Origin of the sequence: Streptomyces sp. MUM 203J (genome assembly GCF_022414595.1) — a bacterium.
Taxonomy (GTDB): Bacteria; Actinomycetota; Actinomycetes; order Streptomycetales; family Streptomycetaceae; genus Streptomyces.
This window is the reverse complement of record NZ_JADWYO010000011.1, coordinates 56491-112399: the sequence shown is the minus strand read 5'-3', so window position 1 is coordinate 112399 and position 55909 is coordinate 56491. Positions and strand designations below refer to the sequence as shown.

Here is a 55909-nt window from a genome sequence, read left to right as displayed (position 1 = left end):
TAGTAGTCGCGCTCGCCCTCGGGGATCTCGTGCGGCGGGCGGGTGTCGCCCTGCGCCTTCGGCACCCAGATGCGGCCGTCGTTGCGCAGCGACTCGCTCATCAGCGTCAGCTTCGACTGATGGTCGCCGGTGCGCGGGATACAGGTGGGATGGATCTGGGTGAAGCACGGGTTGGCGAAGTAGGCGCCGCGCCGGTGCGCCCGCCACACCGCGGTGGCGTTGGAGTTCATGGCGTTGGTCGACAGGTAGAAGACATTGCCGTAGCCACCGGTGGCGAGGACCACGGCGTCCGCCGTGTAGGTGTCGATCCGGCCGGTCACCAGGTCGCGGGCGACGATGCCCCGGGCCCGTCCGTCGACGACGATCAGGTCGAGCATCTCGGTGCGGGGGTGGAGTTCCACGTTCCCGGCGGCGATCTGCCGCGACAGGGCCTGGTAGGCGCCGAGCAGCAGCTGCTGGCCCGTCTGCCCCCTCGCGTAGAAGGTGCGGGACACCTGGACCCCGCCGAAGGACCGGGTGTCGAGCAGGCCGCCGTACTCCCGGGCGAAGGGGACGCCCTGGGCGACGCACTGGTCGATGATCTCGACGGAGATCTGGGCGAGCCGGTGCACGTTGGACTCGCGGGCGCGGAAGTCCCCGCCCTTGACGGTGTCGTAGAAGAGCCGGTGGATCGAGTCGCCGTCGTTGCGGTAGTTCTTGGCGGCGTTGATGCCGCCCTGCGCGGCGATGGAGTGGGCGCGGCGCGGGGAGTCCTGGTAGCAGAACTGGACGACGTGGTAGCCCTGCTCCGCGAGGGTCGCGCCGGCGGAGCCGCCCGCGAGACCGGTGCCCACGACGATGACGGTGTGCTTGCGGCGGTTCGCCGGGTTGACGAGCTTCGCTTCGAAGCGGCGCCGGTCCCAGCGCTCCGCGATCGGCCCGGCTGGGGCCTTGGAGTCGGTGAGCGGCTCACCGGTCGTGTACGAGGCGTAGGCACTCATGTCAGCTCACCACTCCGGTCATGACGGCGACGGGCACGGCGACGAACCCCGCCGTGAGCAGCAGGGCCAGGGTGTTGGCGGCGGTCTTCAGGGCCCGGTCCCGGCGGGCACTGCCGGCGCCGAGGGTCTGGGCGGCGGCCCAGAAGCCGTGCCGGATGTGCAGGCCGACCGCGAGCATCGCGACGAGGTAGATCGCATTGCCGTACCAGGTGGAGAAGGTGGCGACGACGTTCTCGTACGGGTGTCCCGGCTGGGCGTTCGGGTTGACGGTCAGCGTCGTCAGGTCCAGCAGGTGCCAGACGACGAACAGGGCGATGATGACGCCGCCCCAGCGCATGGTGCGGGTCGCGTAGCTCGCGCGGCGCCGCTTGTGCACGTACGCGACGGGTCGGGCCCCGATGTCGCGGCGGCTGAGCTGGTACGCGCAGACACCGTGGGCGGTCACCGCGGCGAGCAGGACGAGGCGGACGAGCCACAGGCCCCACTCGTGGTGCAGGACGGGGTCGCCCATGGTGCGCAGCCAGCGGCCGTACGCGTTGAACTCGCCGGGGCCGAAGAACACCTTCAGGTTGCCCATGACGTGGGCGACGAGGTAGCCGAGCAGGATCAGGCCGCTGACGGCCATCACGGTCTTCTTGCCGAGGGTCGAGCCGAGGAACCTCGGGGGGACGGGTGGTGTCCGGTCGGTGCCGGGTGGTCGGGTCCGCGTTGCCAGAGCCATGGCACGGGACGCTAGGGCCGCAGGTCCCGAGAGGTCCAAGACATGGTCGGCCTGCTCTCCATAGCCCTTGCCTATCACTGCTGCTTATCGTGGCAGCATGCAGTTTCAGCAGCTCGTGTACTTCGTCGCCGTCGCCGAGACCCGGCACTTCACCCGGGCCGCCGAGCGGGTCCATGTGTCGCAGCCCTCGCTTTCGCAGCAGATCCGGGCACTGGAGAAGGAGCTGGGGGCGGAGCTCTTCAGCCGGGCGCGGGGCAACATCGCGCTGACGGACGCGGGTGAGGCCCTGCTGCCGCTGGCCCGCCGGATCCTGGCGGACGCGGACACGGCCCGGCACGAGGTGCAGGAGCTGGCGCAGCTGCGGCGGGGGCGGGTGCGGCTGGGGGCGACGCCCAGCCTGTGCACGGGGCTGCTGCCGGAGGTGCTGCGGGCGTTCCACGACCTGTACCCGGGGATCAGGCTGCTGGTCGAGGAGGGCGGGTCGCACGATCTCGTGAGGGAGCTGGCGCGCGGTGCGCTGGACCTGGCGCTGGTGGTGCTGCCGCTGCCGGCCCCGTCACCGGCACTGACGACGGTGGAGCTGCTCCAGGAGGACCTGGTGGTCGTGTCGTCCGCGGCGGACCCCGCACCCCGGCGTCCCCTGCGGATCGCGGATCTGGAGGGGCGGCCGATGGTGATGTTCCGGCACGGGTACGACCTGCGGGAGCTGACGGTCGCGGCGTGCCGGGCGGAGGGCTTCGAGCCGTCCTTCACGGTGGAGGGCGGCGAGATGGACGCGGTGCTGGGGTTCGTACGGGCGGGACTGGGGCTGGCCGTGGTGCCGCGCATGGTGGCGGCGCGGGCGGGCCGTGACGTGCGGGTCACGGCACTGGCACCACCGGGGCTGCGACGGACCGTGGCGCTGGCGCACCGCAGCGACGTGGCGCCGCCGCGCGCCGCGCGGGAGCTGCGACGGGTGCTGCTGCGGGTGGGGGTGGGGGGCGGCTGAGGCCACCGGGCGCCACCCGGACCCGCCGCGTCGGCCCCCGCCCGCCGGACCGTGCCGCACCGGGTACGCCGGGCCCTGCTACACCGCGTCCGCCAGAGCCAGCGTGTGGATGCTCTCCGGGGTCCCGGGGCGGGCGTAGTACCAGCCCTGGGCGGTGTCGCAGCCCAGCGCGCGGAGCTGTTCGGCCTGCGCGGCGGTCTCCACGCCCTCCACGGTGACCGCCAGGTCCAGGCTGTGGGCGAGGCTGACGATGCCCTCCACGATCTTCAGGTCGACGGGGTCGCACGGGTGCTGCTGCATGCCCCGGGTGAAGGACCGGTCCAGTTTGAGCACACTGACCGGGAGGCGCCGCAGGTTGGCGAGGTTGGAGTAGCCGGTGCCGAAGTCGTCCAGGGCGATGTCGACCCCCATCTCGGACAGTTGCCGCAGCGGTTTGAGCCGGTCCTCGTCGGCACCGATCAGCGCGGACTCGGTGACCTCCAGACACAGGGCGCCCGGAGCGAGGCCCGAGTGCTCCAGGACGTCGGAGATGTCCGCGACGAGGCCCGGGTGGTGCAGCTGCGTCGGCGACAGGTTGACGTTGATGCGCAGCGGCCCGCCGTCGGTGTGGCTGTGTTTCCAGAACCGGGCCTGCCGCACCGCCTCCTCCAGCACCCACCGGCCGAGCGGCACGATCAGCCCGGTGTGCTCCGCCAGCGGGATGAACCGGTCGGGACCGAGCACCCCGTGCTGGGGGTGGCACCAGCGGACCAGCGCCTCCGCACCGTGCACGCTGCCGTCACCGAGGTGGACGAGCGGCTGGTACTCGATGAAGAACTCGCCCCGCTCCAGGGCGGCGGGCAGGGCCGTGGTCAGCCCGTGCCGGGTGATGGCGCGGGCGTCGGCCTCCGGGTCGGCGCGCTCGAAGCGGTTGCCGCCCGCCGACTTGGCCCGGTACATGGTGATGTCCGCGCTGCGCAGCACCTCCGCCGCGCCGCGCTCGCCGGCGCTGCCCTCCACGATGCCGATGCTGCCCCGTACGGTGATGTCGCGGCCGTCCAGGCTGATCGGGGCGGCCAGGGCGGTGAGGATCCGCACGGCCAGCTCCTCCGCGTCCCGCGCGCTCACGGACGGTCCGGTGGTGAGCGCCACGAACTCGTCGCCGCCGAGCCGGGCGACCATCTCACCGGGCGCGGTGGCGCAGTGCTCCAGCCGGTCCGCGACCTCCACCAGCAGCCGGTCGCCGGCCGCGTGGCCGAGGCTGTCGTTGATGGCCTTGAAGCCGTCGAGGTCCAGGTAGCACAGCCCGAACCGGGAGCCGTCCCCGGCCGCCAGGGCCTTCTCCAGCCGCTCGGAGAACAGGCTCCGGTTGGGCAGTCCGGTCAGCGCGTCATGGGTGGCCTCGTACCGGAGACGGAGGTTCAGCAGCCGCCGCTCGGTGGTGTCCTCCATCAGCGCGAGCTGGTACTGCGGCCGGCCCTCGGTGTCCCGGAGGAGCGAGACCGTCAGATTCGTCCACAGGACGGTGCCGTCGGTCCGGTAGAACGGCTTCTCGACCTGGAAGTGCTCGCGTTCGCCGCGGACGAGTTCGCCGTACAGCTTCCACACGTGCGGGGCGTCCTCGGGGTGCACCCACTCGGTGACGTTGCGCGCGCGGACCATGGTCTCCAGGCCGCCGAACATCCGGGTGAGGGCGTCGTTGACGTCGAGGACGTTGCCTTCCAGGTCCGCGATGCCGATACCGATGGCCGCCTCCTCGAAGACGGCGCGGAACCGGGCCTGGCTGGCGTGCAGTGCCTGCTCCGCGAACGCTCGGGCCGTCAGCGCGGAGCGGGCGATGGCCTCCTGCTCGCTGAGGGTCCGTTCGCGCAGCGCGCGGGCGAACCCGGCGGCCAGTGCGTGCTGGAGGCGGGCGCAGCGGGCCCTCAGGTCCTCGGACCTGGTGCTGTCGTCTCCGCCGCAGTACAGCACCAGGTAGGAGTCGACCACGCCGAGGGTGCGGCTGAGCGCGTCCGGGTCGGTGCAGTGGGCGTCCACCAGCCCGGCCCCGACGCCCTGGGCGGGCACGGGGTCGAAGGGTGAGGCGTGCAGCGCGGCACTGAGCCGCCGGGCGAGCGGCAGCAGATGCTGTTCGAACTCGGTGCGCGTCATCGACGTGGCGGTCACCGGGAAGATGGCCCGGCTCCAGATGGTCGCGAACCGCCGGAGTCTGTCCTCCAGGGCGTCCGGACCCGCCGTGGGTCCGGACGCCCGCTCCCGTGCGTTCACTCCTTGCGCCCCACCCCGGCGAAGCCCGAGAAGGCGTACGGATCCTCCTGCTCGGGCGCGCTCTCCGGACGCCAGCGCGGCGGCGCCACCAGGCCCGGCTCGACCGTCTCGAAGCCGTCGAAGAACCGGGCGACCTCATCGCGGGAGCGCATCACCAGCGGATTGCGGATGTCCCGGTAGACGCCGACCGTGCCGCCCGCCTGCTCCTGCGGGACGGGCACGCCCTCGTACGAGGCGTGGGTGAGGAGCAGCAGGCTCCCGGGCGCCAGCGCGTCACGGAGTTCGGCCACGGCGCTGTACGGGTCGTCGGCGTCCTCCAGGAAGTGCAGGACGGCGACGAGGAGCAGGGCCACGGGCCGGTCCAGGTCGAGGAGTCCGGTCACCTCGCGGCTGCCGAGGATCTCCTGCGGCTTGCGCAGGTCCGCCGCGACGATCGCGGTGCGGTCGTTGCCCTCCAGGACGGCCCGGCTGTGGGCGACGGCGACCGGGTCGTGGTCGACGTACACGACGCGGGCCTCGGGGTCGGTCCGCTGGGCGACCTCGTGGACGTTGCCGAACGTCGGTATGCCGGAACCTATGTCGAGGAACTGGGTGACGCCCTCGTCGAGCGCGTACCGCACCGCGCGCCGCATGAAGGCCCGGTTCGCCTGCATGATCTTGGGGAGGCCCGGCATGAACTCCATTGCCTTGCGGGCGGCTTCCCGGTCGGACTCGAAGTTGTGGGAGCCGCCCAGGTAGTAGTCGTAGATACGGGACACGCTCGGCACCGAGATGTCGATGCCCGGCGGTGCCCAGGCGGGACGCTCCATCGTTGACTCCCACAGTCGCCACGGTTGTTCGGCCATGACCATGCACATGGCCGGTGTTCGAGCCGAGGCTACTGATCGCCCGGCAAGAGGGCGAGTGGAAACGGAAAAATGCGATCCGTTCTTGGTCACAGACCGCTGGCACGTGCGCGTTCCCGGACGGGCTCACGGTGCCGTGTACGGCGGGCGAACGGGCGTGCGCAGGCGGCCGGCCCGCCGCTCCCGCGAGGGATGGGGTGCGGCGGGCCGGCCAGGCCGGAGACGCGCGTGGGGGACTCTACTCGGGCGCTCCGACCAGCTTCCCGTCAGGGGCCACGGCGTACCAGCTGCCGCCGACGCCCTGCCCGTTGGTGTCGCCGGGCTTCTTGTCCCCGGCGAAGGTGTAGAGCGGCCAGCAGTCGATGGTCTGCTGCTGGATGCCGTCGGGGCGCTTGAAGGTCACGTAGCCGCGGTTGGCGCCGGAGCCCTCGAAGACGATGCCCTCGGTGTCGTTCTTGTCGACCGGTGCCACCGCCGGCCACTTCTCCAGGCAGTCCCCGGTACAGGCGGTCTTCATGGGCCAGGCGTTGTCCTTGGTGAACCGGTAGACCGTCATGCCCTTGCGGTCCACGACGATGTCGCCCAGTTTCGGATCCTTGCGGACGGACAGGCCCGCCCGGTCGGCAGGCTGCGCGTCGCCGCCTCCCTCGTCCTCTCCCTCGCCTCCCTTGTCGTATTCGCCCCCTCCGCTCTCCTTCTCCTTGCCCGCGTCCTTGTCGCCGCCCTTGTCCTCGTCCCACTCCTTGCCCGGCTCGGCCTTGCTGCCGTCCGGGGCCGCCGCGTACCAGGTGCCGCCCACCCCGTGGCCGTTCACATCGCCGGGCTCGGCGTCCTTCGCGTACCGGTACATCGGCCAGCCGTCGACGGTGAGCTGCTTGGTGCCGTCGGCCCGGGTCAGCACGCCCAGCGCCGCGGGATCGACCCCGGCGGGCGGCTTGGCGCCCTCGGCCGACACGACGGGCCAGGCCTTGGCGCACTCCCCCTCGCAGGCGGACTTGGGCGGATTGGCGGAATCCTTGTCGAAGCGGTACAGCGTGCGGCCCTCGCTGTCGGTGAGGACCGTACCCTTGGCCGAATCCTGGGTGCCGAGCTGCCCGGCTGCCGTGGTCTCCGCGGAGGCGGCGGCGTCCGTGCCCTTGCCGTATCCGGCGCCGTAGCCGTCTCCGTATCCCGACCCGCTCCCCGCCGGAGCGGCGGCACCCACCGACTGGCTGCCCAGCCCCTGCTCCTGCCCGCATGCCGTCAGAGACATCATCGCCGCAGCGGTCGCCACCGCCAGAGCGGCGTTACGCCAGGTCTTCATTCTCAACTCCCGTCGCCGTGAAGGTCGTCAGCGGCGTCCGCGGTGCGCCGTTTCATGGCCTTAGGTACGGGCCGGAGGGCGGCGGGCGTTCAAAGCCCCGGGAAGTTCCCGGGCGAATTTCTCCTCCGGGGGCTTCGGGGAGGTCTGCGGGGAGCTGTCCGACGGACCGTCAAGTCCGTTACGGCAGGGCCGATCACGGACAGGCCGGACACCGGTCAAGAGGGGTGTTCCCGCGACGGGCGTTCGAAGGGAACGCTCCATCAGGCGAATCGCGCCGCGAACCGGCCTGCGCGCTCGTTGGTCCGATCATGCTCTTGCGCGTGTACGGCCCCCCTGTCGCGCGGGTGCTGGCAGGAGCGGCACTGGCCTGGCCGCTCGTCCTCACCCCCTTCCTCGCGCCGTCCGCCGCGGCGGACGCCTGCGCCTACGCCTCGACCGGGCCCGGCGGGGTCACGGCCACCTCGGCTGCGGGCGGCGGTGCGACCTGCACGCCGCCGCCTTCGCCGCCGCCCACACCTCCGCCCTCCTCGCCGGCGCCCCCGCCGTCCCCGGCTCCCGCGCCTCCAGATCCCCCTCCGCCGCCGCCCTCGCCCCCGCCGTCTTCGACTGCGCCCCCGAGGCCCGCGTCCGCTCCCCCGCCGGTGCGGCGTGCCGCGCCGCCCCCGCCGGTTCCGGCCCCGCCCCCTCCCCCGCCGCCGGCACCGGCCCTGCCCCCCTCGCCCTCACCGTCCCCGGCTCCGGCGGCGTCACCCGCTCCGGCATTCGCGCCGCTGCCCTCGTACCGCCGGGTGCAGCGACCGAAGACGAAGAGCGGCCCCTCGCTGGTGACGGTGGTGCTGCTGATCACGGCGCCCGCGGTCTTCGCCGCCGCCGTCCTCCGCCCCCGTGGCCGCTGAGCGGCCCCGGAACCGCACTCGTGCCCGACCGACCGTCCGGAAGAGGAGACTCTCTTGTCGCAATGGCTTGCTCTCACCCTCGCGATGGGCGCCGCCTGTGCGGTCGTCCTCGCGATCGTCTTCATCAATCACCGCCGGGTCGGGGACGACGACGACCCCAGCGAGACTCCCGACGTCATCGAGTACATGACGATGATGATCGGCGTCGTGTACGCGATCGTGATCGGCCTGGCGATCGCCGGCGTCTGGGAGGGCCGGGGTGCCGCCCAGGAGAGTGTGCGCCAGGAGGCACAGGCGCTGCACGAGGTGCGGGTGCGCTCCGAGGCGTGGCCACAGGATGTGCACGAGCGGATCTCCGCCGACGTGGACGCGTACGTCCGGCAGATCACCGGGCCGGAGTGGCGGACGATGGCCGACACCGGAGAACTCACCGACAAGGGCGCGCAGTTGCTGCTGGAGCTGCGCCGCACGGTCACCGAGTACCGTCCGGCCGACGAGTACGAGGCGGAGGCGTACCAGCCGATGGTCGATCAGGTGGCGGCGGCGGACGACGCGCGCAGCGCCCGGGCGGACGCGGCGGGTGAGACCATGCCGGGCGTCGTCTGGTTCGGGCTGATCACAGGCGCGATCATCGCGGTGGGGCTGATCTTCACGCTGCAGATCCGGCGGACGTCGCGGGAGCTGCTCCTGGCCGGTCTGTACAGCGCGCTGATCGCGTTCCTCCTGTTCCTGATCTGGTCGATCGACGCACCGTTCGGGCGGGGGGTCGCCGCGACGACTGAGCCGTTCCAGGCCCTGTTCCCGGGCGTGGCCTCCTAGCGGGACCGGGCGGTGCCCGGCGGATCACTCCTGCTTCCGGACCGGGTGCGCCTCGCGCCGGTGAGCGAGCCGGTCCCCGCGGACCGGGTGTGGTCCGCCGGACGCCGCGTACCCGACGGTCCGGGGAGGCGCAAGCGGGGTGACCCGCCCGTGTGGCGGAATGCCCCGTTCGCCCTACCGGGCTCGCGGGGCGAAGGGGGCGCTCCTAGCGTTCCGGACCGAGAGGGTCATTCACATCGTGCCGCGGGAACCCGTTCCGCGGCCGCCCCTCGGGACCGGAGGCTCACGACCATGCGTGCGACAGGTGCCGCTTCCGCCGCCCTGCTCGGAGCGGCGGCTTTCGCCCTCACCACTCCGACCACGGCCGCCGCTCAGGAATCCTTCACCGTCTCCCCGTCGACGGTCAGCCCCGGCGGCCGGGTCACGCTCTCCGCGCCGGGCTGTCCAGGGACCGCGATGGCCTCGGCAGCGGTCTTCGACACGGTCACGATCCCGGCGGGTGGCTCGGCCACGGCCACCGTCGACTGGGACGCCCGCAGGGGCACCGTCTACACGGTGTCGTTCACCTGTGCCGGGGGCGCGCCCGGTACGGCCCGGCTGACCATAGCCCGGGCCCCGACGACCAGCTCCACCGCGGTGCCGACGCGGACGGTCACGGTGACGCCCTCGGGCGTACGGGGCGGACTTGGCGGCAGCGTCGGCGGGTGGAACGCCGGGGAGCTGGCCGGGGGCGCGGCGCTGGTGGCGGCTGCGACGGCCGGAACAGTGCTGATCATCCGCCGCCGGGCCGTGAACCGCCGCCACTGACGGGCTCCGGCGTCCGGGACGGCCGGCCCTGCCGACGCGCCCTGGGACCCGCCCTCCGACGCCATCGCCCCGAGTCCTGGCCGGGACTCGGGGCGACGGGCGTATTCGGCCGGGCCGGGAGGTTCGGCCGGTCAGGCCTTTCCGCCGCTCAGGCTGCGGCGACGGCTGATGAACAGCGCGCCGCCGAGGGCCGCGGTGCCCACGAGTCCGGCACCGACGGCCATTTCGGTGGAGCTGGGGGTCACGGAGCCGCCGAGGCCGCCTTGCGCGCCCCGGCCGGGGACGACCCGGAACGAGGCGGTGGCGACCCGTGAGCTGTCGTTGCACCGGACGGCCAGGTTGTACCGCCCGGGCGTGGCGTGGTCGAAGACCCTGGGCGTGGCGGTCTGGCCCGAGGAGGTGACCGTCAGGTGCGTCCTGGGGAACGCGTTGGATGTCACGGTGCCGCCTCGGTTGCACCCCTCGACGTGCACGTTCAGGACACCGCCCTGGTGCACGACGGAGGGGGAGACCGAGAGGTCGGTCGGACCGTTGCCGCCGTTGCCCCCGGCGGCGGCGAGCGGGGCGCCCAGCCCCAGGACCGCGCAGGCGGTGGCGGCCACCGCGAGGGCGCGTGAAGCATGCATCTTGAACCTCCAGCGGAAGGCGCCCCAGAGCGGTGCTCTGCGGAGTCGACGATTACGCCTTCCATGAGGAACCCTCACCAAAGAGTCGGATCATCGCATTCCGGGACTGCGCCACCCCGGTGACCCGTCCCGCCCGGGCCACCGACGGGACTCCTGACGGCATCGCAGGTCACAGAGCGTCAGCCCGGCGTGTCGCGCATTTCGCGATGACTCGGATGGGCCATCACCCGTCCGCCGCGCCGCCACCCGTTCGCCTCCTCTCTGATCGCCGGGCGGGCGCCGGGCGCTTACCGTGCCGGGAGAGGTCACGAAGGGAGAAGCATGGGCCGCCTGGACCGCAGTGGCTGGGACGTGATCAAGGGACGCCGACCGTGGGGGGCTCTGACGCTCGTCCTGCTGACCGGCGTCGCGATGATGCGCAACGGCGTGGACGAGCCCTCGGGCCCGCCGCAGCCGGCCGCCGCGGTGGCGCCACAGGCCGGGCAGGTGGTCGCGGCCCCGACCCCGTCGGCCGGGCTGCGGCCCCTGGAGTACGCGCCCGCGTCACGGGTGCGGATCGAGTCGCTGAACGTGGACGCGCCGGTCATCGACGTGGGGCTGGACGCGGACGGCTGGATCAGCGCGCCCCCGCCGCAGGACCCGAATCTGACGGGCTGGTACCAGAACGGCATCTCGCCGGGGCAGCGCGGTACGTCGGTCATCGTCGGCCATGTCGACAACAAGGCCGGGCCTGCGGTGTTCTACGGCCTCGGGGCGCTGAAGCCGGGCCGCCGGGTGGAGGTGACCCGCTACGACGGCCGGGTCGCGGTGTTCCAGGTCTACGGCGTCGAGGTGTTCTCGAAGAACGACTTCCCCGGGGTACGGGTCTACGGGGACACCGGCCACCCGGAGCTGAGGGTGATCACCTGCGGCGGCGGCTACTCGCGAGCGGGCGGCTACGACGGGAACGTCGTGGTCTTCGCCCGCCTGGTGGACACTCGCTGAGCCCCCGGTCCGGGGGCCCGGCCCCCGGATTCCGGGCGCTTGGTCAGCGGCGCGGCACCGTGATGTGGTAGCCCTCGTCGATCAACCGGGGCAGGTACGTCCGCAGCGCCGCCACGGACTGCGAGCGGTCGCCGCCCGCGTCGTGGCTGAGGACCACGACACCGGGCCCCGCCCCGTCCAGGACGCGGCGCACGATCGTGTGGGCGCCGGGTTCCTTCCAGTCCAGGGTGTCCACGGTCCAGGCGAGCGGTTCCATGCCGAGTCCGGCACCGATCTCGAACGAGTGGCGGTTCCAGGCGCCGTACGGCGCCCGATACCACAGCGGGGCGGAGCCGACGGTCTGCTCGACGATGTCGCTGGTGGCGCCCAGCTCCCAGCGGATGCGGGAGGGCCGGAGCTTCGGGATGAGCGGGTGCGACCAGGAGTGGTTGCCGATCACATGGCCCTCGTCGGTCATCCGCCGCAGCAGGTCGGGATGGAGCGCGGCCATCTCGCCGCAGACGAAGAACATGGCACGGACCCGGTACAGGCGCAGGGTGTTCAGGATGCCCGGGGTGTAGCGGGGGTCGGGTCCGTCGTCGAAGGTGAGGACCATGGTGTTGCCGACACCGGAGACCCGCAGGAAGGGCCGCTGCCGGACCGGGGGAAGCACGGGGGTCCGCTCGACGCGGGAGGGGGCGTACGAGGTCATCGGCTGGAGCCGGTACGGCGAGGGACCACGACGCGGCCGGACCGCCGCGGGCCCGGGCGCGGGGGCGGGGGCCGAGGAGGCCGGGGACGGGGACAGCGAGGGGAACGGGGAGGATGAGGGCCGGGCGGGGGCGGCGGCGCCCGGGGGACCCGTCCGGTCGGTGCTGAACAGTCCCACGGCGGTGGTGGCGCCCAGGGCGGCGGCGATGCGCAGCACCATCCGCCGCCCTGATGGCATCTGATCCTTTTTCATGACAGATACTCCGCACGGGCGACGTGTAAAGCGTATGAACGACGCCGGGACGGCGGGCGATTGCACCCGATGGGAGGAGCCGCGGTGGTGGGGTGACGGCCGCGGGACGACAGCCCGCAGCCCCCGGGATCAGCGGCCCATGCGGAGCCCGTCGGCCGCCGCGCCCCGGCTGAGGACGGCCGCGCTGATCCGGTCGCGTACGACGGTGAGGCCGGTGTCCCCGGCCTCGACGGCGGCGTTCAGGTCGACGACGCGGTTGCCTCCGGTGTCGAACCACTGCGGCAGGTACTCGGCGCGGGTGATCCGCCAGCGCCCGCCGGGCCGGGCGGGCGGGGTGAAGGTGAAGCGGCCGATGCTGCCCTCGTTGCCACGCGGGTCGGCGGCGCCGGAGTGGTCGACCATGCGCCCGGCGATCTGGTCGCCCATGCCGTAGACGATCCACGTGCCGTTGACCTTCTCGTATGCCTGGGGCACGTGGGCATGGGTGCCGAGGATCAGGTCGATGTCGGGACGGCCTCCGGAGGCGGACGCGGTGAGGGCGCGGCCGAGGGTGAGCTGCTGTGCGTCGGGGGCCGTCTGCCACTCGGTGCCCCAGTGGAGGCTGACGACGACGATGGCGGCACCTGCCGCACGGGCGGCCCGGGCGTCGCCGGTGATCTGGTCCTCGCCGATGAGGTTCACCGCCCAGGGGCGGCCCTCGGGCAGCGGGATGTCATTGGTGCCGTAGGTGTAGGCGAGGTGGGCGACCCTGGTGCCCCCGGCGTCCAGGAGGGTCGGGGTGGCGGCCTCGCGGGCGGTACGGGCGGATCCGGCGTGGCGTACGCCCGCCTCGTCCAGGTGGCCGAGGGTGCGGCGGATGCCCTCCGCGCCGTCGTCGAGGGTGTGGTTGGAGGCGGTGGAGCAGGAGTCGTAGCCGGTGGCGGCGAGGGCGGCGGCGATCTGGGGCGGGGAGGTGAAGGACGGGTACCCGGCGAAGGGCCCGCCCACCTCGCCGTACACGGTCTCCATGTGGCAGATGGCCAGGTCGGCGCCGGAGACGACGGGGCGGACGGCGGCGAGCATGGGGCGGAAGTCGTAGCCGTCGCCGTGCGCGTCGATCCCGCCCTGCCGGATGATCGAGTCGTGCGGGAGGACGTCGCCGGTGGCGACCAGTGTGAAGGGACGGGCGGCGGCGCCGGGCCCTTCGGCCGGGACCGGTGAGGGCCCCGGGACCGGGCGTCCGGGCGCCGGGAGGCCGGCGCAGGCCGCCGCCAGGGCTGCGAGCAGGGCGGCCGTGGCGGTGCGGGCGGCCGTCCGTCGCGGGCTGCGGAGGGACATCGGGGGCTCCCTGGGCGTAGGGGGGTGGGTGTGGGCTCCGAATCCACAGCACGGAACCGGATCAGTCCATCCGATTCGTATGACAATCTGACAGGTTTGCCGGAATGGCCCAGCCTCACCGATCGACCGCCCGTACGCAGCACCACCCGCACGAGTGACCGTTCACCGCACCACTCGTCGCGCCGTGCGACCGCTCGCCGCACACCACGGTGCGTTGCCTGTCCCTGCGGCCCCGAATGCGCTCGGATACCCACCGTGGCTCGTTGAGCGGCGGAAAGGGTGTGAACGATGACCACGGCGACCACCGACGAACGCGCGCTCGCGCGGCTCCAGAGGGAGCACGGGCCGGCGCTGCTGAGCTTTCTGCTCGGTCTGACCTACGGCGACCGGCAGCGCGCCGAGGATCTGCTCCAGGAGACCCTGCTGCGGGCCTGGCAGCACCCGGAGGCCTTCGAGGCGCCGTACGAATCGATGCGGCCCTGGCTGTTCACGGTCGGCCGGCGGCTGGCCATCGACGCCCGCAGGTCCCGGCTGGCCCGCCCGGCGGAGATCGGTGACGGGGTGCTGGCCACCACCCCGGACCCGGCGGACGCCACCGAGTCGGCGGTGGCCGCGCTCGACGTCCGGGCGGCGGTACGGGAACTGAGCCCGGAGCACCGCGCGGTGCTGGAGCGGATCTACTTCGCCGGGCTGACCGTGAACGAGGCCGCGGCGGAACTGGGTATACCGGCCGGGACGGTCAAGTCGCGCTCGTACTACGCGCTGCGGGCCCTCGGGCGCGGGCTGCCCGGCTACAGCCGGAGCGGAGCGGCGCCCCGGGCCGGGGGCCCGGGGCGTGGTGAGCACCCGTCACGCGGTGAGCGCCCGGCGCGGTCGCGACGTACCGCGCGTCCCTGAAGTCCCCCGGCATACCCCCCTTCTCACGCGCAACGGCGCGGACGGGAACGTATGCGAAACCACACCGTCAAGTTGTGCAAAGAGCGGCCACCCGGCCCCACTCTCGGTGGAGGCTCGTCCTCTAGGGGTGCGTGGCCGAGTTACGCGCGAAGAAGTACGTTCGGGAGAAGGTGGGAACGTTGCGGCCCGAGAGCACGAACGGCACCGGCGGGGGCGGGGTCGCCGTCCCGATGGACTGGCTGTGTGCCGAGTACCTGGCCGATGAACTGCTGAGGGCGGGCGGTCTCGTCGAGACCGGCTCCCTCGAACATGTGGCGGGCCGCCGGACGCTCGCCCTGACGATCTACCTGTGTGACGGAGCCGCGCCGGAGGAGCGGCTCGACGAGTGGCTCGACCGCACCTCGTACGACCACCCCTGGCAGGACTGGGTGCGGGACCGGCTGACCGCCCGGCGGCTACGGGACGGGGACGGCGAACCAGGGGTCGCGCTGGCCCTGGAGACCTGGCGGCTGCTGGAGGAGACGCATCTGCTCGCCGCCGACCTGGGCGCGCTTCCGGCGGCACCAGGGGTGGGCGTGATGGTGGACGAGTCGGCCCGGGTCTGGCTGCCGTCGTGGCAGCTGGGCCTGCCGCTGGGGCACCTGGCACTGCACCTGTACTGAGCGCGGGCCCTTCGGGGGCCGAATCGCGCTGTTGCCCGTGCCCGGGGGCACGGTCATCCTGAGGGGGCAGCCGGCACCGGCCGGCGGCACTCCGAGCGGGGGTGGTGGGGTGGCCGGAGCTGCGGGGCCGACCATGGGTGTGGAGGAGGAGTTCCTCCTGGTGGACGCGGCCGACGGCCGGCCGGTGGGATGCTGCGAGACCGTCCTGGACGCGGACCGGCACCGCGGCGCCTCCGCCACCGCGCCGGAGTTCCAGCGGGAACTGCTGTCGACGATGGTGGAGACGGCGAGCGGGGTGTGCGACAGTCTCGCCCGGCTGCGCGCCGAACTTGCCGCTTCGCGGGCCCGGCTGGCCGCCGCGGCGCGCAAGGCGGGGGTGCGGCCGGTGGCCAGCGGCACCGCCCCGATGGCCGCGTCGGCCCGGACGGTGACCCCCACCCGCCACTACCGCCAGATGGCCCGCCTGTACGGGCGCCTCACGGACGAGACGGAGACCTGCGGCTGCCATGTGCATGTGGCCGTCCCGGACCGGGACACCGCCGTCGCGGTGCTGAACCATCTGCGGCCGTGGCTGCCGGTCCTGCTCGCCCTGTCCGCCAACTCGCCCTTCCACCAGGGTGCCGACACCGGGCACGCGAGCTGGCGCACGCTGGTGCTGTCCCGCTGGCCGACCCATCAGATCCCGCCGTACTTCGCGTCCGCGGCGCACTACGACCGCACGGTCGCGGAGCTGCGGCGGTCGGGGGTGCTCCCCGCGCGGGCCGCCAACGCGTACTGGTTCGCCCGGCCCTCGTCCCATCTGCCGACCGTGGAACTCCGCGTGGCTGATGTCACGCCCAGTGTCGACGAGGCGGTTCTCCAGGCCGGATTGAGCCGGGCCCTCGTGGTCACGGCGCTCGACGCGGTCCTGCGGGACGTGCCCGCACCCCGGCTGCCGGACCACATGGCGGGTGCCGCGCTGTGGACCGCGGCACGGCACGGGCTGCGCGGCCCGGCCCTGCACCCGCTGACCGGCCGCCGGGTGCCCGCCACGGAGGCCCTGCGGGTGCTGCTGGGCCACGTCGGCCCGGTGCTGGAGGATCTCGGGGACGGGGAGGAGGTACGGGAGCTGGTGGCACGGGTCCTGGCGGAGGGGACGGGGGCGGAGCGGCAGCGGCGTCGGGGGGTGCGGTGCGGGGCGTGGCCCACTCTGTAGGTGCCGCCTGGCGGTGTGCTCTCCCCTGCCCCGCCCCTTCCCGAAGAGCCGCTGCTCCCCCGGATCCCGGATCCCGCCCCCGCACCGCGCCCGGCGGCACTGCCCTCCGGGCTCCTGGCCGGCTGGATCACGCCTCGCGGTGCTTGTCCCCCGGAGAGCGGTCGGGCCGGAGGTGCGGGCCGCCCGGAGTCCCGCCCAGCAGGCGTTCCGCGGCGGCCCCGCCGCCGGACGGCGTTCTACACGGCCGGGCCCCCGGGGTGGACGCCCGCGTGGTACTTCGGCACCCGGATCGTGACCTTCATCCCCGCGCCGACCCCGGTCTCGACCACGAGCCCGTACGCGTCGCCGTACACCTGCCGCAACCGCTCGTCGACGTTCGGCAGGCCGATCCCGGAGGACCGCGGTCCCTCCCCCGCGAGGATCGCTCGCAGGACACCCGGGTCCATGCCGACTCCGTCGTCCTCGATGGTGACGACCGCCTCCGAGCCCGCGTCCCGTGCGGCGATGGTGATGCGGCAGGCCGTACGGGAGTCCTCCAGACCGTGTTTGACGGCGTTCTCCACCAGCGGCTGGAGGCACAGGAACGGCAGCCCGACCGGCAGGACCTCGGGAGCGACCTGGAGGGTGACCTGCAGCCGGTCCCCGAAGCGGGCCCCGGCGAGCGCCAGGTACTGCTCGACGGCCCGCAGTTCGTCGGCCAGCTGCGCGAAGTCCCCGTGCCTGCGGAACGAGTAGCGGGTGAAATCCGCGAACTCCAGGAGCAGTTCGCGGGCCTCCTCGGGGTCGGTACGGACGAAGGACGCGATGGCGGCGAGCGAGTTGTAGATGAAGTGCGGGGAGATCTGGGCGCGCAGGGCCCGGATCTCGGCCTCCATCAGCGCCCGGCGGGACCGGTCGAGTTCGGCCAGTTCCAGCTGGACGGAGACCCACCGGGCCAGTTCGGTCGCGGCGCGTGCCAGGACCGCCGACTCGCGGGAGCCGTACGCGACGAGCGCGCCGAGCACGCCGTCCTCACCGGTGAGCGGGGCGATGACGGCCCACCGCAGGGGGCAGTCCGGGTCCGGGCACTCCGCGCGCACGCTCTGGCCGCGCCCCGAGTCCAGCACGTCCGCGACCCGTTCCATGACCTGAGCGGTGTGGTGGGCGCCGCCCGGGCCGTCCCAGGCGAGGACGGCGCTCCGGCCGGTGAGGGCGAGTGCCTCGGTGCCGAGCAGGGTGCGCAGCCCGCGCGCGGCCTTGCGGGCGGTGTCCTCGGTGAGCCCGGCACGCAGGGGCGGAGCGGCGAGCGACGCGGTGTGGAGGGTGTGGAAGGTGGCGCGTTCCACGGGTGTGCCGAGGTCCATGCCGTCCCGCCCGCCCCGGAGAGCGGTGCGCCGCCCGACGACGAAGCCCGCGGCGAGCAGCAGGGTGCCGGTCGCCACGAGTGCGGCGAGGGCCGTGCCGGTCATTCCCGGCTCCCGGTGCCGACGTCGGGGGCCCTGTTCCCGGACCCCCCGGTGTGCCCCTCGGCCTCGGCTGCCGGACGGGGTGAGGTGAGTCCCTCCGGCAGGTGCAGCCGGGCCATGAGGGCCTGGGTGCCGGGCGGCACGCGCCGCGGCGTCGCCAGGGACACGGTCACCATCGTGAGAAAGCCCAGCGGCACCGACCACACCGCCGGCCAGGCCATCAGGGTGTGCGGCCAGCCCTCGGGCGCCAGCCCGGCGCGGGTGGCCAGCACGGCCGTGAGCGCGGCGCCGCCGCCCGTCAGCAGCCCTGCCACCGCGCCCGGCGGGGTGAGCCCGCGCCACCAGATGCCGAGCACCAGCAGCGGGCAGAACGAGGACGCCGACACCGCGAACGCGAGCCCCACCGCGTCCGCCACCGGCACCTTCGTGGCGACGGCGCTCAAGCCCAGCGGCACCGCCATCGCCAGCGGGGGCGCCAGCCGGAAGTGCCGGACGCCCCGGGACGGCAGCACGTCCTGGTGCAGCACCCCGGCCACCGCCATGGTCAGTCCGGAAGCGGTGGACAGGAACGCCGCGAAGGCCCCGCCCGCCAGCAGCGCCCCCAGCAGGTCCCCGGTGAGCCCGCCGACGACCCGGTCGGGCAGCACGAGCACGGCGGCGTCGGCGGCGTCGGTCAGGGCGAGTTCGGGCGCGTAGATCCGGCCGAGCGCGCCGTACACGGGAGGCAGCAGGTAGAAGGCGCCGACCAGCCCGAGGACGACGAGCGTGGTACGACGGGCGGCCCGTCCGTTGGGGCTGGTGTAGAAGCGCACGGCGACATGCGGCAGCCCCATGGTGCCGAGGAAGGTGGCGAGGATCAGTCCGTACGTCGCGTACAGCCGGTGCCCGTCGTGGCCGCCCGCCAGGGGGCCGGACCAGCCGAGCGCACCGCGACGGGCGTCGCCGTCGCCGGGGGCGCGCTCCGGCACGCGGGCACCGGCCGGGAGGCCGAGGGTGGTGCCCGCCTCCACGTGGTGGACGCCCTCGCCGAGGGTGACGGACCGGTCCTCGTACGACCGGGAGTCGACGCGTCCGGTGACGGTCACCGTCAGCGGCGCGTCGAGGGCGACCCGCACCGTGTCGTCGAGTCGTACGGTGGTGTGCTCGCGCAGCACGGCGGGTGCGTCGAACCGGGCGCGGGGCGTGCCGTCCGCGACCCAGGCGGCGGCCAGGAACAGAACAGGCACGAGAAGTGCGGTGAGCTTCAGCCAGTACTGGAAGGCCTGGACGAAGGTGATGCTGCGCATGCCTCCCGCGGCGACCGCGCCGGTGACGACGACCGCGACGAGGAGACCGCCCACCCAGTCGGGTGCGCCGGTCGTGATCTCCAGCGTCAGCCCGGCGCCCTGGAGCTGCGGCAGCAGGTAGAGCCAGCCGATGCCGACGACGAAGACGCCGGCCAGGCGCCGCGCGGGCCGCGACTCCAGGCGGGCCTCCGCGAAGTCGGACAGGGTGTACGCGCCGGACCGGCGCAGCGGCGCGGCGACCAGGACCAGGAGGACCAGGTATCCGGCGGTGTAGCCGACGGGGTACCAGAGCAGGTCCGGTCCCTGGAGGAGGACCAGTCCGGCGATGCCGAGGAAGGAGGCCGCGGACAGGTACTCGCCGCTGATGGCGGCGGCGTTGAGGCGGGGGCCGACGGTGCGGGAGGCGACGTAGAAGTCCGAGGTGGTGCGGGAGATCCGCAGGCCGAGCGCGCCGAGGAGGAGGGTGACGAGGACGACGCCGGTGACGGCGACGACCGCGTAGGCCTGGTGCACGGGCGGGGTCACCTGCCTTCGACGAGGCGGGTGAAGTCGCGTTCGTTGCGTTCGGCGCGGCACACGTACCAGCGGGCGATCAGCCACATGACGGGGTGGGCGGCGAGGCCGAGGGCGGCCCAGGCGAGGAGTCCGGCGGCCGGGGCCGAGCCGTCCCGGGACAGAGCCCCGGGGAGGGCGAGCAGCAGCGGCAGGGTGCCGACCAGCAGGGCGAGGGTGGCGAGCGCGCTGAGCGCGGCCCGCAGCTGGCTGCGCATCAGGGAGCGGACGTAGGTGTGGCCGAGGGTGGTCTGCTCGCTGATCTCGGAGCGTGCGGGGGCATGGCGCGGCGGGCGGCGGACGGCGCGCGGTACTCCGGTCACGGTCTCCCGGCGGGGGGTTGCGGGGGGTATCGGGCGCTCTGCTGACACGAGCGTGGAGTCTACGCAGCGGTCCGGTGCGCAGGTAGGCGGGCGGGGTCAGCTCCGGACGTGCCGCATCAGCAGGTCCCGCAGCTGGCGGGCGTGGCGGCGGCTGACGGACAGTTCGGCGCTGCCGACCCGTACCGTGGTGGCGCCGCGGTCCAGCCGCAGTTCGTCGATGCGGCCGAGCGCGACGAGGTGGCTGCGGTGGATGCGGACGAAGCCGCGCTCCGCCCACCGTTCCTCCAGTGTGGACAGCGGGATGCGGACGAGGTGGCTGCCCTCGGCCGTGTGCAGGCGGGCGTAGTCGCCCCGGGCCTCGACGTACGCGATCTCGTCTACCGGCACGAAGCGGGTGACACCGCCCAGTTCGACGGGGATCTGGTCGGCGACCGTGGCGGTCGCCGTGGCCGTCCCGGCGGGCGCGGGCCGTGCCAGGTCGCTGACCCGGCGGACCGCCTCGGCGAGGCGTTCCCGGCGGACCGGTTTGAGGACGTAGTCGACGGCCTTCAGGTCGAACGCCTGGACGGCGAAGCCCTCGTGAGCGGTGACGAACACGACCAGCGGCGGTTCCGCGAACCCGGCGAGGAGGCGGGCGACGTCCAGCCCGGTCAGTCCGGCCATGTGGATGTCGAGGAAGACCACGTCGACGGCGTCCTCCCCGTCGGGGCCCGCCTCCAGGGCGAGGCCGATACGGCGCAGGGCCTCGGTGGCGTCGGTGGCGCCCTCCGCGGTGCGCACGCGCGGGTCGGAGCGCAGCAGGTAGAGCAGCTCTTCCAGGGCGGGTGCCTCGTCGTCGACGGCCAGTACGCGCAGCATGCAGCGGAGTGTAGGCGGGGGTGCGTTGAGCGAGAAGCGGTCGCGGTACGTATCGGGCGGGGAGGGGTAGTCGGGCGCGGCGGACAGGCTGAGCGAGGGTGTGAGGGTGTGACGGAGCGGCACGACGCGGTGGGGGCGTACGCGCTGGGGGTTCTGGAGCCGTACGACGCGCTGTGCTGTGCGGAGCACCTCGCGGTGTGCGGGGCGTGTGCGCTGCGGCTCGCGGAGCTGGCCGAGGTGGCGTCGGCGCTGGCGCAGCTGACGGGGCGGGAGCCGCTGGATCCGCCGGTGTCGTACCGGGCGGGCCACGGCGTGCCGCATGTCGGGCGGCGGCTTCGGGTGCGGGACTGGCTGGGGCGGTGCGGGCGCCGCCGGACGCGGCGTTGAGCGCTACTTGAGGAGCCGGGACAGGCGGCGGTCCGCGAGGACCTTCCCGCCGGTCTGACAGCGCGGGCAGTACTGCAGGGAGGAGTCGCTGAACGACACCTCGCGGATGGTGTCCCCGCACACCGGGCACGGCTCGCCGCTGCGGCCGTGCACACGCAGCCCGCTCTTCTTCTCGGCCTTGAGCTGCCCGGCGGCCAGCCCGTGAGCGCGGGCCACGGCGTCCCGGAGCGTGCCGCGCAGGGCCCGGTACAGGGTGGTGAGGTCGTCGTCGGTCAGGTTGGCGACGGGCTTGAACGGCGACATGCGGGCGGCATGCAGGATCTCGTCGCTGTAGGCGTTGCCGATGCCGGCGAGGACGGCCTGGTCGCGCAGGGCGCTCTTGATCTGCCGCCGCTCCCCCGCCAGGGCGGCGGCGAGGGCGTCCCGGTCGAAGTGCTCGGCCAGCGGGTCGGGGCCGAGGCGGGCCACGCCCGGTACCTCGGCAGGGTCGTGGACCAGGTACACGGCGAGCCGTTTCGTGGTGCCCGCCTCCGTCAGGTCGAACCCGTCGCCGCCGGTGAGCGCGACCCGCAGGGCCAGCGGCCCCTTGCCCGGGCGGGGCGGTCCGGAGGGCAGGACGTCCCGCCAGTGCACCCAGCCCGCGCGGGCCAGGTGGAACACCAGGTGGAGCCCGTCGGCGGTGACGTCCAGGAACTTGCCGTGGCGGCCGACGGCCGTGACGGCGGTGCCGTCGAGGGCGCTCAGCGGCGGGTCGTACGTCTTGAGGACGCTGACGGCGGCGGGCAGCACGTGGGCGATCTCCTGACCGGCGAGACGGCCGTCGAGGAACGCGCGCAGCGCCTCGACCTCGGGCAGCTCTGGCATGTCTCCAGCGTGCCCGAGCCGCCCGCGCCCGGCATGTCCGTCACCCGGCGGGCCGTGACGGCTCCGCGCCCCGCTCCGGCAGGACGAACTCGCACCACACGCACTTCCCGCTGCCGCGCGACTCCACGCCCCATCCCTCCGACAGGCGGTCCACGAGCAGCAGCCCGCGTCCGTTGACCCCGTCGTCCCCCGCCTCGCGGCGGCGCGGCAGGACGCTGGAGCGGTCCTCCACCTCCACCCGCAACCGCCGTTCGGGGCCGGTGAGCATCCGCAGGGTGACGACCGCCCCGCCGTCGGTGTGCAGCAGCGCGTTGGTGATCAGCTCGTCGGCGGCCAGTTCGATCTCGTCGGCCCGCTCCCGCCCTCCCCAGGCCCGTACCGCCGCGCGGATCATATGGCGGGCGGAGCGCAGCGCCTCGGGGTCGCTCTGTGCGACATGCTGCTGAAGCCTGCCCCCGGCCTGCGGGGCGTAGCCGCCGCGGCGGCGCAGCAGCAGGATCGCCACGTCGTCGTCACCGCCGCGTTCGTCGACGACGTCGCACAGGTGGTCGGCCAGGGTCTGGAGGTCCTCAGGACCGTTGCGTACGAGCGCGGTGAGCCACTGCATGCCCTCGTCCAGGTCGGATCCGGGCTGTTCGACGAGGCCGTCCGTGTAGAGGAGCAGGGTCTGCCCCGGGTCCAGTTCGAGCATGGTCACCGGGTAGTCGAGGGCCCCGAACTCGGCGGAGAGGCCGAGCGGCAGGCCGCCTTGGACGGGCACGCGTCGGCAGCTGCCGTCCGCGTCCCGCAGCAGCGGGTCGACATGGCCGGCCCGCACCACCTGGACGACACCGGAGGCCAGGTCGATCTCCAGGTAGGTGCAGGTGGCGAAGCGGTCGGTGTCGAGTTCCCGGAGGAAGACGGAGGCCCGTGCCATGACCGTGGCGGGGGTGTGCCCCTCGGCGGCGTAGGCGCGCAGGACGATGCGCAGCTGGCCCATGACGGCGGCCGCGTGGGTGTCGTGGCCCTGGACGTCCCCGATGACCGCGCCGACCCGCCCGCCGGGCAGCGGGATGACGTCGTACCAGTCTCCGCCGATGTCCCGGCCGAGCCGCCCGGAGCGGTAGCGGACGGCGATCTGCGAGCCCGGCACCTCGGGAATGCGACGCGGCAGCATGGCCTGCTGGAGACCCTCCGCCAGGTCGTGCTCCTGCTCGTACAGCATGGCGCGCTGGATGCTCTGGCCGATGCTGCTGCTGAGGGCGACGAGGACGTTCCGGTCGTCGGCGGTGAAGCCGTACTTGTCGCTGTAGAGCAGGCCGAGGGCACCGATGGGGCGGGCCTGGGCGATCAGCGGCAGATAGGCGGCCGAGGTGATGCCGAGGCCGGTGATGTGCGGCCACAGGAGGGGGTAGGCGGCGGCGAAGTCCTCGGGCGACTCGATGAAGCGGGGGGAGAGCGTGCGGATGACCTCGCTCATGGGGTACTGCTGGTCCACCCGGGTGTAGCGGGTGCCGGGGACGAACGAGCCGTCGGGTCCGTCCGCGACGAGGTGGATGCGCCCGGACTCCAGCAGGCCCATGACGACGCTGGTGGCGCCCAGGTGCGCCAGACCGTGCGAGTCGCGCAGCACGTCGATGACGTCCTGGACGGTGCGGGCGTGGGCGAGGGCGGCGGTCGTGGACTCGACCACGCTGGTGAGACGGCGGCGCTCGGTGTCCACCTCCAGCCGGGCGGTGGCCTCCGCGAGTTCCTGCGTGGCGTCGCGGACGATGCCGATGATGCGGCGGGGCCGTCCGGACTCGTCACGCCGGATGAAGCCCTGGGTGTGGGTCCAGCGCAGTTGTCCGTCGCGGGTGCGGATGCGGAAGTAGGCGCCGTAGTGGCTGGCGCCGCTCTTCAGGGCCTGGGTGACCATGCCGTCGAGGCGGACCGACTCGCCGGGCGGGACCCTGCGGGAGAGGCTGGCGGGCTTCCCGTCGTACTCGTGCGGGTCGATCTGGAACACGTCGAGAGCGACCTCGTCCATGTGCATCAGCCCGGTGTCGAGGTCCCAGTCGAAGCTGCCCATGCGGTTGAGGGACAGCCTCAGATCCGGATGGGCGGGCCAGTCCTCGGGAAGCGACAGGGCATCCGCTGCCGGATCAACCATGGGACCACTTTGTCATCATTCGACCGGTTTATCGACTCCGTCTTTCCCGACCCTGGTGTTCAGCCGACGTTCACCGGCCCCACGAGCAGCCCGTCGGGATCGCCCGCGGCGACCTGCCCCTCCCGGCCGACGTCGTGCCCGCCCGAGGCGTCGGGCACGGCGGCGTCCGCGACAGGGCGGTCGGCGGGGCGGTACGCGGGCGGCGTGCCGGGCTCACGGTCCTGCTCCCCGGTGGTGCCGACCGCGCGCTCGAGCCAGGACTCGTTGACGACGTTCACCACGATCAGACTGTCGAGCGTCCGCACCGTGGGCTGCACCGCGATGACCCGCTCGGGCGCATAGCCCGCCCACGCCCGCCCCTCGTGCCGGGCACCGCCGCCGGCGGGCCGGCCGTCGTCGGGGGTGCGCAGGGGGCTGCCGTCCGCGCAGCGGACCCGGGGTGCGCCGTACGCGTCGACAAGCACCGCCGTACCGGCCTGGAGTACGGCGGGGTACGGCACGGGGGCGCCGTCGCGGTAGCCGTGGCCGGTGACGCGGGTGTCCGCACGGAGCATCACGGAAGTGAGACCGCGCAGCCAGGCCGCGAGCCCGGACTGGTTGATCCCGGCGGCCCGGGCGAAGGCGCCCGCCTTCGCGGAGTCGGCGGCGAGGAAGCCGGCCTGCTGCTCGATGTCACAGCTGGGGAGGGACTGGGCCGCCCCGTAGAGCCCGGGGGTGGCGCCGTCGACGGTGCGCGGGGGCGGCGGGGCGGCGGACCCGGCCGGGTCCGGCGAGGCGTCGGGGCCGGAGCCGCGCTTCGGGGCGACGTCCGAGGTCAGGACCGTGGAGGCGGTGAACGGGTCCGGCCCCCGGTCGGCCGCCTGGAGCAGCGTCGTGCGGGCGGGCCCCGTGCCATCGCGGGAGGCGGGCGTCCCGTCGCCGGCACCACCGCAGCCCGCGGCGAGCAGTCCGGTGACGGCCGCCAGGACGGCGTACGGGCCGCAGCGGCGTCGCGTGAAGGAGCGCATGGACATCTCCCGCCTTTCCTGAGCCGGTGTTCCCGGGGGCCGCCCTTCCATAAGTGCCGGAGCGTGACCGCGTCCGCAACCGGGAGTGACCCTGCCGAGAACTTGAACATGTTCAACCTTGAGCGCTAAGCTCACGGCGCGTTGAATTGAACGCGTTCAAGGAAGGGGGGTGCGTGACGGTGACCGTGCTGGTCGACCTGATCGTGATGCTCGGGATGCTGGTGGTCGTGCCGATGGGCCTGAGGCTGCTGGACGGGCCCGAGATCGCGGCCCCGCGGGCCCTCTGGTTTCCGTACGCGGCGGCGGGCGCGGTGTCGCTGTGGCTGCCGCGCGGGGCCCTGGCAGCCGGGCTGGCCGCCTGTTACGCGCTCGTCACCCTGCTCCTTGCGCTGGCCGCACCGCGCAGGCTGGCCCGCACCCGGTCCCTGGCCCCCGCCGAGGTGGCCGCGCTCACCGCGCTGGTGAGCCCGGCGATCGCCGCGACCGCCCTGGTGGCCGAGCGGTGGGGGCACGAGCTCTTCGGGTTCGACCTGGAGATCCTCGACCTCACCGTGCCGCACTTCCACTTCGCCGGCTTCGCCGCCGCCCTGGTCGCGGGGCTCGTCCGAGGGGCCGCCCCCGACCGGCCGGCCTCGGCGTTCGCAGGGCTGAGCGTGCCGCTCGGCACCCTTCTCGTCCTCCTCGGCTACTTCGTCGACGACTGGGCGGAGCTGGCCGGGGCGGTCGTGCTCACCGCCGGGATGTGGGCCGTGGCGCTCGTGACCTGGCAGGATGTCCGGGCCCGCGATGTCGGCGACCGGGTCGGGCGGGCCCTGCTCGGCATCTCGGCCACCGTCCTCGTGGCGACCATGCTGCTCGCGCTGAGCTGGGCCCTCGGCGAGGCGACCGGTCTGCCGCATCCGAATCTGGCCTGGATGGCCGCCACCCACGGCCTCGCCAACGCTCTGGGCTTCGCGCTCTGCTCGCTCCTGGCCTGGCGCCGCCTGCGGACGGAGGACCTCCGGCCGCACCGTACCGAGCCGCCGCACCCCACCCAGCAGGAGATCCCCGCATGAAGACCCGCACCCCGGCCCCCGGCCTCGCCTTCACCTATCCCGAGGTCGGCGCCACCGCCCACCCCGACGCCCTCCCCCGCGGCTACCAGATCCTCCGCCACCGCGCCCTCGTCGGGCACGGCCGGGACGCCTTCGAGACGGCGGGCGCGGCCGTCACCGCCTGGGGGATGCATCGCGCGACCGGCGCCCGGGTGCACAGCGAGGCGGCTCGCGCCGAACCCGGCATACGGCTCCGGGTCGCGGTCGGCGCCGGACCGCTGGAGTTCGGCGTCCCGTGCGAGGTGGTGTGGACCGCGTACGAGGAGAACCGCACCGGCTTCGCGTACGGCACCCTCGACGGGCACCCGGAGTCGGGCGAGGAGTCGTTCGTCGTGGAGTTCGGCCCTGACGGCCGCGTATGGTTCACGCTCACCGCGTTCAGCCGCCCCGGCTGCTGGTACACCCGGCTGGGCGGGCCCGTCGTGCCCGTCCTCCAGCGCTGGTACGCACGGCGGCTGGGCCGCGCGCTCCGGAAGCTCGCCGGGGGCTGACGCCGGATACTGGAGGCGATGGACTGGTTCGGCTGGTTCGCCTCCTCCGACTACTGGCTGGGCCGCCTGCTCTTCCAGCGGGGCCTGGCCGGGGTGTACGCCGTCGCCTTCCTGTGCGCGGCACTCCAGTTCCGGGCCCTGATCGGAGAGCGCGGGATGCTGCCGGTCCCGCGGTACGTGCGGCTGGTGCCGTGGCGCCGGGCACCCAGCCTGTTCCAGGCCCACTACTCCGACCGGTTCTTCGCGCTGTGCGCATGGGGAGGGGCGGCGCTGGCCCTGGCGCTGGCGGCGGGGGCGGGGGACCTGGTGCCGCTGCCCGTGGCGATGCTGATGTGGGCGGTGCTGTGGGGGCTGTACCTGTCGATCGTGAACGTCGGCCAGACCTGGTACGGCTTCGGCTGGGAGTCGCTGCTGCTGGAGGCCGGATTCCTGGCGATCTTCCTGGGCAACGAACGCACGGCCCCGCCGGTGCTGCTGATGTGGCTGCTCCGCTGGCTGCTGTTCCGCCTGGAGTTCGGCGCCGGACTGATCAAGCTGCGCGGCGACCTGTGCTGGCGGAACCTGACGTGCCTGTACTACCACCATGAGACCCAGCCGATGCCGGGCCCTCTCAGCTGGTTCTTCCACCGTCTGCCGCGCCCGCTGCACCGGATGGAGGCCGCCGCGAACCATGTGACGCAGCTGGCCGTGCCGGTGCTGCTGTTCACCCCGCAGCCCCTGGCGACGGTGGCGGCGGGGATCGTCGTGGTGACGCAGCTCTGGCTGGTGCTGTCGGGCAACTTCTCCTGGCTGAACTGGCTGGCGATCGTGCTGGCCCTGTCGGCGGTGGACGGGAACCTGTTCACGACCGCGCCCGCTCTCCCCGCCCCGCCGCTCTGGTACGGGATCCTCGTCGCCGCGGTGACCGTCCTGGTACTGGTCCTGAGCCTGCGCCCCGCGCGCAACCTGCTGTCCCCGCGCCAGGCGATGAACCGGTCCTTCGACCCGCTGCACCTGGTCAACACCTATGGCGCGTTCGGCTCGGTCGGCCGGGTCCGGCACGAGGTCGTCCTCGAGGGCACCGAGGAGCCGGCCGCCCACCCGGGCGCCGTGTGGCGGGAGTACGAGTTCAAGGGCAAGCCGGGGGATGTGCGGCGCATGCCGCGCCCCTTCGCCCCGTACCATCTGCGGCTCGACTGGATGATGTGGTTCGCGGGGATCTCCCCGGTGTACGCGGCCGACTGGTTCGGCCCCCTGGTGGAGCGGCTGCTGGAGAACGACCGGGACACGCTGCGGCTGCTGCGCCACAACCCGTTCCCGGACGCTCCGCCCGCGCTGGTGCGGGCCCGCGTGTACCGGTACCGCTTCACGACCTGGCGGGAGCTGCGCGAGACGGGCGCCTGGTGGCACCGCACCCTTGTGCGGGAGTTCCTGCCCCCGACCCGCCTGGACAGCTCAGCGTGACACTCTGACCAAAGCTGGTGACGGCAGTGCGGTCTCGGCTACGTTGCGGCGGCGGCGAGACGGGCCGTGCCGAGCGGATGCCGATGACGTTCGGCCCGGCCGTCCGCCCGTTTCCGGCGGTCCGCCCGGGGTTGCTGCTCCCGTGTCGTCACCGGGCGGACAACGCCCCGTGCCCCCGCCCGTGAAGGCGAAGGGCACGGGGCTCCGTCGGCGCGGACTCTCGGACCGCGCGGACTCAGTCGACGCTGGGCAGGATGTGCGGCTCCGCGAGGTCGTCCTCGTAACCCGCCAGCCGGATCGGGGCCGAGCGGGCCCACACCTCCAGGCTGCCGAGTTCATCCGATCGGGTCGGCCTGCCGGCCGGCTCCGCGGGTGCTGCCGGGCCCGTGCCCTGCTCCCGCGTGGTCGATTCTGTCGTTGTCACCGCGCACTCCTCCGTGTCGCGAACCTGTGGAACGTGTCTGCCGTCGGTCGCGGTGGCGCCGGTCGAGGGCGGGACCGCGGCCCCGGTGGCAGGCCAGTCCCGCGGCCGGCCCAAGGGTGTTTTGTGGACCCCTGTCGGCCGACCGTTCGCTTCAGAGTAACCAAATGAGCGGGCCCCTGCTCGATGGATTCCATCACACCGGCAGATTTCGGCCACAGTGGCCCGGAGTGCCCCCTCCCTGGCACCAGGTGCCGGAGAGGGGAAGGTCAGACGAGTGCGCGGGTCTTCAGGCGGGTGTCACCACTTGCCCGGGGCGTAGTCCTTGAGGAAGCAGCCGTACAGGTCCTCGCCCTCCTCGCCGCGGACGATCGGGTCGTAGACCCGGGCGGCCCCGTCGACGAGGTCCAGCGGGGCGTGGAAGCCCGCATCCGCCAGCCGCATCTTGTCCGGGTGCGGCCGTTCGTCGGTGATCCAGCCGGTGTCGACAGCGGTCATCAGGATGCCGTCCTTGTCGAACATCTCCTGCGCGCTGGTGCGGGTCAGCATGTTGAGCGCCGCCTTGGCCATGTTGGTGTGCGGGTGCCCCGCCCCCTTGTAGCCGCGGCTGAACACGCCTTCCATGGCGGAGACGTTCACGATGTACTTGCGCCGCGCCGGGGCGGCGGCCATCGCCGGACGCAGCCTGCTGATCAGGATGAACGGCGCGGTGGAGTTGCAGAGCTGCACCTCCAGCAGCTCCACCGGGTCGACCTCGTCGACGGTCTGGATCCAGCTGTTCGTCGACGCGAGGTCGGGCACCAGGCCGCCCGCGTCGATCGCGGTGCCGGCGGCGATCCTGGCCGGGGTCGCGGAGCCGGTGACCAGCGCCAGGCCGGTGACGTCCTGGGCGGTCAGCGCGTCGCCGGAACGGGCGGACGGCAGCGCGGCCACGGCGTCGACGGCACCGCTGCCGTACGTGCCGATGACCTCGGCGGGCGGCAGCTCGCCCGCGGGCAGCGGGGCGGACTCGGCGGCGATCAGCTCGCTGTACGCCTTCGGGGAGCGGCGCACGGTCTGGGCGGCGTTGTTGATCAGGATGTCCAGCGGCCCCGCGGCGGCAACCGAGTCCGCGAGGGCGACGACCTGCGCCGGGTCCCGCAGGTCGATGCCGACGATCTTCAGCCGGTGGATCCACTCGTCGCTGTCGGGCTGGGCCTTGAAGCGGCGGATCGCGTCGTTCGGGAACCGGGTCGTGACGGTGGTGTGGGCGCCGTCGCGGAGCAGCCGCAGCGCGATGTACATGCCGATCTTGGCCCGGCCGCCGGTGAGCAGGGCACGGCGGCCGGTCAGGTCGGTGCGGGCGTCACGGCGGGCCCGGTTCTCCACCGCGCAGGCCGGGCACAGCTGGTGGTAGAAGGCGTCGACCTGGGTGTAGCGGCTCTTGCACGTGTAGCAGGCGCGGGGGCGCTGGAGTATGCCCGCGATCTCCCCGACGGTGGAGGAGCTGGGCAGCAGGCCCTGCGTCTCGTCGTCGATCCGCTCGGCGGAACCGGTGGCGGTGGCCTCGGTGACGGCCCGGTCGTGGGCGGTCTTGGCGGCGCGGCGCTCCTGGCGACGGCGCTGCTTGACCGTGCGGTAGATCTGCGAGGTGGCGCGCCGCACCCTGACCGCGTCCGGGTGGTCGACGTCCAGCTCGTCGAGCTCCTTGAGGACGTCGAGGCAGACGGCCAGACGCTCAGGGTCGATACCCGGCCCGTACGCCTGGTTGTCTTCTGTCACCGTCATGCCGCTGCCGTTCCTCGATCACCCGGGACCGGCGCCTGATAGCCGGTTCTCAAAAGTGGAACTTTACGAGGAGTGCGCTCACCCCGCCAAACCGCGGGTTCCGGTGACGGGGCCCGTCCTCGCCGGTGGCCGGTCGGATCAGCCCGGCGGCCGGTCGAAGACGCAGTCGCCGCACAGGCCGCCGCCCGGGCAGCGGTAGTAGAGGCAGCAGCTGCGGCGCCGCAGCGCGGCGGTGGCCCGGAGGGCGCCCTCCCCGAGTGCGCCTCCCTGGAGAGTGCCGGACAGGTCCGGATGGTCGAGCAGGGCGGCGGCGAGGGAGGCGGCCCGCTCGGCCGCGTCGGGGCGGCCCTGCCGGTGGGCCCAGCGGGTCAGCTCCCGGACGGCGCCGGCGAGGGCGGACCCCGCGTTGCCCCACAGCAGCCGCGCGGAGACCGGCCCTGCGGAGCGCAGGGCGGCGGCGAGCGGAGCCAGGTGCCCGTGCTGCACGACCTCGCGGACATGGGCGGGTGTGGCGGGCAGGGTGCGGGTGCCGGACCACCACAGGTCGTGGGGCGTGGAGAGGCCCGGGTCCCAGTGCAGCGTGTGCGGGGCGATGTCGGGCACGGCGCCGTACAGCGCGGCGGGCCCGAGAGTCACCGACCAGAGCCGCGCGGCGAGTCCGAGCTGGGCGATGGAGGCGGCGACCCGGTACTCCGGGGCTCGCAGCCGCTCCCCGACCCGCGCGACCCGCGCCTCCAGAGGCGCGGGGTCGCCGCCGTACACACGGGCGAGTGGGAGGTGCGCGCCGCCGGACACCGGGGGGACGGCGGCGCGGAGCGCGAAGAACCCGCCGACACCGCTCACGGTCTCCAGCTCGGCGCCGCCGAGCCGCCGCGTGGTGGTGTGGTCCCCCGTCACGCCGCCGCCCCTCCCTGATGCCCGATCCGTTGCGGGACCCACGGTAGCGGTGACCGGTCAGAGAGAGACGCCGCCCCTGCGCAGGTAGGCGAGCGGGTCGACGTCGGATCCGTATCCGGGCCCGGTGCGGATCTCGAAGTGAAGGTGCGGACCGGTGCTGTTGCCGGTGGAACCGGAGCGGGCGATGCGCTGCCCGGCGGTGACGGACTGCCCCTCGCGGACGGAGAGGGCCGACAGGTGCGCGTACTGGCTGTACCTGCCGTCGCCGTGCCGGATGACGACCTGGTAGCCGTACGCCCCGGCCCACCCGGAGGAGACGACGCGCCCGGCGGCGACGGACCTGACGGTGGTGCCGGTGGGGACGGGGAAGTCGACGCCGGTGTGGTAACCGGCGGACCACCCGGAACCACGGGTCCCGTACGAGGTCCCGGGCGCGGCGTCGACGGGCGGAGCGAGCGCGCCGGTACGGGACTTGGCGGCGACTGGCTGGGCCTTGGGTTTGGGCTGGGCCTTGGGCTGCTGCTCCTTCACAGGCGCGGCCTTCTTCGGCTCGGCCTTCCTGGGTGCGCCCTTCTCGGGTGCCGTCTTCCTGGGCGCCGCCTTCTTGGGCGCGGCAGTGCTGCCAGGACTCTGACTGATCGTCAACCTCTGTCCCGGGATGATGAGATCGGGATCGTCCCCGATGACGTCCCGGTTCCGCTCGTAGAGGCGTTGCCAGCCCCCGGGGACGCGCTGGGCCTCGGCTATCCCGGACAGGGAGTCGCCCCGGGCCACGGTGTAGCTCTCCCGGCGCTGGTTCGGCACGCTCGTCGGCGAGGCGGCCGTCCGGACACCCGGCGAGACGGCGGGTGCGTCGCCGCCACGGGTGAGCCCGGCCCGTACGGAGCAGGTGGGCCAGGCCCGGGGGCCCTGGCCCTTGAGCACCTTCTCCGCGATCGCGATCTGCTGGTCCTTGGTGGCCAGGTCGGCGCGCGGCGCGTAGCGGGTGCCGCCGTACGCCTCCCAGGTGGACTGACTGAACTGCAGCCCGCCGTAGTACCCGTTACCGGTGTTGACCTTCCAGCGGTTGGTGGACTCGCAGGCGGCGACCTTCTCCCAGACGTCGACCGAGGCCGCCTGGGCCGTTCCGGCGCCGACGAGCGGCAGCGCGATGCCGGCGCCGCCGACGGTGAAGGTGAGCGAGGCCCGGTTGAGCCGACTGGCAAGACGGCTGGGCTGTTGGCGGCGGTGTCGTCCCCGTGCGGCCATGGGTGGTTCCCCCTCTGCGGTCAGCGGCCGCCCAAGCTAGGGGTGGCGAACTCGCCGTGACAAGGGGGCGCGCTGGGCACAGGGGGCGCGGGGCCCTCTCAACTGCCGCTTCAGCCCTGGAGGTACAGGGCGCGGCCCCCCGCGAACGAACGCGCCGCATGCGCGCGGCCGACTGTGCCTCGTGCGCGCCCGCCTTCCCGCCGCGGGCGACGCTCCCGCCCCCGCGGCGCTTCGCCTGCCACCGGCGGATCGGTCGGGGCAGTCCGGAAGCTCGGCCGCTCACGATGCCCCGCCCGTGTGCCGGGTGCCCGGCGGCTCCCGGCACTCGCCCGCGCTCGGGAAGGTGAGCCCCCCAGCGCCTCTCCGCCCGCCGGCAAGGCGGCTGCACCCCGCTGCGGGAGGGGTAGGGCCCGGGCGGATGCGCCTTCTGCGGACGGTCGTACTCCTCCGAAGCTCGGCGGAGCCCTCACGCACGGGTGTCACCCTCGTCCGAACGGACCCGGAAGTCCCGGGCGCGGACACAGCAGGAACAGGCCTGCGGCGCGGACTCCCTGCCGCGCCCGGCCCCCGCGCGCCGCACCGGGGTGGGACCTATGCGCCGCGCGTCCGCGGGCCCGGGGACGGCTCCGGTTCCGGGACCGGGTCGGGTCCCGGCGGCTTGGGGACGGGACCGGGGGGCGGCACCGGACCGGGGCCGGGCGGCGGGGGGCCGGGGCGCGGCGCCGGGGACGGCTCGGGTTCCGGCACGGGAGCCGGAGGCCCAGGAGCGGGACCGGGCGGCGCGGGCGGCGGAACCGGCGCCGGATCCGGCATGGGCGGCACGGGATCGGGACGGGGCTCGGTCATGGCTACCCCCCAAGGGGTGGTACTCCGGCAGACTCGCGGGGACGCACCGCTGCACCCCCCGTGTGACCCGCTCGCGCTCCGGTCGGCCGACCGGCTCCACGGGCGCCGTCGGCATCCCGTCGGGGAGCTGCCCGGCCGAGCCGGCCGTGTACGGCCAGAGCGGCACCACCGCCACCCCTCCTCCGCGCCCATCGGATGCCGGCTGCGCCTGAGCACACCCTCGACGCTCCGCCTCCGGAAGGCCGGCACGACCACGGCGTGTGCCCTCACGGACACGGCCGGTGTGCCCTCCGGCAGCAAGCAGACCACACCCCCGACGGGCCGCTCGCCCTCGTGCGCCTGGAACCGGCTACGGGCCCGCCCGTCAAGAATGTCCGGTGTGTCTGTTCTCATGCCGCCCGGGTACCCGGATCGGCGCGGTTTCAGCCCCGCGCGGCCGGAACGGCGTGCGGCCCGCGCACCGCGTCCCCGCCGGGCACCGGCGCGGACGCGTCGGAGCCGAGTTCCACGATGCGGTTCTCCGCGTCCACGTGCACCACGCAGGGCACCAGCCTGCGGGCCTCGGCGTCGTCCACCTGGGCGTAGCTGATGAGGATGACCAGGTCACCGGGGTGGACGAGATGCGCGGCAGCGCCGTTGATCCCGATGACGCCGGAGCCGCGCTCCCCCTCGATCACGTAGGTCTCCAGGCGGGCCCCGTTGGTGATGTCGACGATGTGCACCAGCTCACCGGGCAACAGGTCGGCGGCGTCCATGAGGTCGGCGTCGATGGTCACGGACCCGACGTAGTGGAGGTCCGCCTGGGTCACGGTGGCCCGGTGGATCTTGGACTTGAACATGGTGCGCAGCATGTTGGACTCCTGGAGGACGGCTCCCTGCCTGCTTCGTGCAGGTCAAGGGCGTCCTCGACCCTACACCGACACCCCCGTCCGGTGTTTGTGAGGAACATCGCTCCGTTCCGGCGAGACGGCTTCCTACCTGGGCTTTCGCGCCGCACCGGCGCCCGTTGGGACGACCACACCCTCGCCCGGGCCACCGCCCTGTCGTGGCGCGGTGCGGGCCGGGGACTGGCGGAACACTGAGGCGCGCTCAAGTACAACCAGTACACCCAGGCCCTGGCTTGCGGTAGCGACTCGTTCCTCGGTCTCACCGACGAAGGCCACCGCATCGCGGACCACTACAAGTCGCTGCAGTCCGGCGAACTCGGCATCGGCTTCGCCCTCACGCTCGCTGAGCACATGCTACGCAGCCGTTTCCCTGACCACTCGGTGACGATCGTCCCCGCCGACACGGCGTTACGCGCGGGCTGGGCCCTCACCAGCAGGGACAAGGGCGAGAAGGTGAAGTACCGCTACCGGCCCCACTACTTCGCCAAGGTCTGGCGGCCGGAAGAACCGTCCCTCGTCATCCCCCTCGCGTGCAAGGGCAACCACAGCGACTCCGCCACCTCCGCCGAGCAGTTGGCCTCCGCCTCGGCCCACGCCGAAGCGCTACACATCGGCCCGTGGAACGAGACCCCCGGCCTGTTGTTCAGCACGCAGCTCCCGACGGACAGCGGCACGATGACCATCCACGCCCTCCAGGCACCCGGCAGGGGAGGTCGGCTGTCCCCGGCGGAGGGTCGGGAGGCGAACCTGAACGCTCCGCCGTTCCAGGCGAACGTGATGCCGGACATCCACCCGCCGACCGAGGGCCTGATGGCACCGGAGCCCGTACGGGGCTGCCACGTACAAGCGAAGGACTACACCTGGTTCCAGAAGTCCCTGGCGCACACCACCGCGGCGGGCCTCATGGCCTTCACCGGCTCCGGCCACGCCACCACCCGCCATCCTCACCGACCGGCAGGGCCGCAAACGCTTCACCGGCCTCGAACACGCGGCCAGCATGAGCATCCAGGACGCCGCCCGCACCCTCTTCGGCAACGAGTACGTCGGCACCGACCACGTCTTCCGCCTCAACGGCCCCCGCGTCGAGGCGTTCTCCGGCGTGTATGAGGAGATCTTCCGCCTGCTCGCCAGAGGCGACGTCGAGGAGTACCGCGCCCTCGTCCACGCGCGCCGCGGCGTCCGCCCCCGCCTCACTTTCGACAAGAACTGGGGCGGCCCCGTCTCCGTCCACGCCGACGGCTCCGTCTTCGCCCTGCGACTGCTGCCGGGACAGAGCGTGGGCCGCGACCCGCGGTGACGGTGTGGGCGTGGGCGATGCAGCGCATGGCCTCGCCTATCTGCCCGGCAGGTGACTCTGCCGACCTTCGGGGCCAGGGCAGCACCGGTCCCGAGTAGATGCTGTTTGGCCGTTACCGCAACCCGGTTTTGCCGTGAGTCCACTGCGGGGTGTCGCTCGGCAGCCCCACATATCCTCCGAGCAGGGCAGCCCACGGTGGACGGCTCCGAGTCGGAACCTGCTGGCTACACCGCATCCTCTCGTTGTATCCGCGCTAGAGAGGAGGACGGCTGCGATGACCGTCTCTCAGGCGTTCTCGTCATGGATCCGCGCGCCCAGATCCTCCGCCCACTCCAGCGCCCACGCCTTGAGTTCTTCGATCTGCCGGGAGGTGAGCCCGTACGCGGTGTAGTCCTCATCCTCGTACCAGTCCGCGCCGATCAGCCGGTCCCGGAGGTCTTCGAGGCTGAACTCGTCGTGGGCGCGACGGCGGCCCAGGGACTCGAGATCGGCGGTGGAGCGGTGGCGGGAGGCAGCCTGGACATCGATGAGGTCGCGGACGGTGCCGCGGTCGGCGAGGGCACGGACCTTGGTGCCGATCACGTCATCAAGGGAAAGAACGGGGCCGTAGGGGGTCTGGGCCGGTGGGGCCCAGAACGCCTCCTTGAGAACGTCGACCTCGCACTCCTCGCCGGTGTCCGGATCGGTGACGAGGAAACGGCCGCTGAGCGGATCGGTCTGGACGTGCGTGGTCCGCCATCCGCGTGCGCTGAGGCCGGCTGTGAGTGAGGCGACGATCTCCTGCATCGGAGCGGGGTTCTCAGTGGCGACGTCGAGGTCGCGGCTGAAGCGTTCGACCAGGCCGTGGGCCTGCACGGCGTATCCGCCGGTGAGGACCAGAGGGTAGGGGGAGCCGAGATCGAGTATGTCGGCGAGGAGACGCTCGTGGAGCGGAGTGAGCTTCACGCGGCGGTCGCGCTGGTCGTAGCGGTGCGGAGCAGCTCGGGGAAGGCGTCCTCCCAGACCTCGCGGATGTAGGGACTGATCAAGCGCCGCAGCACGGGCCACTGCTCGGTGAGCAGCCGGTGGTGCAGGAGGGCCACCAGGTCCTCACTCAGTCCTTCGGCGAGGACGGTCCGGTAGAGCGTCATGCAGGACTTCGGACGGTCCAGGCTGTAGCTCGTCCGCCCGGACCAGACGATGTGGAGCGGCAGGTCCACGTTGCCCTCGACAGGGCCGGCCAGCGCCTGCAAGCGCTCGGGCAGTCGGCTGCGGTAGCGGTCCCGCAGCACCTCGGCGCGGGGTGCGGTGATCGTCGTGTCCATGCATCCAGTATCGCTGCCGGGAGGCGGCGGCATGGCGGATACGGGGCCCTGTCGTACGTACGGGTCGGGCGGCCGCCTGCCCTTCACTCGGACATCTCACCCCGTGGGCGCTTCGCCCATCATGGCCTACACGTGCAGCCCCCGGGTGGTGCGGCAACCTGCTGCCCTGCCGGCCCAGCACCTGTCCCGCTTCACGGGCGCGGGTGATCGTGAGCAACAGGTCACGCGGAGGGCCGCCGCGGTGGAGTGAGCTCCGGCTTCGGCCGCGGCGTCGGGAGGGGCGACGGTACTGAAGCCAAGGCTCATGACACCGGCGCAGTGGACGAGAAGGACACCGGGGCGGGCGAGGTGGCGACAGCGGCCGGAGGGGGCAGGCGGCATCCATAAGGCACGCCGCTTCGGCTCCGAACGCAGCCCACTCGCTCAGGACCCATGCCGCGGACGAGCTGTCGAGGCACGCAGCCAACGTCTCAAGCAAGGGTCAGGCACCTGTGTCCAGGCCCCCGTCATGGCGGGCCATGGTCAGCGAGCTGGGACGCTCCTGTGTCCGACGCTGACCGTTCGCTGACCCGAGCGGGGCTCTCAAGCCTCCGACCTGCGCAAACGCCCAAACGCTAGATCTTGGACTTGAACATCGTACGTATCATCGGGGTACCCCTGGATTTAGGCTCCCTGCCTGCGTTTTTCCAGGTCAAGTGCGGTTTCCCTAGCTTATGACGAGTCGTGTGCCGGCAGCGGCCCCGAGGTTCCCCGGGAGTCGCGCCGACCGCCTGCCGACTCCGCCGTCACACCGTCAGGCGACTGCACGGCGGCTCCGCCCATTCTCCGGACGCCGGTACAACGACGGCACGAGCCTACGCAACACCCCCGAGGGGCATACGTGATCACCGTCAATCCGGCGGTCCGGGCGGTGGCCGGGTGCGAAGGCGGTCGGCCGGATACGGAGCTGTACTCCGTAACTGCGCCCCGCGGACCCCGGCCGAGGCGCCACGAGGCGGCCGCGGCGGCCGCTCGTCGTCGGGTGCGGCACCGACACCACGACGCGTACCGAACGGCCACGGGTCCCATCGCCCGGGCCACGCCCCCCCTTCCCGGTACCCCTGGGACGACCGCGCTCCGCCCCGTGCCGTGCCAGGGGGGTCGCGGCGACCGGGACGGTGGGGGCCCTGGGCGGGGCCACTCGGCCCCTGTCGGCGGCCACCGCGGGGAGGGAATCTGGGACTGATCACCTGGGAGGCGTCCCGAAATGAACGAGTACGAGACCGGCCCCACCGCGAACATCCTGGTGGAGCACCGGGGCCACATCCCCGAAGGAGCCGACGAGTACGCCCGCGCCGAGCTGCGTACCGTCCTCGACGGCATCGGCGTCCCTGTTCCGGCCATGCGCGTGAAGCTGGCCCAGGCGGCCAACCCCGCGGCGATACGGCCCGCCATGGCACAGGCCATGATGGACGTCGACGGACGGCTCGTTCGAGCGCATGTCGCGGCGACCACCATGTCCGAGGCCGTCGATCTGCTCCGGGACCGGCTCACCGCCCGCCTGGCTCGGGCAGGGCGGGCCGCCCCGGCGGGGCTGGGCGGTGTCGCCGCTCCCGGCGCACGGCAGGACGGCACCGGCCACGCACGGCTGCCTCGGTTCCACCCGCTGCCCGTCGAGGAGCGGCGGATCACCCGGCGCCGCCCGATCGGCCTTCTGGTGCAGACGCCCGAGGACGCCGTGTTCGAACTTGCGTCCCTCAATCACGAATTCCGCCTGTTCACCGACGCGGCGACAGGAACCGACAGTGTCGTCCACCGCGACAGACGCACCGGCCGGTACCACCTGTCCTCGGTCGACGGGGCGCGGGCCCGCGTCAGGGCGGAGCCGTGGATCGACGTGAGCACGGCACCCGTGCCCCGGACGACCGTCGCCGAGGCGTCGGCACGGCTGGACATCACAGGCCTGCCGTTCGTGTTCTTCCGGGATGCGGCGACAGGGCGGGGAAGCGTCCTGTACCGCCGGAAGGGAGGCCGCTACGGCCTCATCACCTGTGTCACCACCTCATAGGGCGGACCGGGACGGGCGTACCGCGCAGGCACCGCCGTGCCCCGTGCCGTCCCGGAAGCCGCAGTGACCGGAGGTCTGCGGCGAAGCCCGGTGTCCCCTCCCCCAGCCGCTGCGGACTCCGCGGCGGTGCTGCTGGCGCAGGTCGTACGGGTGCCGCCGGAGCACAACGCGGCGCCGGCGCCGGCGTCCGCCCGTCATGGTGTCCCGCGGTGGCCGTGCGCCGCCGCCGACGACGGCTTTCCGGACAGGGAGCGCATCAGCAACCGGCTCACTCCGGGCAGCGCCGAGAGCCTCATGGCCGCACGGCGCACCCGCAGCCGGGCCTCGGTCGACGGCAGGAACCACTCGGCCGCGGCCCGCCCGGCCCGCTGCCGGTCCTCCGCCACCGGCCGCCAGCGCCGCTCATAGGCCGCGACGCCCTCCACCACGGAGCCGCCGCGGCCCAGTTCCTCGGCGAGGACACACGCGCCCGCCATCCCGAGCGACGCGCCCTGCCCGGCCAGCAGGGAGACGGCATGGGCGGCGTCGCCGGTGAGGACCGTACGGCCGCGGCTCCACTTGTCCATGACGATCTGGGCGACATGGTCGTAGTACAGCTCCCCGTGCGGGGGGCACCGTTCCAGAGCGCGCGGGACCAGCCAGCCGAGCCCGCCGTACTCGGCGCGCAGGGCCGCCCTCGCGTCGTCGGGGTGTTCATGCTCCGTACTGCGGTGCACGGCGAACACCGCCACGTTCCCGTCGCGCAGCCCGTAGAAGCCCATCTGCCGCCCCACCGTGTCGGTCAGGCAGAACCTGCCGTCCACTTCGGGCAGCAGTCCGGGAGCGTCGAGGACGAAGGCGGCCGTGTGGAAGCCCAGATGCCGCAGGAACCGGTCTTCCGCGCCGAAGACGAGCCGACGCACGGTCGAGTGGATCCCGTCCGCTCCGACCAGGAGGTCCGCATGCTCCACCCGGCCGTCGACGAGGGTGACGCTGACGCCGTCCCCGGTCTCCTCGACGTGCCGGGGTCCCGTCCCGTAGCGCACGTCGACACGGCCCGGCAACGCCTCCCGCAGCGCGCGTTCGAGGTCGGGCCGCATGATGCTCAGCAGCCGTCCGCCGACCCCTTGGGCGAACCGCCCGTAGTCCAGGCCCGCCCGGCGGCGGCCGCCCTCGTCCACATAGGCGACCTCGTCGACCTGGTAGCCGAGTTCCGTGAGCCGGGGCAGCAGCCCCATGGCCTCGGCGGCGTCGTAGCCAGGGCCGAAGAAGTCGACCATGTACCCCTGTTCTCTTGGTCCGTGCGCCTTCTCCAGCACGACGACGTCCCATCCCATACCGTCCAGCCGCTGTGCCAGGGTCAGTCCGGCGATGCCGGCTCCGCAGATCACCGCCTTCATCGGACTGCCCCCTCACCGTCCGTGGCGCCCTCGGCCCGCAGCCCTCCGCCGTAGACCGCCAGCACCTCGTGACTCCAGCGCTCCAGCCCCGCCGCCGAGAGCGGGTCGACACCGATCACTTCCTCAAGCCGCCGACGCAGCAGGAACACGGCCAGATCGTTGGCCAGCAGGAACGCCGCCCGCACCGCCGGATCCCGCCCCGGCGCCGCCTCCCCGGACCCGACCATCCCCGCCAGCGCCCGCCGGCTCAGCTCGAAGAGCCTGCGGAACAGCTCCCGTCCCGCGTCACCGTCGGCCGACAGCATCCGGCTCAGGTAACCGGGAACCGGCGACTCCTCACCCAACTGCCCTGCCATGGCCTCGGCGAGAGACGTGACGGCACCCCCGTCCACGGCCGCCTTCAGCATCCTGTCGAAGACGGCCACCACATGCAGATCAACCTCCTCCCGAAGTCCCTCCTTCGATCCGAAGTGGTGCACCACCAGCCCCGGCGACACCCCCGCGGCCGCCGCGATCTGCCGCACCGACACCCCGTCCACACCATGTTCGGCGAACAGCCTCAGCGCCTCGTCCCGGATGACCGCCCGGCTCGTCCGGTCCTCGGCGCCCCTTGAAGATCCCGCATCGATTGAACGCATGTACAGAATACTAAACGATTGTTCAGTCGAAGGGGAGCGCAGCCGAGAACCCGGAGACGGCAGGCAGCGGGGCCGGATTCCCTGCCCCGCCCAGCACGACGGCGGCCGGGCACGAACCGCACACCTCGCGTCGTCCGGACCCACCTGCCCGGTAGCGGCTCGACCGGGAAACGGCGCGGCCTGCCCGCCCCCGGCCCCGGCCCGTCCAGGACGCCCGCAAGCCGGCGACCTCACCGAACCGCCGCCCGGCAGGCCCGGTCCTGCCTGATCGCGGGTCAGGACGACGATGGCCGGACCGGGGTCTTCCCTTGAACCGTGGAAGGAGCGTGCGCGACAGGCCGACGGGGAAACCCGCGGGGCTGGCCGGGCCGGTGGGCGGACGTCGCCACGCGCCCGGACGGGTTCAGGCCGCTCCCCACGAAAGACACGTGATCGACGAGCCGCTCGTTTCCGCCGAACGCGGTACGGCAGGATGAAGGCATGAGCGTAGTCAAGATCAATGTACTGACCGTCCCCTCCGAGCAGCGAGAGACGCTGGAGAAGCGCTTCGCCTCCCGTGCCCACTCCGTGGACAGCTCCGACGGGTTCGAGTGGTTCGAGCTCCTCCGCCCCGTCGACGGCACCGACAACTACCTCGTCTACACACGCTGGCGGGACGAGGAGTCCTTCCAGGCCTGGATGGAGGGGCCCATGAAGGCGGCCCATCAGGGGAGTGGCGCGGAGGGCGGAGACCGCCCCAAGCCGGCAGCGAGCGGCTCCACGCTCTGGTCCTTCGAGGTGGTGCAGCAGGCGGCACCACGCAGCGCCTGAGCAGGGCGTCGCGGCCGCAACGCGGGACGCCCCGGACCGGACGGGGCACGGCAGGTCCGCTCCCCTTCGTCCGGTGAAGCGGCAGGAGTGACGCCCGGGAGCCCGTCGGGCGAGCGGGTCCGCGTGCTCGTGCGCCACGGCTCCGCGGGCATCGGCCCGGGCCGTGCGGCGATCCCGGCAGCACGCACGCGCCGAACACCCGACGGGCACCGCCCGCAGTGCCAGGTCGCGAACCGTCGGCACCGGCCGGGCGCCCCTGCCGGGACGGCCGACGCGACTGCCGCCAGGGAAGAGGGGTGTGAGGGGGTGTCGGCGGCCCCGGCACGGCACCCCCGCTCCAGGGACGCCGCCTGACGTCCGGCTCCTCCGCGGCGGCGGACCGGAGGGCCGGCCCGCCCCCGGAGGACCGCGCGGCCTCCTCCGGCTCCCGGGACGCCCCCCGTGGCGGCCCGTCCGGTACGGAACCGTGCCGCTGTTGGGCGTGGGTTCGTCCGGTGGTACGAGCCGCGCACCGTCACCTCGTTCGCCCTTGTCCCGTCGCCGCTCCCCCCCGGTCCGCGGCCTCCCCCCACCGGCGTGACCGCTCCGGCGTGACCGCTGTCGGATGGCCATCGACACCGGGGGACGCCACGACGGGGCCCGCCCGCCGTTTCCCGCAGGAGTTCCGTGCGACACGGGGCGGACCGTACGGCGTACGGGACTCGACGGCCGTGATCGCCGGAACGGCGTGAATCCGTGCCGGAATTTCTGTTGTCGGCGGCCGAGCTGTGCATCTCCTCTCCGTGGGGACGTTGAGTCCAAACCCGGACGGAGAGTGGAGAGAACGTGAGCAGTGACGTCGACGCCGCGGTGATCAGGGCGGCGCAGGCCGGGGACGAACGCGCCCGCGAGCTGGTCGCCGCGGAGTCCCTGCCGTTGGTCTACAACATCGTCGGCCGTGGCCTGCGCGGACATGTCGACGTGGACGATGTGACACAGGAGACCATGCTGCGTGCCTTGGACAAGCTGAACGGGCTACGCGACCCCGGCCGTTTCAGGTCCTGGTTGGTCGCCATCGCCGTCAACCAGATACGGGGGCACTGGCGGCAGGCCGCGGCACCGGTGTCGAGGCTCGACGAGGTGCGGGAAGTCCCGGATCCTCAAGCGGACTTCGTCGATCTGACGATCGCGCGACTGGGCTTGTCCGGCCAGCGCCGGGAGGTGGCCGAAGCCACCCGCTGGCTCGACCCCGACGACCGTTCGCTGCTGTCCCTGTGGTGGCTGGAGTCCACGGGTGAGCTCACCAGGGCGGACCTGGCGGCCGCGCTGGAGATCACCCCGCAGCACACGGCCGTACGCGTCCAGCGGATGAAGGCACAGCTGGACGCGGGCCGCATCGTGGTCCGGGCACTGGCAGCCGAACCCCCGTGCGTGCTGCTCCAGTCGCTTCTGGCGGGATGGGACGGTGAGCCGTCGGGGCTGTGGCGCAAGCGGATAGCCCGGCACGCCAACGAGTGCACCGTGTGCTCAGGGCACTCGTCCGGGCTCCTGCCCGCCGAGCGGCTGCTCGTCGGGCTCGCACTCGTACCGCTGCCGGCGGCGTTGGGCGCCCGCTGGGGAATCGGCCCCACCGAGGCCGCGGGCGGACAGACCGCCGCCTCCGACACCCTGGGGCACACGAACGGCCGGGCGGCATCGCGCCTGGAACGGCGGCGCTCCCGACGGCGCGCGGCCGCCGCGACCGCCGCCGCGCTGGTGACGGCGGGAGGCGCGGGAGCCTTCCTGCTGGTCCCCGGCCTGTTCCCCGACGAACCGGAGAAACGATCTGCCGCCGCTCAGGGCATCGCCTTCGACGAGACACGGGCCTCCTCCCCGTCCGCATCGGCCTCCTCCGCCACCCCGTCTCCGACCTCGTCCACGACCTCGTCCCCCTCCCCCTCCGTCTCCCCCTCCTCTTCTCCCTCCCCTTCCCCGTCTTCCCGGTCCACGACGGCCGGCCCCTCGCCGTCCAAGAGTTCCGCGGCCCCGAAGAGGACCACGCAGCGAAGCTCCCGGCCGTCCCCCAGCCCCACGGTCCGCCGCACCACCAGCACACCGGCGCCGCCGCCCCCGGACAACGGCGACGACGGCTTCGCCCAGGAGGTCACCCGCCTGGTCAACGCCGAACGGCTCAAGCAAGGGTGCGGCTCGGTCAGCCGCAACGCGCTCCTGGACAAGGCAGCACTCGGACATTCCCAGGACATGGCTGCCCGGGACTACTTCTCGCACAGCACTCCCGAGGGCACGGGTCCGGGCGAGCGCATCACGGCGGCCGGTTACCGGTGGAGCACCTACGGCGAGAACATCGCCCGCGGCCAGCAGACACCGGCCCAGGTCATGGACAGCTGGATGAACAGTTCCGGCCACCGGGCGAACATACTCAACTGCAACTTCAAGGAGATCGGCGTCGGCGTCCACGACGCGCAGGGCGGCCCCTGGTGGACGCAGGTCTTCGCATCGAGTCGCTGAGCACCGCCCCGCCGCGCACGCCCGTGGAGCGGCGCCGTCCGGGATCGGGATCCTCCGGGTTTCAGAGCCGGGCGGTGGCGGTGGCCGGGGTCCCGCCACCGCCACCGGCACTGCCCTGCGCTTCGCGCCGGGCGGTGCCGGCTCCCGGGGGCCAGGAGGCCGGCCCCCTTCCCGTCTCCGTTCGGATGGGTGTCAGAAGGGGCCGTGGAGCGCGCCGAGACGATCGGTCAGCCGCAGGTTCTCCGAGTAGTCGACCGGGCAGGCGATCACGGACACGGCGTCGTCGTCCAGCGCGTGTCGCAGTGTGGGCAGCAGTTCGTCGGCCGCCTGGACCCGGTAGCCGCGTGCGCCGAAGCTCTCGGCGTAGCCCACCAGGTCCGGGTTGGTGAAGCGGGTGTGGCTGTGCCGACCGAGCGCCAGCTCCATCTTCCACGTGATCAGTCCGTACTCCTGGTCGACCAGGACCAGGACGACCAGGGGGATGTGTTCGCGGACGGCGGTCTCCAGTTCCTGGGAGTTCATCAGGAACGCGCCGTCCCCCGTCATGGCCAGCACCTTGCGGTCGGGGCGGGCGAGCCGGGCGGCGATCGCGCCGGGCAGCGCGAACCCCATCGTGGACAGGCCGTTGGAGAGAATGCAGGTGTTCGGCTCGTAGGTCGGGTACAGCCGGGCCATCCACATCTTCCCGGCGCCGGTGTCGACGAGCACGATGTCGTCGCGGCCCAGCGCGGCACGCACGTCGGCCACCACACGCTGAGGCACCAGCGGGCATGCGTCGCTGTCGCGTCCGTACCGCAGTTCCCCGGCGAGCAGCGACCGGATCTTCTCGTCCCCACCCGTGTCGAAGGCGAGCCGGTCGGGCAGGGCCGCGGAGAGCGCGTCCAGGGAGAGGGACAGGTCGCCCTCCACCCCGACCGCGACCGGGTAGTGGGCGTCCACCTCGGCGGGGAAGCGGTGCAGGTGGACGATGCGTTTGTCGCCGTCCGGATTGATCTTCCGCGGGTCGAACTCCTGGAGTTCGTACCCCACACAGACCAGGACGTCGGCGGTGTCGAAGCCGAAGTTGCCGTAGTCGTGGCGCATGAAGCCGACCGCCCCCAGAGCCCTGGGGTGATCGTCCGGGAAGACTCCCTTGCCGTGGAAGGTGGTGGCCACCGGGACGTCCAGCCGCTCGGCGAACCGTGCCAGGGCCGCCGAGGCGTCGCCTCTGGCGGCTCCGTGACCAGCCAGCACGACGGGGCGACGCGCCCCCGCGAGCACCTCGGCGGCCCGGGCGACCTGGGAGGGCGAGGGTGCGTCGGGGTGCACCGTGTCGACGTGCAGCGGCGCCGGCCGTGTCGCGGGGCTCGCTGCCTCAAGGTCCTCCGGGACCGCGAGGAACACGCTGCCCGGGCGTTCGCTCTGTGCTGTCTTGAACGCCTTGCGCACCATCTCCGGCACGGCCTGCGGGGTCAGGACCGTGGCAGCCCACTGGGTGACCGGGGCGAACATCGACACCAGATCGATGACCTGGTGGGACTCCTTGTGGACCCGGTCCAGCCCGCCCTGGGCGGCCACCGCCACGACCGGCGCGCTGTTGGTCGTCGCATCGGCCGTACCCAGCAGAAGATTGATCGCGCCGGGGCCCAGCGTCGCCGAGCACACTCCCGCGCGTCCGGTCAGCCGCCCGTAGACCTCTGCCATGAACGACGCGCCCTGCTCGTGGCGCACGAGGACGTAGCGGATCCGGGAACCGTTCAGGGCGTCGATGAGGCGGACGTTCTCCTCACCGGGGATCCCGAAGACGTACTCGACTCCTTCGGCCTCCAGACAGCGCACCATCAGATGCGCCACGTCCTCCACTGCCTTCGGGTCCCGGGTGCCGGAGCGATCGGTATCCATAGGGAGAAACTAGACATAACGCCAATATCCGGCCAGTCGGCACCTGCCGGACGGACGGCGACACGGGCAACCCGGCATGCGCGACCGGCGGCCCGCGTTCGTGGCGCCGGGGCCGGGCACAGGGTGACGGGCCGTACGTCCACGGCGGCGGGCCGGCCGTCGGGCCGTCCGAGACGGGGGACATCCACCCCGGGTCCGTAAAGCCGACCGTCCGTACACGGGGCGGCTGCGCCCTCGGAGACATCGGCGGCACTACCCGGAAGCACGGGAACACGGCCCCCGGGCGGAGGGGACCTCCACGGCGCCCGCGCCGGTCCTTCAGGTACCGGCCGGGGGTGTGGGTGCACCCGGCTGCGGGGGCTCGTGCGGCGTGTCAGGCTGGTCGGGTGGTCCGGGCACACGGGACTCTCCCCTGTGCCCCGAGTGCAGCGCGATCTGCTCTGCTCCCTACTTGACCGGAAGGGCGGGAGTCCCCCGTGAGCGTCAAGCCTGTTCCCGACAACCATCCGCGTGTCACGCCGTACCTCTGCTGCGACGGTGCCGCCGACGCGCTCGACTTCTACCGCACCGTGCTCGGCGCTCAGGAGCGCATGAGGATGGACGGCCCGGACGGCAGGATCGGCCATGCCGAGCTGCTGATCGGAGACTCGGTCATCATGCTCGCGGACGAGTACCCGGAGATGGAGTTCCGCTCGCCCAGGACCGTGGGCGGCACCCCGGTGAACCTGTACGTGTACGTGGAGGACGTCGACGCGGTCTTCGCGAAGGCGCTCGCGCGGGGCGCCCGGGAGATGGATCCGGTGAAGGACCAGTTCTACGGCGACCGGAGTGGTTCCTTCGAGGACCCGTTCGGCCACCGCTGGAATGTGGCCAGCCATGTGGAGGACGTCCCGGCGGACGAGATGGAGCGACGGGCCCGCGAAGCCATGCAGTCCACGGGCGGCGGAAGCTGACGCCACGTCCGCCACGGCCCCGCGCTGCCGCCACGCCCCGCTCCGGGCGTGGCGGCAGCGGCCGTTTCGCGGTGGGCGCGCCGTCTCCGGTTCCCGGTTCAGACGGCCGGCGCGGTGGGATCGTCGGTGGCAGGCGGGGACCCGGCCGCCTGGTCCCGGGCGCGCTTGCCGAGGACCGCCGCCGCGCCCAGGGCGCTGGCGACGAACGCGGCGGCCAGGGTCCAGGGCCGGTCCAGGCGGTGCCCGAGGGCGTGGTCGAGCGAGTAGCGGCCCGCACCCGCCAGTCCGAGCGCGGCGGCGGTGAAGCCCAGAAACGCCGGGTACTCGTAGCCGCCGGACTGGTTGAAGAAACCGGCCGGTGCGTGCACGGCCACCGCGCCCGCCATGGCGCCCGCCGCCATGGCCCCGGCGGCCGGGGTTCCGAGGCCCAGCGCGAGCAGCGTGCCACCGCCCGCCTCGCCGAGACCGGCGGCGACGGCGCTGTGCCGCCCGGGACGGAAGCCCATCGCCTCCATGGCCTGTGACGTCCCGTGAAGTCCGCCGCCGCCGAACCAGCCGAACAGTTTCTGCGTGCCGTGCGCGGCGAGCACGGCACCCGTTCCCGCCCGGAGTGCCAGCAGCCCCAGGTCCCTGCGGCGGGAGCGGGGGTGCATACGGTGGCGCGGGCCGAGGCATGGGCGGGAGTGGACGCGGTGCACGGGGCCTCCAAGGGGCGTGGACGTCGGGTGATCGCGGTTCCACTCTGCGCGGAATCCCGCGCGGCCCGCCGTGCTGGACGCCGCCATACGGGGCATATCCGGCCTCCCCCACCGCACCGGAGGCGGACCGGCCACCGTGCGCTACATTTTGCGTCGCCTTGACCGCGATCACTCGGGGTCACCGCTCATACGACTGCAACGGGGAGCCGACACAATGATCGACATCGTCAACGGACTCGGCAGGGCCGCCGCTTACGGCGGCCTGGGGCTGGTCCTGCTGATTCTCGGCATAGTCCTGATGGACGTCCTGACGCCCGGCAACCTGCGCAGCCTGATCTGGCAGCAGCGCAACCGCAACGGTGCCCTGCTGCTGAGTTCGGCGCTGCTCGGCATCGGCGGCATCGTCTTCACCTCGATCTGGTCGACGTACGACGACTTCGGCAAGGGCATCGTGTCCACGGCCGTCTTCGGGCTGCTGGGCCTGGTGATGATGGCCGTGGCGTTCGTGGTGGTGGACCTGCTCACGCCGGGCCGTCTCGGCGCCCTCCTGGTGGAACCCGAGCCGCACCCGGCGGTGTGGGTGACGGCGTCCTGCAACATCGCGGTCTCCGCGATCGTCTCCGCGTCCATCGCCTAGCCGCGCCGTCGGCGCCCCCCACGGCTACGGTCCCGAGGCCGCGTCCAGCGGCTCGGCCTCCAGGAAACGGCGGCCACGCGGGCCCTTGTACAGCAGCGGTTCCCAGCCCAGCCGGTCCAGGGCCCGGGCACATGCGGCCAGTGCCCGCTCCTCGTCCCGCGCGGCGCCGCCGCCGGGCGGGCCGAGCCACTCCACCCGTACCGTGCCCGTCCGTTCGCCCGGCGCGACGCGGTACCCGGTGGCGGTCCGTGCGCCGTCCGGGTCCCGCGCCGAGGGCGGTATCCCGGCGGCCTCCAGGGCGAGAGCGACGGCCCGAACCGGACGGTGGCGCTCCCAGGGCGCCGGCACCGCCCCCGGGTCACCGCCCGAGGTGGTGGTGAGCCGTCTGATCTGGAGCATCCCCTCGTACGCCACCCGCACCTCGGCAGTGCGGTGCTCGGCCGCCGCCGGGTCCACCGCCGGGTCGGGCGGCGCGGGCCCGTCACCCGTGGCAGCCTCGAACACCCGCCCACCGGTCATGCCCGCTCCTTCCCCCGGGAGTGCGCGACGGCCATGGCGGCCGCGGCACCCTACTCGACCGGTTTCCACGGTAGAGGGCACCACTGACAGTCCCGGTGGTTCCGTACGGAGCACTCCAGGGGGCGGCCGACGGAAGGGTTCGCGACCATGGTGACGACGGTGGCGGGCGGCATGGCGGAGCCCGCCCGGCGGCGGGTGCGCCGGGCGCCGGGCAACGGAGGAGGCGAGGATGCGGCTGCGTCTCCCGTACGCCCGCCGGTCCCACGCCGCCGCCCTCGCCGTCCTCCTGCTCCTCGTCGTGGCCTGCCTGCTGGTCAACCCGGCGTCCTCGCCCCGCCGCCCCGCCGAGTCCGCGCCTTCCCGCACGGCGGTGACGCCCCGTCCCGAACGGCACCAGAGCCCCCGGCCGGTGATCGTGCCCCGGGCGGCGTGGCGCGCGGAGACGGTGACCACCGCGCCGGCCGCCCGGTACGCGCCCACGGTGAAGGCCGCGGTCATCCACCACACCAGCACCCCGAACGGCTACGACTGCGCGTCCGTGCCGCGACTGCTGCGCGGGCTGTACGCGGGGCATGCCTTCGGGCGGCACTGGGACGACATCGGCTACAACTTCCTCGTCGACGCCTGCGGCATCATCTACGAGGGGCGGGCCGGCGGGGTGGACCGGGCGGTGGTGGGGGCGCACACCAAGGGGTTCAACGAGGGCACGGTCGGCATCGCCGCGATCGGCACCTTCACGGAGGGGGTGCGGGTGCCGGAGCCGATGCTCAACGCGATCGCGCGGCTCGTCGCCTGGAAGCTGGACCCGGCCGGGCCGGATCCGCGCGGCACGGTGCCGCTGGTCTCCACGAACGACGAGTCCCGCTTCCCGAAAGGCACGCAGGCCCGGCTGCCGGTGGTGGGCGGGCACACCGACGGCTACCCGACCCGCTGCCCCGGCGACGCGCTGTACGCACGGCTGCCGGACGTCGCCGCGCGGGTCGCACGGCTGCAGCACCGCTGACACCGCGCCGGTATTTGTGTTATCGACATCCCGCGGCGGGATCTCCCAAGGCGGGCCGTCAGGGCCGGAACCAGAACGACCGAGGCGGAGCGGGCAGGCATGCAGAGGGATGACGAACACGACCCGGAGCTGGTGAGAGCGGCGCGGGCGGGTGACCGGCGTGCCCGTGAGCGGCTCGTCGCGGACTATCTGCCGCTGGTCTACAACATCGTCGGCCGGGCCCTGGACGGGCACGCGGACGTCGACGACGTGGTGCAGGACACCATGTTCCGGGCGCTGGACGGGCTGGGCGGGCTGCGTGAGCCGTCACGGTTCCGGCCGTGGCTGGTCGCGATAGCGATGAACCAGATACGCCGCCGGTGGACCGACCGGCGGCAGGCCCCCGTCGCCACGCTGGAGCGGCTGGCCGAACGGCCCGACCCCGGCGCGGACTTCGTGGACCTGACCATCCTGCGGCTGGGGCTGTCCGGGCAGCGCCGCGAGGTGGCGGAGGCGACACGCTGGCTGGACGAGGAGGACCGGGAGCTGCTGGCGCTGTGGTGGCAGGAGGCGGCGGGCGAGCTGTCGCGCGCCGAGCTGGCCGAGGCGCTGGACGTTCCGGCGCGGCACGCGGCGGTGCGGGTGCAGCGGATGAAGGAGCGCCTGGAGACCGGGCGGATGGTGGTCCGCGCGCTGGCGGCGGCGCCGCGTTGCCCTGAGCTGGCCCGGCTGACGGAGGGCTGGGACGGCCGCCCGGCCGGGGTGTGGCGCAAACGTGTCGCCCGCCACGCCCGCGGCTGCCGGGGCTGCGGCGGCCACGGCTCGGGCCTGGTGCCCGCCGAGGGTCTCCTGGCGGGCCTGGCCCTGGTGCCCCCGGCGGCGACCTGCCTGCTCCTGCCACCGCCCGGGGACGGGTTCACCGCCCTGAACGCAGCCGAGACCTGGAACGCCACCCCTGCGCCGCAGGGAGAGGCAGAGGCGGAGCCGTTCGGGGCAGACGGCGCCTGGCCCCATGGCACCGAGACCACCGCGCACCAGGACTACGGGGCCGGCTGGCCCGACGCCGCCGGGCCCACAGCCCACACGGGCGGCGCCGAGGGGGCCTGGGGGGTCGGGTCCGGGACGCCGGGGCCGGGCGGCACCGACTGGGCTACGGGACCCGGGACAGCAGGCACCCCGGGAACCGGGGCTTCCGGCACGGACGGGACCTGGGCGGCCGGACCCGGGACGGATGCCACGGGACTCCAGGGCTTCGGCGCGGCCGGGGCAGAGGTGCCGGGGGCGGGGAGTTCCGGCGTCTCCGTGCCGGGCCTTCCGAGGCCGGGTGGGGGCGCGGGGCAGGGGGATCCCGGTGCGGGTGGTGGAATCGGGCTCGGCGGCGGCTCCGGGGGTTCACCGGGGTGGGTCCGGTGGGCCGGCGGCGCGGTGGTGGGGGCGGCGGTGGTCGTGGCGCTGTGGCCCGGCGCGGACGACCGGAGCGTGCCCGGGCCGCCCGTCCCGGCGGGGCCGCAGGCACCCTCGCCCGTGGTGACGGCCTCCCCTGAGGCGGTGATGAGCAGCAGTGACGTGTCGCCCTCACCGGAAGCCGTACCGTCTTCCCCCGCGCCCGAACCGTCCCGGTCACCGTCCCCCTCGCCCTCCCCCACCGCGACCCGGCGGGCCACCGCCGCGCCCGGCGTCGAGCAGCGGCTGACCGAGCTGGTGAACGCCCGGCGGGCGGAGGCCGGGTGCGGGCCCCTCCGGCTGGACCCCCGGCTGACGGCCGCAGCCCGGGCCCACGCCCAGGACATGCTGGCGCGCGGCTACTTCGACCACGCGAGCCCCGAGGGGCAGCACGCGGACGCGCGGATGGAGGCCGCCGGGTACGACGCGGGCGCCTGGGCGGAGAACCTGCACCAGGGACCCCAGGACGCGGCGGTGGTCGTCGACGACTGGATGGACGGCGCCGGACACCAGGACAACATGCTCGGCTGCGGGTACCGGGACACGGGCGTCGCGGCGGTGCCGGGTCCTCGGGGCACGGTGTGGGTGCAGACCCTCGCCGCCCCGGCGGGGTGACGGCACGTCAGCTCGCGGCACCGAAGTTCTGCACCCACCAGGGGCCGTTGGAGCGGAGGTTCACCCCGACGCCGATGTCCCGGAACGCACAGTTGAGGATGTTCTTGCGGTGCCCGGAGCTCTTCATCCAGTCGCGCATCGCGGTCGCAGGGTCCTTCGGGCCCCGGTGGATGTTCTCGGCCCAGGTGCGCCAGCGGTAGCCCGTACTGCTGATACGGTCGCCGGCGCTCCGGCCCTCGGGGGTGTCGTGCTCGTAGTAGTTGCGGGCCGCCATGTCGTCGGCGTGGCCCTGCGCGGCCTTCTGCAGACGTGAGTTGACCCGCAGTGCCGGGCAACCCGCCTTGGCACGCTCGGCGTTGGCCAGCGCCACGACCCGCCGGATGTGCCCGGCCGCCGCTCCCTCGGGCGCGGCGCCCCCGGCCGGAGGCTGCTCTCCGGCGCGCCGGGCCCCGGTGGGTGCCGGGGCACGGGGCGTGGTGGCCGTACCGGGCCGGGTCGCGCGCAGACCGGAGGGGGCGTCCGCGGTGCCCGTGCCGGATATCGCCCGTGTCGGGGAGGCGTCCCCGCCGGCCGGACGGGACGGGCCGTCCTTCCCGGCCCCGGGCGCCGAGGGCGAGGACGCCGCTCCCGAAGCCGGGGCCGAGCCGGACGCGGACGCGCTCGGGGCTCCCGTGGCCGTACCGTCCGGGCTTGCCGGAGCCGAGGTTCCCGGTGTCGTACCGGGCACCGAGGGAACCCCCTCCGGGACGCCCGCCCCGGACCGGTCCAGCGCCGCGACGCTCTCCGCCGGGCTCACCGTTCCGGCGGTGCGCGTCGAGTCGTCGCCGCCGGTGCCGCCGAGGACGAACGTGGCGGTGGTCACGGCGACCAGCGCCGCCGCTCCGGCGACGACGGGCCCGGCGCCCTGGTACGTCCAGCGGCGCCTGGGCTGCGAGGCGTGGCGCCGCACTCGTGGCACGGCCGGGGCGGCGCGCCGCCCGCGCTTCCCGCCGCGGCGCCCCGCCGGGCTCGGGCCGGTGTCGGGGCGGTCGTCGTGGTGGGGGTCGTAGAACTGGCCGTCCTGGCTGTGCTGCACGGACTGTGCTCCCTGCTCTCTCGATGACGGATGACGAAGGGTCCCCGGACGGTCCCTGACCGTCCGGCACACAGGAGATCGGGCGCAGCCATGCCGACAACGGTTTCCTCAGGTGTTTCTTCCGAACGTCTTCCTTCCTCCTGTTTCCGACCGTGGTGAAGACTTCCGTGGCGACACGCCCGGGAAACCGGCCGGTCCCCCGGACCGGCGAGATACGGCCACGGCCGCCGGGCAGTGGTCCGTACGGACCGTTCCGGGATGCGGGGCCCGGCCCGCCGGGTCAGGCTGACGGCGTGGCGCAGCTGATCACGATGAGGGTGGACGAGGACGGCGAGCGGTCGGCGGTCTTCGAGGTCGACGACGGGCTCGTCGGGCCCTGGCCGCAGGACCTGGCGCAGGGCACGGAGGAGGGCCTGGCGGTCCGGGGGCGGATGTCGCTCCAGGAGGCGCTGGACCAGCTACAGCCCACGCTGTCGAGCGTCACCCGCTCCGTGCGGCAGCTCGGCCCGCAGCAGACGGAGATCACGTTCGGTCTCAAAATGGGCGGCGAGACGGGCGTCATCGTCGCCAAGGGCACGGCGGAGGTGAACTTCGCGGTCCGTCTGGTCTGGGACCGCCGCTGACCGAAACCCCACGGTCCCTCTGCCCGCACCTCGTCCGTTCCCGTCCGGCTGGAGTCCCCCCATGCGTGTGATGCTGGTCCACCCCAGCGCGTTGATGTACTCGGAGATCTTCCTGCGGCTCGAACCGCTGGGGCTGGAACGGGTGGCGGCGGCGGCCCGCGAGGCCGGTCACCAGGTGCGGGTCGTGGACCTCCAGGTGCTGTCGCACCGTCTCCTGGACGACGAGCTGCGCTCGTTCGCACCCGAGGCCCTGGGGATCTCCCTCAACTACCTCGCGAACGTGCCCGAGGCGATCGCCATCGCCCGCCGAGCGAAGGCCGTGTCGCCGGGCTGCTTCGTCTTCTTCGGCGGCCACAGCGTCTCGTTCATCGCCGATCATGTGCTGAAGCAGGCCGAGGGCGCCGTCGACGCGGTCGTACGGGGGGAAGGCGAGCCCGCCGTCGGGCCGTTGCTCCAGGCGGCGCGGGACGGGGGCCTCGCGACCGTCCCGGGCGTGGTGTGCGCGGAGGGCCGGGGTCCGGCGCCGCTGATGCTGGACAGTCTGGACCGGCCGCGCCCGGCCCGTGACCTGATGCGCAAACGCAGCCGCTACTTCATCGGGGAGCTGGACCCGTGCGCGTCCATCGAGTTCACCCGCGGCTGTCCCTGGGACTGCTCGTTCTGTTCGGCATGGACGTTCTACGGGCGCAGCTACCGCAAGACGTCGCCGGAGGCCGCGGCCGACGAGATGGCGTCGATCCGGGAGCCGAACGTCTTCATCGTCGACGATGTGGCGTTCATCAAGCCGGAGCACGGCAACGGCATCGCGGCGGCGCTGGAGCGGCGCGGGATCCGCAAGAACTACTACCTGGAGACCCGCAGTGACGTGCTGCTGCGCAACCAGGAGGTGTTCGAGCGGTGGGCGCGGCTGGGTCTGCGCTACATGTTCCTCGGGATGGAGGCCATCGACGCGGAGGGCCTCGACCTGTACCGCAAGCGGGTGAGCCCGGACGAGAACTTCCGGGCGCTGGAGGCGGCCCGGCGCATGGGGATCGTCGTCGCCATCAACCTGATCGTGGATCCGGCCTGGGACGCGGAGCGGTTCCGGCTGGTGCGGGAGTTCGCGCTGACGGTGCCGGAGATCGTGCATCTGACGGTGATGACGCCTTACCCCGGGACGGAGATCTGGCACACGGAGGCGCGGCAGCTGACGACCCGGGACTACCGGCTGTTCGACATCCAGCACGCGGTCGTGCCGACGAAGCTGCCGCTGGAGGAGTTCTACCGGGAGCTGGTGCGGACCCAGGCGGTCCTCAACCGCAAGCATCTGGGCATGCGGACGGCCATGAAGGCCATGGGGATCCTGAGCCGCAATCTTCTGCGGGGTCAGACGAACTTCGCGCGGATGCTGTGGAAGTTCGGGCGCGTGTACAACGTGGAGCGCCAGCTGGCGGACCACCGGCGGCCGGTGCGGTACGAGCTGCCGCTTCCGGAGCGGCGGGCTGCGCCGGGGCGCCAGGACCTGTTCATCCACACCCGCCCGGTGACGGGGACCGGACGCCGGCCGGCGGGATCGGCGCCGGGCCCGTCACCGGACGCGGGCCCCGAAGAGCGATGAGCGCAATCGACGACGTGCTGGCGAACAACGCCGCGTTCGCGGCGGCGTACGAGGACCGTGATCCTCCGCGTCCGCCGAGAAGGCGACTGGCCGTCGTCGCCTGCATGGATTCGCGGCTCGACATCTACAGGATGCTGGGCCTCGCAGAGGGGGAGGCGCACGTCATCCGGAACGCCGGCGGGGTGGTCACGCAGGACACCATCCGGTCACTCGTCGTCTCCCAGCGCATCGGGGGAACGCGGGAGGTCATGCTCATGCACAACACGGAGTGCGGGATGCTCACCTTCCGGGACGCCGAACTGCGACGGCGGGTGGAGAGCGAGACGGGGGCCGAGGTGCCGTTCGCGTTCCAAGCCTTCAGCGACCTGGAGGAGCAGGTGCGTCGCTCCGTGGCCCGCATCCGGGAAAGCCCGCTTCTCGTCCACAGGGACGCCGTCCGCGGCTTCGTCTACGAGGTCCGTACCGGAAGGTTGCGCGAGGTCCGCTGACGGATCCGGGAGCCGGGGCCACCGCCCCCGTCAGCCGGCCCCGCGGCGCAGGAGGCGCCGCACACGGGCCAGTACGGCGACGTGGCGGACACGGGTCGCCGTCACCGGGGGAAGCGCTCGGGCCCGGGTCCCCAGGCGGTGGAGTTCGTCCGGCGGGCACACGGCCTGGAGCCGGGGCAGCAGCAGCTGGTCCACCTGCCGGGTGTGCGCACTCACCGCGTGGACCAGGTCCAGGAGGAGCTCGTCGAACCGCTCCTCG

Annotated in this window: 52 protein-coding genes (2 of these 52 running past the window's edge); 22 read left to right on the top strand and 30 right to left on the bottom strand. The window is 73.3% G+C overall.

The window, feature by feature from the left end:
* Together I3F58_RS09335 and I3F58_RS09330 are read right to left on the bottom strand one after the other, a co-directional pair.
* Window positions 1-980, bottom strand: partial view of a fumarate reductase/succinate dehydrogenase flavoprotein subunit gene (locus tag I3F58_RS09335; RefSeq protein WP_240107811.1) — the 5' portion only. It extends 970 nt beyond the left edge of the window; only the first 980 of its 1950 coding nucleotides appear in the window; it begins with the start codon at window positions 978-980; the stop codon falls past the left edge of the window.
* A 1-nt stretch (window position 981) separates the two neighbouring features.
* The gene (locus I3F58_RS09330; RefSeq protein ID WP_374207929.1) at window positions 982-1701 is read right to left on the bottom strand and encodes a succinate dehydrogenase cytochrome b subunit; all 720 of its coding nucleotides are present in this window, start codon (window positions 1699-1701) and stop codon (window positions 982-984) included.
* A 97-nt stretch (window positions 1702-1798) separates the two neighbouring features.
* Here I3F58_RS09330 and I3F58_RS09325 point away from each other — a divergent pair, with 97 nt between their 5' ends.
* Complete coding sequence (locus I3F58_RS09325; RefSeq protein WP_240107810.1) at window positions 1799-2689, top strand: LysR family transcriptional regulator; 891 nt, start codon at window positions 1799-1801, stop codon at window positions 2687-2689.
* Between the two features lie 78 nt (window positions 2690-2767).
* Here I3F58_RS09325 and I3F58_RS09320 read toward each other — a convergent pair whose 3' ends face one another.
* The 4 genes from I3F58_RS09320 to I3F58_RS09305 form a co-directional block, all read right to left on the bottom strand.
* Entirely contained in the window at window positions 2768-4936 is a 2169-nt protein-coding gene (locus I3F58_RS09320; RefSeq protein ID WP_240107809.1) for an EAL domain-containing protein, read from the bottom strand.
* On the bottom strand, window positions 4933-5745 hold the full coding sequence (locus I3F58_RS09315; RefSeq protein ID WP_240107808.1) for an SAM-dependent methyltransferase: 813 nt from the start codon (window positions 5743-5745) through the stop codon (window positions 4933-4935). Before I3F58_RS09315 ends, I3F58_RS09320 begins: the two co-directional genes overlap by 4 nt.
* 274 nt (window positions 5746-6019) lie before the next feature.
* Entirely contained in the window at window positions 6020-7084 is a 1065-nt protein-coding gene (locus tag I3F58_RS09310; RefSeq protein ID WP_240107807.1) for an SCO0930 family lipoprotein, read from the bottom strand.
* 424 nt (window positions 7085-7508) lie between these two features.
* Window positions 7509-7931 carry a hypothetical protein gene (locus tag I3F58_RS09305; RefSeq protein WP_240107806.1) on the bottom strand — a complete coding sequence of 141 codons (423 nt, stop codon included), beginning with the start codon at window positions 7929-7931 and terminating at the stop codon, window positions 7509-7511.
* Window positions 7932-8034: 103 nt separating this feature from the next.
* Between I3F58_RS09305 and I3F58_RS09300 the strand changes: the two genes are divergently transcribed.
* Together I3F58_RS09300 and I3F58_RS09295 are read left to right on the top strand one after the other, a co-directional pair.
* Complete coding sequence (locus I3F58_RS09300) at window positions 8035-8799, top strand: DUF4239 domain-containing protein (RefSeq protein WP_240107805.1); 765 nt, start codon at window positions 8035-8037, stop codon at window positions 8797-8799.
* Between the two features lie 291 nt (window positions 8800-9090).
* Window positions 9091-9606 (top strand): hypothetical protein, encoded by a 516-nt coding sequence (locus I3F58_RS09295; protein WP_240107804.1) that lies wholly within the window; start codon window positions 9091-9093, stop codon window positions 9604-9606.
* Window positions 9607-9737: 131 nt separating this feature from the next.
* Here I3F58_RS09295 and I3F58_RS09290 read toward each other — a convergent pair whose 3' ends face one another.
* Complete coding sequence (locus I3F58_RS09290) at window positions 9738-10232, bottom strand: hypothetical protein (RefSeq protein ID WP_240107803.1); 495 nt, start codon at window positions 10230-10232, stop codon at window positions 9738-9740.
* A gap of 321 nt (window positions 10233-10553) precedes the next feature.
* Between I3F58_RS09290 and I3F58_RS09285 the strand changes: the two genes are divergently transcribed.
* Complete coding sequence (locus I3F58_RS09285) at window positions 10554-11216, top strand: class F sortase (protein WP_240107802.1); 663 nt, start codon at window positions 10554-10556, stop codon at window positions 11214-11216.
* A gap of 43 nt (window positions 11217-11259) precedes the next feature.
* Here the strand turns inward: I3F58_RS09285 and I3F58_RS09280 are convergent, their stop codons facing one another.
* Window positions 11260-12159, bottom strand: a complete 900-nt coding sequence (locus I3F58_RS09280) for a polysaccharide deacetylase family protein (protein ID WP_240107801.1) — start codon at window positions 12157-12159, stop codon at window positions 11260-11262.
* A 129-nt stretch (window positions 12160-12288) separates the two neighbouring features.
* Window positions 12289-13476, bottom strand: coding sequence for a CapA family protein (locus tag I3F58_RS09275; protein WP_240107800.1), 1188 nt, complete (start codon window positions 13474-13476; stop codon window positions 12289-12291).
* 288 nt (window positions 13477-13764) lie between these two features.
* Here I3F58_RS09275 and I3F58_RS09270 point away from each other — a divergent pair, with 288 nt between their 5' ends.
* The 3 genes from I3F58_RS09270 (at window position 13765) to I3F58_RS09260 (ending at window position 16230) form a co-directional block, all read left to right on the top strand.
* Complete coding sequence (locus I3F58_RS09270; protein ID WP_240107799.1) at window positions 13765-14373, top strand: sigma-70 family RNA polymerase sigma factor; 609 nt, start codon at window positions 13765-13767, stop codon at window positions 14371-14373.
* 179 nt (window positions 14374-14552) lie between these two features.
* On the top strand, window positions 14553-15035 hold the full coding sequence (locus tag I3F58_RS09265) for a hypothetical protein (RefSeq protein WP_240107798.1): 483 nt from the start codon (window positions 14553-14555) through the stop codon (window positions 15033-15035).
* 109 nt (window positions 15036-15144) lie between these two features.
* Window positions 15145-16230 carry a glutamate--cysteine ligase gene (locus I3F58_RS09260; protein ID WP_240107797.1) on the top strand — a complete coding sequence of 362 codons (1086 nt, stop codon included), beginning with the start codon at window positions 15145-15147 and terminating at the stop codon, window positions 16228-16230.
* Window positions 16231-16466: 236 nt separating this feature from the next.
* Here the strand turns inward: I3F58_RS09260 and I3F58_RS09255 are convergent, their stop codons facing one another.
* The 4 genes from I3F58_RS09255 to I3F58_RS09240 all read right to left on the bottom strand — a co-directional run bounded on the left by I3F58_RS09255 (window position 16467) and on the right by I3F58_RS09240 (window position 20694).
* The gene (locus I3F58_RS09255) at window positions 16467-17678 is read right to left on the bottom strand and encodes a sensor histidine kinase (protein ID WP_240107796.1); all 1212 of its coding nucleotides are present in this window, start codon (window positions 17676-17678) and stop codon (window positions 16467-16469) included.
* Window positions 17675-19474 carry a cation acetate symporter gene (locus I3F58_RS09250; RefSeq protein WP_240107795.1) on the bottom strand — a complete coding sequence of 600 codons (1800 nt, stop codon included), beginning with the start codon at window positions 19472-19474 and terminating at the stop codon, window positions 17675-17677. The genes I3F58_RS09255 and I3F58_RS09250 overlap by 4 nt, the downstream gene beginning before the upstream one ends.
* Before the next feature lie 8 nt (window positions 19475-19482).
* Window positions 19483-19836, bottom strand: a complete 354-nt coding sequence (locus tag I3F58_RS09245; protein WP_240107794.1) for a hypothetical protein — start codon at window positions 19834-19836, stop codon at window positions 19483-19485.
* A 96-nt stretch (window positions 19837-19932) separates the two neighbouring features.
* Window positions 19933-20694, bottom strand: coding sequence for a LytTR family DNA-binding domain-containing protein (locus I3F58_RS09240; RefSeq protein ID WP_240107793.1), 762 nt, complete (start codon window positions 20692-20694; stop codon window positions 19933-19935).
* 108 nt (window positions 20695-20802) lie between these two features.
* Between I3F58_RS09240 and I3F58_RS09235 the strand changes: the two genes are divergently transcribed.
* Window positions 20803-21081, top strand: coding sequence for a hypothetical protein (locus tag I3F58_RS09235; RefSeq protein ID WP_240107792.1), 279 nt, complete (start codon window positions 20803-20805; stop codon window positions 21079-21081).
* 3 nt (window positions 21082-21084) lie between these two features.
* Here I3F58_RS09235 and I3F58_RS09230 read toward each other — a convergent pair whose 3' ends face one another.
* The 3 genes from I3F58_RS09230 to I3F58_RS09220 are packed head-to-tail and all read right to left on the bottom strand — an operon-like array spanning window position 21085 to window position 25089.
* Window positions 21085-21945: an Fpg/Nei family DNA glycosylase gene (locus I3F58_RS09230; RefSeq protein ID WP_240107791.1), complete on the bottom strand. Its 861-nt coding sequence runs from the start codon at window positions 21943-21945 to the stop codon at window positions 21085-21087.
* A gap of 40 nt (window positions 21946-21985) precedes the next feature.
* Entirely contained in the window at window positions 21986-24076 is a 2091-nt protein-coding gene (locus I3F58_RS09225; protein ID WP_240107790.1) for a SpoIIE family protein phosphatase, read from the bottom strand.
* A 59-nt stretch (window positions 24077-24135) separates the two neighbouring features.
* The gene (locus I3F58_RS09220; protein ID WP_240107789.1) at window positions 24136-25089 is read right to left on the bottom strand and encodes a DUF6777 domain-containing protein; all 954 of its coding nucleotides are present in this window, start codon (window positions 25087-25089) and stop codon (window positions 24136-24138) included.
* A gap of 173 nt (window positions 25090-25262) precedes the next feature.
* Between I3F58_RS09220 and I3F58_RS09215 the strand changes: the two genes are divergently transcribed.
* Genes I3F58_RS09215 through I3F58_RS09205 form a run of 3 tightly spaced genes read left to right on the top strand, consistent with a single transcriptional unit; the run spans window position 25263 to window position 28111 of the window.
* Window positions 25263-26138 (top strand): YndJ family protein, encoded by an 876-nt coding sequence (locus I3F58_RS09215; protein ID WP_240107816.1) that lies wholly within the window; start codon window positions 25263-25265, stop codon window positions 26136-26138.
* Window positions 26135-26668, top strand: coding sequence for a DUF1990 family protein (locus tag I3F58_RS09210; RefSeq protein WP_240107788.1), 534 nt, complete (start codon window positions 26135-26137; stop codon window positions 26666-26668). Before I3F58_RS09215 ends, I3F58_RS09210 begins: the two co-directional genes overlap by 4 nt.
* A gap of 18 nt (window positions 26669-26686) precedes the next feature.
* Window positions 26687-28111, top strand: a complete 1425-nt coding sequence (locus I3F58_RS09205; protein WP_240107787.1) for a lipase maturation factor family protein — start codon at window positions 26687-26689, stop codon at window positions 28109-28111.
* 235 nt (window positions 28112-28346) lie between these two features.
* Here I3F58_RS09205 and I3F58_RS09200 read toward each other — a convergent pair whose 3' ends face one another.
* From I3F58_RS09200 to panD, 5 genes are all read right to left on the bottom strand, one after another.
* Window positions 28347-28535 (bottom strand): hypothetical protein, encoded by a 189-nt coding sequence (locus I3F58_RS09200; protein ID WP_240107786.1) that lies wholly within the window; start codon window positions 28533-28535, stop codon window positions 28347-28349.
* Window positions 28536-28832: 297 nt separating this feature from the next.
* Entirely contained in the window at window positions 28833-30299 is a 1467-nt protein-coding gene (locus tag I3F58_RS09195; RefSeq protein ID WP_240107785.1) for an SDR family NAD(P)-dependent oxidoreductase, read from the bottom strand.
* A 138-nt stretch (window positions 30300-30437) separates the two neighbouring features.
* Window positions 30438-31196, bottom strand: a complete 759-nt coding sequence (locus I3F58_RS09190) for a (2Fe-2S)-binding protein (RefSeq protein WP_240107784.1) — start codon at window positions 31194-31196, stop codon at window positions 30438-30440.
* A 57-nt stretch (window positions 31197-31253) separates the two neighbouring features.
* Window positions 31254-32444 (bottom strand): transglycosylase family protein, encoded by a 1191-nt coding sequence (locus I3F58_RS09185; protein WP_240107783.1) that lies wholly within the window; start codon window positions 32442-32444, stop codon window positions 31254-31256.
* 1268 nt (window positions 32445-33712) lie between these two features.
* Entirely contained in the window at window positions 33713-34141 is a 429-nt protein-coding gene (gene panD / locus I3F58_RS09180; protein WP_240107782.1) for an aspartate 1-decarboxylase, read from the bottom strand.
* 1033 nt (window positions 34142-35174) lie between these two features.
* On the opposite strand from panD, the gene I3F58_RS09175 reads away from it, so the two are divergent.
* Window positions 35175-35474: a hypothetical protein gene (locus I3F58_RS09175; protein WP_240107781.1), complete on the top strand. Its 300-nt coding sequence runs from the start codon at window positions 35175-35177 to the stop codon at window positions 35472-35474.
* A 285-nt stretch (window positions 35475-35759) separates the two neighbouring features.
* On the opposite strand, the gene I3F58_RS09170 is transcribed toward I3F58_RS09175, so the two are convergent.
* Window positions 35760-36419, bottom strand: coding sequence for a nucleotidyl transferase AbiEii/AbiGii toxin family protein (locus I3F58_RS09170; protein ID WP_073759566.1), 660 nt, complete (start codon window positions 36417-36419; stop codon window positions 35760-35762).
* Window positions 36416-36778, bottom strand: coding sequence for a hypothetical protein (locus I3F58_RS09165; protein ID WP_240107780.1), 363 nt, complete (start codon window positions 36776-36778; stop codon window positions 36416-36418). Before I3F58_RS09165 ends, I3F58_RS09170 begins: the two co-directional genes overlap by 4 nt.
* Before the next feature lie 1246 nt (window positions 36779-38024).
* Here I3F58_RS09165 and I3F58_RS09160 point away from each other — a divergent pair.
* Entirely contained in the window at window positions 38025-38825 is an 801-nt protein-coding gene (locus I3F58_RS09160) for a sigma 54 modulation/S30EA ribosomal C-terminal domain-containing protein (protein ID WP_240107779.1), read from the top strand.
* A 194-nt stretch (window positions 38826-39019) separates the two neighbouring features.
* Here the strand turns inward: I3F58_RS09160 and I3F58_RS09155 are convergent, their stop codons facing one another.
* A complete protein-coding gene (locus I3F58_RS09155; protein WP_240107778.1) occupies window positions 39020-40204 on the bottom strand; it encodes an FAD-dependent monooxygenase in 1185 nt (394 codons plus the stop codon).
* Entirely contained in the window at window positions 40201-40842 is a 642-nt protein-coding gene (locus tag I3F58_RS09150) for a TetR/AcrR family transcriptional regulator (RefSeq protein ID WP_240107777.1), read from the bottom strand. Before I3F58_RS09150 ends, I3F58_RS09155 begins: the two co-directional genes overlap by 4 nt.
* A gap of 480 nt (window positions 40843-41322) precedes the next feature.
* Here I3F58_RS09150 and I3F58_RS09145 point away from each other — a divergent pair, with 480 nt between their 5' ends.
* Window positions 41323-41652 carry an antibiotic biosynthesis monooxygenase gene (locus I3F58_RS09145; protein ID WP_240107776.1) on the top strand — a complete coding sequence of 110 codons (330 nt, stop codon included), beginning with the start codon at window positions 41323-41325 and terminating at the stop codon, window positions 41650-41652.
* 825 nt (window positions 41653-42477) lie between these two features.
* Window positions 42478-44139 (top strand): sigma-70 family RNA polymerase sigma factor, encoded by a 1662-nt coding sequence (locus I3F58_RS09140; RefSeq protein ID WP_240107775.1) that lies wholly within the window; start codon window positions 42478-42480, stop codon window positions 44137-44139.
* A 192-nt stretch (window positions 44140-44331) separates the two neighbouring features.
* On the opposite strand, the gene I3F58_RS09135 is transcribed toward I3F58_RS09140, so the two are convergent.
* On the bottom strand, window positions 44332-46020 hold the full coding sequence (locus I3F58_RS09135) for an acetolactate synthase large subunit (RefSeq protein ID WP_240107774.1): 1689 nt from the start codon (window positions 46018-46020) through the stop codon (window positions 44332-44334).
* A 476-nt stretch (window positions 46021-46496) separates the two neighbouring features.
* Here I3F58_RS09135 and I3F58_RS09130 point away from each other — a divergent pair, with 476 nt between their 5' ends.
* A complete protein-coding gene (locus tag I3F58_RS09130; RefSeq protein ID WP_240107773.1) occupies window positions 46497-46973 on the top strand; it encodes a VOC family protein in 477 nt (158 codons plus the stop codon).
* 98 nt (window positions 46974-47071) lie between these two features.
* Here the strand turns inward: I3F58_RS09130 and I3F58_RS09125 are convergent, their stop codons facing one another.
* Entirely contained in the window at window positions 47072-47626 is a 555-nt protein-coding gene (locus tag I3F58_RS09125) for a DoxX family membrane protein (protein ID WP_240107772.1), read from the bottom strand.
* Window positions 47627-47885: 259 nt separating this feature from the next.
* On the opposite strand from I3F58_RS09125, the gene I3F58_RS09120 reads away from it, so the two are divergent.
* The gene (locus I3F58_RS09120; protein ID WP_240107771.1) at window positions 47886-48308 is read left to right on the top strand and encodes a DUF350 domain-containing protein; all 423 of its coding nucleotides are present in this window, start codon (window positions 47886-47888) and stop codon (window positions 48306-48308) included.
* 24 nt (window positions 48309-48332) lie between these two features.
* Here I3F58_RS09120 and I3F58_RS09115 read toward each other — a convergent pair whose 3' ends face one another.
* Window positions 48333-48827: a hypothetical protein gene (locus tag I3F58_RS09115; protein ID WP_240107770.1), complete on the bottom strand. Its 495-nt coding sequence runs from the start codon at window positions 48825-48827 to the stop codon at window positions 48333-48335.
* 229 nt (window positions 48828-49056) lie between these two features.
* Between I3F58_RS09115 and I3F58_RS09110 the strand changes: the two genes are divergently transcribed.
* Together I3F58_RS09110 and I3F58_RS09105 are read left to right on the top strand one after the other, a co-directional pair.
* The gene (locus I3F58_RS09110; protein WP_240107769.1) at window positions 49057-49830 is read left to right on the top strand and encodes a peptidoglycan recognition protein; all 774 of its coding nucleotides are present in this window, start codon (window positions 49057-49059) and stop codon (window positions 49828-49830) included.
* Window positions 49831-49929: 99 nt separating this feature from the next.
* A complete protein-coding gene (locus I3F58_RS09105) occupies window positions 49930-51867 on the top strand; it encodes a sigma-70 family RNA polymerase sigma factor (RefSeq protein ID WP_240107768.1) in 1938 nt (645 codons plus the stop codon).
* Between the two features lie 7 nt (window positions 51868-51874).
* On the opposite strand, the gene I3F58_RS29605 is transcribed toward I3F58_RS09105, so the two are convergent.
* The gene (locus tag I3F58_RS29605) at window positions 51875-52942 is read right to left on the bottom strand and encodes a CAP domain-containing protein (RefSeq protein WP_240107767.1); all 1068 of its coding nucleotides are present in this window, start codon (window positions 52940-52942) and stop codon (window positions 51875-51877) included.
* Window positions 52943-53235: 293 nt separating this feature from the next.
* Between I3F58_RS29605 and I3F58_RS09095 the strand changes: the two genes are divergently transcribed.
* The 3 genes from I3F58_RS09095 to I3F58_RS09085 all read left to right on the top strand — a co-directional run bounded on the left by I3F58_RS09095 (window position 53236) and on the right by I3F58_RS09085 (window position 55650).
* Complete coding sequence (locus I3F58_RS09095) at window positions 53236-53565, top strand: CU044_2847 family protein (protein ID WP_240107766.1); 330 nt, start codon at window positions 53236-53238, stop codon at window positions 53563-53565.
* 61 nt (window positions 53566-53626) lie between these two features.
* Window positions 53627-55162, top strand: coding sequence for a hopanoid C-3 methylase HpnR (hpnR, locus tag I3F58_RS09090; protein WP_240107765.1), 1536 nt, complete (start codon window positions 53627-53629; stop codon window positions 55160-55162).
* Window positions 55159-55650 (top strand): carbonic anhydrase, encoded by a 492-nt coding sequence (locus tag I3F58_RS09085; RefSeq protein ID WP_240107764.1) that lies wholly within the window; start codon window positions 55159-55161, stop codon window positions 55648-55650. Before hpnR ends, I3F58_RS09085 begins: the two co-directional genes overlap by 4 nt.
* A gap of 30 nt (window positions 55651-55680) precedes the next feature.
* On the opposite strand, the gene I3F58_RS09080 is transcribed toward I3F58_RS09085, so the two are convergent.
* Window positions 55681-55909, bottom strand: the final stretch of a protein-coding gene (locus I3F58_RS09080; RefSeq protein ID WP_240107763.1) for a hemerythrin domain-containing protein. The gene runs 287 nt beyond the window's last position; the window shows 229 of its 516 coding nt (coding positions 288-516); the start codon falls outside the window, past its right edge; it ends in the stop codon at window positions 55681-55683.

What these genes read in the sequence shown, in the direction of transcription:
- I3F58_RS09330 (WP_374207929.1), bottom strand. Translation starts at nt 1,701, where the DNA reads ATGGCTCTGGCAACGCGGACCCGACCACCCGGCACCGACCGGACACCA.
- I3F58_RS09325 (WP_240107810.1), top strand. Translation starts at nt 1,799, where the DNA reads ATGCAGTTTCAGCAGCTCGTGTACTTCGTCGCCGTCGCCGAGACCCGG.
- I3F58_RS09315 (WP_240107808.1), bottom strand. Translation starts at nt 5,745, where the DNA reads ATGGAGCGTCCCGCCTGGGCACCGCCGGGCATCGACATCTCGGTGCCG.
- I3F58_RS09310 (WP_240107807.1), bottom strand. Translation starts at nt 7,084, where the DNA reads ATGAAGACCTGGCGTAACGCCGCTCTGGCGGTGGCGACCGCTGCGGCG.
- I3F58_RS09295 (WP_240107804.1), top strand. Translation starts at nt 9,091, where the DNA reads ATGCGTGCGACAGGTGCCGCTTCCGCCGCCCTGCTCGGAGCGGCGGCT.
- I3F58_RS09290 (WP_240107803.1), bottom strand. Translation starts at nt 10,232, where the DNA reads ATGCATGCTTCACGCGCCCTCGCGGTGGCCGCCACCGCCTGCGCGGTC.
- I3F58_RS09285 (WP_240107802.1), top strand. Translation starts at nt 10,554, where the DNA reads ATGGGCCGCCTGGACCGCAGTGGCTGGGACGTGATCAAGGGACGCCGA.
- I3F58_RS09280 (WP_240107801.1), bottom strand. Translation starts at nt 12,159, where the DNA reads ATGAAAAAGGATCAGATGCCATCAGGGCGGCGGATGGTGCTGCGCATC.
- I3F58_RS09275 (WP_240107800.1), bottom strand. Translation starts at nt 13,476, where the DNA reads ATGTCCCTCCGCAGCCCGCGACGGACGGCCGCCCGCACCGCCACGGCC.
- I3F58_RS09270 (WP_240107799.1), top strand. Translation starts at nt 13,765, where the DNA reads ATGACCACGGCGACCACCGACGAACGCGCGCTCGCGCGGCTCCAGAGG.
- I3F58_RS09255 (WP_240107796.1), bottom strand. Translation starts at nt 17,678, where the DNA reads ATGACCGGCACGGCCCTCGCCGCACTCGTGGCGACCGGCACCCTGCTG.
- I3F58_RS09240 (WP_240107793.1), bottom strand. Translation starts at nt 20,694, where the DNA reads ATGCTGCGCGTACTGGCCGTCGACGACGAGGCACCCGCCCTGGAAGAG.
- I3F58_RS09230 (WP_240107791.1), bottom strand. Translation starts at nt 21,945, where the DNA reads ATGCCAGAGCTGCCCGAGGTCGAGGCGCTGCGCGCGTTCCTCGACGGC.
- I3F58_RS09225 (WP_240107790.1), bottom strand. Translation starts at nt 24,076, where the DNA reads ATGGTTGATCCGGCAGCGGATGCCCTGTCGCTTCCCGAGGACTGGCCC.
- I3F58_RS09220 (WP_240107789.1), bottom strand. Translation starts at nt 25,089, where the DNA reads ATGTCCATGCGCTCCTTCACGCGACGCCGCTGCGGCCCGTACGCCGTC.
- I3F58_RS09210 (WP_240107788.1), top strand. Translation starts at nt 26,135, where the DNA reads ATGAAGACCCGCACCCCGGCCCCCGGCCTCGCCTTCACCTATCCCGAG.
- I3F58_RS09205 (WP_240107787.1), top strand. Translation starts at nt 26,687, where the DNA reads ATGGACTGGTTCGGCTGGTTCGCCTCCTCCGACTACTGGCTGGGCCGC.
- I3F58_RS09195 (WP_240107785.1), bottom strand. Translation starts at nt 30,299, where the DNA reads ATGACGGTGACAGAAGACAACCAGGCGTACGGGCCGGGTATCGACCCT.
- I3F58_RS09185 (WP_240107783.1), bottom strand. Translation starts at nt 32,444, where the DNA reads ATGGCCGCACGGGGACGACACCGCCGCCAACAGCCCAGCCGTCTTGCC.
- panD (WP_240107782.1), bottom strand. Translation starts at nt 34,141, where the DNA reads ATGCTGCGCACCATGTTCAAGTCCAAGATCCACCGGGCCACCGTGACC.
- I3F58_RS09175 (WP_240107781.1), top strand. Translation starts at nt 35,175, where the DNA reads ATGAGCATCCAGGACGCCGCCCGCACCCTCTTCGGCAACGAGTACGTC.
- I3F58_RS09165 (WP_240107780.1), bottom strand. Translation starts at nt 36,778, where the DNA reads ATGGACACGACGATCACCGCACCCCGCGCCGAGGTGCTGCGGGACCGC.
- I3F58_RS09160 (WP_240107779.1), top strand. Translation starts at nt 38,025, where the DNA reads ATGAACGAGTACGAGACCGGCCCCACCGCGAACATCCTGGTGGAGCAC.
- I3F58_RS09155 (WP_240107778.1), bottom strand. Translation starts at nt 40,204, where the DNA reads ATGAAGGCGGTGATCTGCGGAGCCGGCATCGCCGGACTGACCCTGGCA.
- I3F58_RS09150 (WP_240107777.1), bottom strand. Translation starts at nt 40,842, where the DNA reads ATGCGTTCAATCGATGCGGGATCTTCAAGGGGCGCCGAGGACCGGACG.
- I3F58_RS09145 (WP_240107776.1), top strand. Translation starts at nt 41,323, where the DNA reads ATGAGCGTAGTCAAGATCAATGTACTGACCGTCCCCTCCGAGCAGCGA.
- I3F58_RS09135 (WP_240107774.1), bottom strand. Translation starts at nt 46,020, where the DNA reads ATGGATACCGATCGCTCCGGCACCCGGGACCCGAAGGCAGTGGAGGAC.
- I3F58_RS09125 (WP_240107772.1), bottom strand. Translation starts at nt 47,626, where the DNA reads ATGCACCCCCGCTCCCGCCGCAGGGACCTGGGGCTGCTGGCACTCCGG.
- I3F58_RS09120 (WP_240107771.1), top strand. Translation starts at nt 47,886, where the DNA reads ATGATCGACATCGTCAACGGACTCGGCAGGGCCGCCGCTTACGGCGGC.
- I3F58_RS09115 (WP_240107770.1), bottom strand. Translation starts at nt 48,827, where the DNA reads ATGACCGGTGGGCGGGTGTTCGAGGCTGCCACGGGTGACGGGCCCGCG.
- I3F58_RS09110 (WP_240107769.1), top strand. Translation starts at nt 49,057, where the DNA reads ATGCGGCTGCGTCTCCCGTACGCCCGCCGGTCCCACGCCGCCGCCCTC.
- I3F58_RS09105 (WP_240107768.1), top strand. Translation starts at nt 49,930, where the DNA reads ATGCAGAGGGATGACGAACACGACCCGGAGCTGGTGAGAGCGGCGCGG.
- hpnR (WP_240107765.1), top strand. Translation starts at nt 53,627, where the DNA reads ATGCGTGTGATGCTGGTCCACCCCAGCGCGTTGATGTACTCGGAGATC.
- I3F58_RS09085 (WP_240107764.1), top strand. Translation starts at nt 55,159, where the DNA reads ATGAGCGCAATCGACGACGTGCTGGCGAACAACGCCGCGTTCGCGGCG.